Annotated in this window: 51 protein-coding genes, 1 tRNA gene, 1 pseudogene and 1 riboswitch (1 of these 54 cut by a window edge); of the genes and pseudogenes, 31 read left to right on the forward strand and 22 right to left on the reverse strand. The window is 71.1% G+C overall.

Annotated elements, in window-relative coordinates:
• Positions 1-517 precede the first annotated feature (517 nt).
• The 3 genes from DAE25_RS13745 (at position 518) to DAE25_RS13755 (ending at position 3,121) form a co-directional block, all read left to right on the forward strand.
• Entirely contained in the window at positions 518-1,195 is a 678-nt protein-coding gene (locus DAE25_RS13745; RefSeq protein ID WP_234411045.1) for a tetratricopeptide repeat protein, read from the forward strand.
• Positions 1,196-1,349: 154 nt separating this feature from the next.
• A complete protein-coding gene (locus DAE25_RS13750; RefSeq protein WP_056886220.1) occupies positions 1,350-1,877 on the forward strand; it encodes a DUF3145 domain-containing protein in 528 nt (175 codons plus the stop codon).
• A 29-nt stretch (positions 1,878-1,906) separates the two neighbouring features.
• Positions 1,907-3,121 carry a YibE/F family protein gene (locus DAE25_RS13755; RefSeq protein WP_107766752.1) on the forward strand — a complete coding sequence of 405 codons (1,215 nt, stop codon included), beginning with the start codon at positions 1,907-1,909 and terminating at the stop codon, positions 3,119-3,121.
• A gap of 72 nt (positions 3,122-3,193) precedes the next feature.
• Here DAE25_RS13755 and DAE25_RS13760 read toward each other — a convergent pair whose 3' ends face one another.
• From DAE25_RS13760 to DAE25_RS13785, 6 genes are all read right to left on the reverse strand, one after another.
• Entirely contained in the window at positions 3,194-4,630 is a 1,437-nt protein-coding gene (locus DAE25_RS13760; protein ID WP_107766753.1) for an acyl-CoA carboxylase subunit beta, read from the reverse strand.
• 23 nt (positions 4,631-4,653) lie between these two features.
• Positions 4,654-5,904 (reverse strand): beta-ketoacyl-[acyl-carrier-protein] synthase family protein, encoded by a 1,251-nt coding sequence (locus DAE25_RS13765; protein WP_107766754.1) that lies wholly within the window; start codon positions 5,902-5,904, stop codon positions 4,654-4,656.
• Between the two features lie 77 nt (positions 5,905-5,981).
• Positions 5,982-6,227: an acyl carrier protein gene (locus tag DAE25_RS13770; protein WP_056886223.1), complete on the reverse strand. Its 246-nt coding sequence runs from the start codon at positions 6,225-6,227 to the stop codon at positions 5,982-5,984.
• A 68-nt stretch (positions 6,228-6,295) separates the two neighbouring features.
• Positions 6,296-7,312: a beta-ketoacyl-ACP synthase III gene (locus tag DAE25_RS13775; protein WP_107766755.1), complete on the reverse strand. Its 1,017-nt coding sequence runs from the start codon at positions 7,310-7,312 to the stop codon at positions 6,296-6,298.
• Positions 7,312-8,499: an acyltransferase domain-containing protein gene (locus DAE25_RS13780; RefSeq protein ID WP_107766756.1), complete on the reverse strand. Its 1,188-nt coding sequence runs from the start codon at positions 8,497-8,499 to the stop codon at positions 7,312-7,314. Before DAE25_RS13780 ends, DAE25_RS13775 begins: the two co-directional genes overlap by 1 nt.
• A gap of 99 nt (positions 8,500-8,598) precedes the next feature.
• Positions 8,599-9,774, reverse strand: coding sequence for a PucR family transcriptional regulator (locus DAE25_RS13785; RefSeq protein ID WP_107766757.1), 1,176 nt, complete (start codon positions 9,772-9,774; stop codon positions 8,599-8,601).
• 191 nt (positions 9,775-9,965) lie between these two features.
• Here DAE25_RS13785 and DAE25_RS13790 point away from each other — a divergent pair, with 191 nt between their 5' ends.
• Positions 9,966-10,964 carry an alpha/beta fold hydrolase gene (locus DAE25_RS13790; protein ID WP_234411046.1) on the forward strand — a complete coding sequence of 333 codons (999 nt, stop codon included), beginning with the start codon at positions 9,966-9,968 and terminating at the stop codon, positions 10,962-10,964.
• Between the two features lie 6 nt (positions 10,965-10,970).
• On the opposite strand, the gene aceE is transcribed toward DAE25_RS13790, so the two are convergent.
• A complete protein-coding gene (aceE, locus tag DAE25_RS13795) occupies positions 10,971-13,754 on the reverse strand; it encodes a pyruvate dehydrogenase (acetyl-transferring), homodimeric type (RefSeq protein ID WP_199907589.1) in 2,784 nt (927 codons plus the stop codon).
• Between the two features lie 181 nt (positions 13,755-13,935).
• Between aceE and DAE25_RS13800 the strand changes: the two genes are divergently transcribed.
• The 6 genes from DAE25_RS13800 (at position 13,936) to DAE25_RS13825 (ending at position 18,142) form a co-directional block, all read left to right on the forward strand.
• On the forward strand, positions 13,936-14,367 hold the full coding sequence (locus DAE25_RS13800; protein WP_267895263.1) for a DUF3052 domain-containing protein: 432 nt from the start codon (positions 13,936-13,938) through the stop codon (positions 14,365-14,367).
• 35 nt (positions 14,368-14,402) lie between these two features.
• On the forward strand, positions 14,403-16,025 hold the full coding sequence (locus tag DAE25_RS13805; RefSeq protein ID WP_234411047.1) for an AMP-binding protein: 1,623 nt from the start codon (positions 14,403-14,405) through the stop codon (positions 16,023-16,025).
• Positions 16,022-16,489, forward strand: a complete 468-nt coding sequence (locus tag DAE25_RS13810; RefSeq protein WP_107766760.1) for a peroxiredoxin — start codon at positions 16,022-16,024, stop codon at positions 16,487-16,489. The genes DAE25_RS13805 and DAE25_RS13810 overlap by 4 nt, the downstream gene beginning before the upstream one ends.
• Before the next feature lie 160 nt (positions 16,490-16,649).
• A tRNA-Val gene (locus DAE25_RS13815) sits at positions 16,650-16,724 on the forward strand.
• Positions 16,725-16,847: 123 nt separating this feature from the next.
• Positions 16,848-17,255, forward strand: coding sequence for a hypothetical protein (locus DAE25_RS13820; protein ID WP_107766761.1), 408 nt, complete (start codon positions 16,848-16,850; stop codon positions 17,253-17,255).
• 5 nt (positions 17,256-17,260) lie between these two features.
• Entirely contained in the window at positions 17,261-18,142 is an 882-nt protein-coding gene (locus tag DAE25_RS13825) for a serine/threonine-protein kinase (protein ID WP_107766762.1), read from the forward strand.
• Between the two features lie 34 nt (positions 18,143-18,176).
• On the opposite strand, the gene DAE25_RS13830 is transcribed toward DAE25_RS13825, so the two are convergent.
• The 3 genes from DAE25_RS13830 to DAE25_RS13840 are packed head-to-tail and all read right to left on the reverse strand — an operon-like array spanning position 18,177 to position 20,828.
• Complete coding sequence (locus DAE25_RS13830) at positions 18,177-18,851, reverse strand: response regulator transcription factor (protein ID WP_107766763.1); 675 nt, start codon at positions 18,849-18,851, stop codon at positions 18,177-18,179.
• Positions 18,836-20,314 (reverse strand): sensor histidine kinase, encoded by a 1,479-nt coding sequence (locus tag DAE25_RS13835; protein WP_234411048.1) that lies wholly within the window; start codon positions 20,312-20,314, stop codon positions 18,836-18,838. Before DAE25_RS13835 ends, DAE25_RS13830 begins: the two co-directional genes overlap by 16 nt.
• On the reverse strand, positions 20,277-20,828 hold the full coding sequence (locus tag DAE25_RS13840; RefSeq protein WP_107766765.1) for a hypothetical protein: 552 nt from the start codon (positions 20,826-20,828) through the stop codon (positions 20,277-20,279). The genes DAE25_RS13835 and DAE25_RS13840 overlap by 38 nt, the downstream gene beginning before the upstream one ends.
• Positions 20,829-21,016: 188 nt before the next feature.
• Between DAE25_RS13840 and DAE25_RS13845 the strand changes: the two genes are divergently transcribed.
• The 3 genes from DAE25_RS13845 to DAE25_RS13855 are packed head-to-tail and all read left to right on the forward strand — an operon-like array spanning position 21,017 to position 24,171.
• Entirely contained in the window at positions 21,017-22,549 is a 1,533-nt protein-coding gene (locus DAE25_RS13845) for an AMP-binding protein (RefSeq protein WP_107766766.1), read from the forward strand.
• Between the two features lie 9 nt (positions 22,550-22,558).
• Positions 22,559-23,434, forward strand: coding sequence for a Nif3-like dinuclear metal center hexameric protein (locus tag DAE25_RS13850; protein WP_107766767.1), 876 nt, complete (start codon positions 22,559-22,561; stop codon positions 23,432-23,434).
• On the forward strand, positions 23,431-24,171 hold the full coding sequence (locus tag DAE25_RS13855; protein ID WP_199907590.1) for a zinc ribbon domain-containing protein: 741 nt from the start codon (positions 23,431-23,433) through the stop codon (positions 24,169-24,171). Before DAE25_RS13850 ends, DAE25_RS13855 begins: the two co-directional genes overlap by 4 nt.
• Before the next feature lie 6 nt (positions 24,172-24,177).
• Here DAE25_RS13855 and yaaA read toward each other — a convergent pair whose 3' ends face one another.
• The gene (gene yaaA / locus DAE25_RS13860; RefSeq protein WP_107766769.1) at positions 24,178-24,951 is read right to left on the reverse strand and encodes a peroxide stress protein YaaA; all 774 of its coding nucleotides are present in this window, start codon (positions 24,949-24,951) and stop codon (positions 24,178-24,180) included.
• A gap of 51 nt (positions 24,952-25,002) precedes the next feature.
• Here yaaA and DAE25_RS13865 point away from each other — a divergent pair, with 51 nt between their 5' ends.
• A complete protein-coding gene (locus tag DAE25_RS13865; protein ID WP_107766770.1) occupies positions 25,003-26,451 on the forward strand; it encodes an RNB domain-containing ribonuclease in 1,449 nt (482 codons plus the stop codon).
• Positions 26,452-26,481: 30 nt separating this feature from the next.
• Here DAE25_RS13865 and DAE25_RS13870 read toward each other — a convergent pair whose 3' ends face one another.
• From DAE25_RS13870 to DAE25_RS13880, 3 genes are all read right to left on the reverse strand, one after another.
• Complete coding sequence (locus DAE25_RS13870; protein ID WP_107766771.1) at positions 26,482-26,706, reverse strand: hypothetical protein; 225 nt, start codon at positions 26,704-26,706, stop codon at positions 26,482-26,484.
• A gap of 110 nt (positions 26,707-26,816) precedes the next feature.
• Entirely contained in the window at positions 26,817-27,872 is a 1,056-nt protein-coding gene (locus DAE25_RS13875) for a ribonucleotide-diphosphate reductase subunit beta (protein ID WP_234411049.1), read from the reverse strand.
• On the reverse strand, positions 27,869-30,253 hold the full coding sequence (locus DAE25_RS13880; RefSeq protein ID WP_199907591.1) for a ribonucleoside-diphosphate reductase subunit alpha: 2,385 nt from the start codon (positions 30,251-30,253) through the stop codon (positions 27,869-27,871). The genes DAE25_RS13875 and DAE25_RS13880 overlap by 4 nt, the downstream gene beginning before the upstream one ends.
• 134 nt (positions 30,254-30,387) lie before the next feature.
• A riboswitch (cobalamin riboswitch) is annotated at positions 30,388-30,613 on the reverse strand.
• A 139-nt stretch (positions 30,614-30,752) separates the two neighbouring features.
• On the opposite strand from DAE25_RS13880, the gene DAE25_RS13885 reads away from it, so the two are divergent.
• From DAE25_RS13885 to DAE25_RS13900, 4 genes are read left to right on the forward strand one after another with little or no spacing between them, the layout of a single operon-like run.
• On the forward strand, positions 30,753-31,154 hold the full coding sequence (locus DAE25_RS13885; protein ID WP_107766772.1) for a hypothetical protein: 402 nt from the start codon (positions 30,753-30,755) through the stop codon (positions 31,152-31,154).
• A gap of 50 nt (positions 31,155-31,204) precedes the next feature.
• Complete coding sequence (locus DAE25_RS13890) at positions 31,205-32,491, forward strand: sensor histidine kinase (protein WP_159083729.1); 1,287 nt, start codon at positions 31,205-31,207, stop codon at positions 32,489-32,491.
• Positions 32,488-33,111, forward strand: coding sequence for a response regulator (locus DAE25_RS13895; protein ID WP_107766774.1), 624 nt, complete (start codon positions 32,488-32,490; stop codon positions 33,109-33,111). The genes DAE25_RS13890 and DAE25_RS13895 overlap by 4 nt, the downstream gene beginning before the upstream one ends.
• 60 nt (positions 33,112-33,171) lie before the next feature.
• Positions 33,172-33,417 (forward strand): DUF3072 domain-containing protein, encoded by a 246-nt coding sequence (locus DAE25_RS13900; protein WP_107766775.1) that lies wholly within the window; start codon positions 33,172-33,174, stop codon positions 33,415-33,417.
• A 13-nt stretch (positions 33,418-33,430) separates the two neighbouring features.
• Here DAE25_RS13900 and DAE25_RS13905 read toward each other — a convergent pair whose 3' ends face one another.
• On the reverse strand, positions 33,431-34,996 hold the full coding sequence (locus tag DAE25_RS13905) for a peptide chain release factor 3 (RefSeq protein WP_107766776.1): 1,566 nt from the start codon (positions 34,994-34,996) through the stop codon (positions 33,431-33,433).
• A gap of 205 nt (positions 34,997-35,201) precedes the next feature.
• On the opposite strand from DAE25_RS13905, the gene DAE25_RS13910 reads away from it, so the two are divergent.
• Positions 35,202-36,230, forward strand: coding sequence for a sensor histidine kinase (locus tag DAE25_RS13910; RefSeq protein ID WP_107766777.1), 1,029 nt, complete (start codon positions 35,202-35,204; stop codon positions 36,228-36,230).
• 7 nt (positions 36,231-36,237) lie between these two features.
• Here the strand turns inward: DAE25_RS13910 and DAE25_RS13915 are convergent, their stop codons facing one another.
• Together DAE25_RS13915 and DAE25_RS13920 are read right to left on the reverse strand one after the other, a co-directional pair.
• A complete protein-coding gene (locus tag DAE25_RS13915) occupies positions 36,238-37,122 on the reverse strand; it encodes a homocysteine S-methyltransferase family protein (RefSeq protein WP_199907592.1) in 885 nt (294 codons plus the stop codon).
• Positions 37,119-37,412, reverse strand: a complete 294-nt coding sequence (locus DAE25_RS13920) for a virulence factor (RefSeq protein WP_107766778.1) — start codon at positions 37,410-37,412, stop codon at positions 37,119-37,121. Before DAE25_RS13920 ends, DAE25_RS13915 begins: the two co-directional genes overlap by 4 nt.
• Before the next feature lie 191 nt (positions 37,413-37,603).
• Here DAE25_RS13920 and DAE25_RS13925 point away from each other — a divergent pair, with 191 nt between their 5' ends.
• The 10 genes from DAE25_RS13925 (at position 37,604) to DAE25_RS13970 (ending at position 49,724) form a co-directional block, all read left to right on the forward strand.
• Complete coding sequence (locus tag DAE25_RS13925; protein ID WP_234411050.1) at positions 37,604-39,256, forward strand: DEAD/DEAH box helicase; 1,653 nt, start codon at positions 37,604-37,606, stop codon at positions 39,254-39,256.
• 152 nt (positions 39,257-39,408) lie between these two features.
• Positions 39,409-40,407, forward strand: a complete 999-nt coding sequence (locus tag DAE25_RS13930; RefSeq protein ID WP_107766780.1) for an SDR family oxidoreductase — start codon at positions 39,409-39,411, stop codon at positions 40,405-40,407.
• Between the two features lie 42 nt (positions 40,408-40,449).
• The gene (locus DAE25_RS13935; RefSeq protein ID WP_107767063.1) at positions 40,450-41,298 is read left to right on the forward strand and encodes a helix-turn-helix transcriptional regulator; all 849 of its coding nucleotides are present in this window, start codon (positions 40,450-40,452) and stop codon (positions 41,296-41,298) included.
• Between the two features lie 117 nt (positions 41,299-41,415).
• Positions 41,416-42,585 carry a type III PLP-dependent enzyme gene (locus tag DAE25_RS13940; protein ID WP_199907593.1) on the forward strand — a complete coding sequence of 390 codons (1,170 nt, stop codon included), beginning with the start codon at positions 41,416-41,418 and terminating at the stop codon, positions 42,583-42,585.
• The gene (locus tag DAE25_RS13945) at positions 42,582-43,877 is read left to right on the forward strand and encodes an MFS transporter (RefSeq protein WP_107766781.1); all 1,296 of its coding nucleotides are present in this window, start codon (positions 42,582-42,584) and stop codon (positions 43,875-43,877) included. The genes DAE25_RS13940 and DAE25_RS13945 overlap by 4 nt, the downstream gene beginning before the upstream one ends.
• 92 nt (positions 43,878-43,969) lie before the next feature.
• Positions 43,970-45,325, forward strand: coding sequence for a (Fe-S)-binding protein (locus DAE25_RS13950; RefSeq protein WP_199907594.1), 1,356 nt, complete (start codon positions 43,970-43,972; stop codon positions 45,323-45,325).
• Positions 45,322-46,833, forward strand: coding sequence for an FAD-binding oxidoreductase (locus DAE25_RS13955; RefSeq protein ID WP_107766782.1), 1,512 nt, complete (start codon positions 45,322-45,324; stop codon positions 46,831-46,833). The genes DAE25_RS13950 and DAE25_RS13955 overlap by 4 nt, the downstream gene beginning before the upstream one ends.
• The gene (locus DAE25_RS13960; protein WP_107766783.1) at positions 46,830-47,129 is read left to right on the forward strand and encodes a hypothetical protein; all 300 of its coding nucleotides are present in this window, start codon (positions 46,830-46,832) and stop codon (positions 47,127-47,129) included. The genes DAE25_RS13955 and DAE25_RS13960 overlap by 4 nt, the downstream gene beginning before the upstream one ends.
• Positions 47,129-48,640, forward strand: a complete 1,512-nt coding sequence (locus DAE25_RS13965; RefSeq protein ID WP_107766784.1) for an APC family permease — start codon at positions 47,129-47,131, stop codon at positions 48,638-48,640. The genes DAE25_RS13960 and DAE25_RS13965 overlap by 1 nt, the downstream gene beginning before the upstream one ends.
• 34 nt (positions 48,641-48,674) lie before the next feature.
• Complete coding sequence (locus DAE25_RS13970; protein WP_107766785.1) at positions 48,675-49,724, forward strand: LLM class flavin-dependent oxidoreductase; 1,050 nt, start codon at positions 48,675-48,677, stop codon at positions 49,722-49,724.
• A gap of 14 nt (positions 49,725-49,738) precedes the next feature.
• On the opposite strand, the gene DAE25_RS23955 is transcribed toward DAE25_RS13970, so the two are convergent.
• The 4 genes from DAE25_RS23955 to DAE25_RS13990 form a co-directional block, all read right to left on the reverse strand.
• Positions 49,739-50,653 (reverse strand): DUF480 domain-containing protein, encoded by a 915-nt coding sequence (locus tag DAE25_RS23955; protein ID WP_234411052.1) that lies wholly within the window; start codon positions 50,651-50,653, stop codon positions 49,739-49,741.
• Positions 50,654-51,466: 813 nt separating this feature from the next.
• Positions 51,467-52,006, reverse strand: a complete 540-nt coding sequence (locus tag DAE25_RS13980; protein ID WP_159083730.1) for a hypothetical protein — start codon at positions 52,004-52,006, stop codon at positions 51,467-51,469.
• A gap of 100 nt (positions 52,007-52,106) precedes the next feature.
• Positions 52,107-52,379, reverse strand: coding sequence for a hypothetical protein (locus tag DAE25_RS13985; protein WP_107766787.1), 273 nt, complete (start codon positions 52,377-52,379; stop codon positions 52,107-52,109).
• 146 nt (positions 52,380-52,525) lie between these two features.
• Positions 52,526-53,755, reverse strand: a complete 1,230-nt coding sequence (locus DAE25_RS13990; RefSeq protein WP_107766788.1) for an IS110 family RNA-guided transposase — start codon at positions 53,753-53,755, stop codon at positions 52,526-52,528.
• A gap of 602 nt (positions 53,756-54,357) precedes the next feature.
• On the opposite strand from DAE25_RS13990, the gene DAE25_RS13995 reads away from it, so the two are divergent.
• Together DAE25_RS13995 and DAE25_RS14000 are read left to right on the forward strand one after the other, a co-directional pair.
• Entirely contained in the window at positions 54,358-55,263 is a 906-nt protein-coding gene (locus DAE25_RS13995; RefSeq protein ID WP_159083731.1) for a calcium-binding protein, read from the forward strand.
• Between the two features lie 447 nt (positions 55,264-55,710).
• The gene (locus tag DAE25_RS14000) at positions 55,711-56,754 is read left to right on the forward strand and encodes a calcium-binding protein (protein ID WP_159083732.1); all 1,044 of its coding nucleotides are present in this window, start codon (positions 55,711-55,713) and stop codon (positions 56,752-56,754) included.
• A gap of 203 nt (positions 56,755-56,957) precedes the next feature.
• Here DAE25_RS14000 and DAE25_RS14005 read toward each other — a convergent pair.
• Positions 56,958-57,205: pseudogene (locus DAE25_RS14005) on the reverse strand (IS256 family transposase); it runs 978 nt beyond the window's last position.

Here is a 57,205-nt window from a genome sequence, read left to right on the forward strand (position 1 = left end):
ATGGTACTGCAACCGAGAGGCTGTGGGAGAGTAGGACGCCGCCGGACATACATTGGGAGAGGGGCCGCCACCAGGCGGCCCCTCTTTCCCATTTCATCACCCTGTTGAAGCCTGTGCTGCAGGCAGTAGCGTGGGCTCCGGTCGCCTCGGGCGACCGCCTGTGCGTCGGCACGGCACAGCACCACCCAGCACCACCCCCACATCTGCACAGTGAGTCATCACCCCCGGAAGGACCATCGACGTGGCCGAAGATCGTCGTAGCCAGCGCCCCACCCGCAGTGGAGGCGGCAAGCCGCCTGCCCGGGGAGGTGCCTCGGGTGCCGCCGGCGGGCGCGGGGGCAAGCCCGCGAGTGGAGGGCGCCCGCCCTCGTCGTCCCGCTCGGGCGATTCCCGCTCCGCGGGTGGCCGCACGGGTGGGCCCCGGACCGGGGACTCGCGTGGCGGTGACCGCAAGCCTCGTCAGGGCGACTGGAAGCGGCCGCGGGAGGAGCAGGGCCCGCGCACGGTCGACCAGGCCGTGTACGACGGTCCGCCGCTCCCCGAGGACATCACCGGGCGTGAGCTCGACCGGGGGATCGCCGCGCAGCTCAAGGGGCTGCCCGAGAAGCTGGCCGCCCGCGTCGCCCGCCACCTGGCCGCGGCCGGGATGCTGATCGACGAGGACCCGGAGACGGCGTACCAGCACACCCTCGCGGCGCGAGCGCGTGCCTCCCGGATCGCCATCGTGCGCGAGGCCGTGGGGGAGTCGGCGTACGCCGCCGGCCACTACGCCGAGGCGCTCTCCGAGCTGCGTGCCGCCAAGCGCATGAACGGCGCCACGGACTACCTGCCGATCATGGCCGACTGCCACCGCGCCCTCGGCCAGCCCGAGCAGGCGCTCAAGCTCGCCAAGAGCCCCTCGGTCGCCAACTTCGCCCCGGAGGCCAAGGCCGAGATGACCCTGGTCGAGGCCGGTGCCCGTCGCGACATGGGCCAGCTCGATGCCGCGCTGCGCACCCTCGAGCTGGCGCCGCTGCAGTCCAAGAGCCGGGGCACCTGGGTCGTCCGGTTGCGCTACGCCTATGCCGACACCCTGGAGGCGGCCGGACGCGAGTCCGACGCGCTCGCGTGGTTCCACCGCACCCACGCCATCGACAGCAACGAGATCACGGACTCGGCCGCTCGTGCCGAGCTGCTCGAGAAGCGGATGGACTGAACCACTGGCGCGACATGTGGCGTCCCACTGGTAAACGCCCGCAACTTCCGCCACAATGGAGCCACTAATCACATACGTGTCACTCGACTGACTGAGGACCGCTGCAGGCCGCTGGGGAAGGCGCACCTGGGCGCCGGTACTCAAGGAGGTCACGGTGACCACACGCACGCACGCCCGCCCGGACGGACCCGGGACGCGGGGCATTCTCTACGTGCACTCAGCTCCCTCTGCCCTGTGCCCCCACATCGAGTGGGCGGTGGGCGGAGTCCTTGGCGTGGCCGTGAGCCTCGACTGGACCCCCCAGCCGGCCCAGCCCGGCACCTACCGTGCCGAGCTCTCGTGGAGCGGCTCGGCCGGCTCCGCGGCTGCGGTGGCGTCCGCGCTGCGCGGGTGGAACCACCTCCGCTTCGAGATCACCGAGGAGCCGACTCCCTCCAGCGAGGGCACCCGCTTCTCCTTCACCCCTGAGCTCGGCGTCTACCACGCCGTCACCGGCCTGCACGGCGACATCATGATCCCGGAGGACCGCCTCAAGGCGGCCGTGGTCAAGGCGGCGCTGGGCGAGACGACGCTGCTCAACGAGATCGACAAGCTCCTCGGCAAGCCCTGGGACGACGAGCTGGAGACCTTCCGCCACGCCGGCGACGGTGCTCCGGTCCGTTGGCTGCACCAGGTGGTCTGACGACCGGCGCGGTGTGAGAGGTTGGCCGCATGGGGGCCCACCACTCTCACCGCGCGCTGCGGGTGCACACGTCCGGCCCGGTGACCAGGATCCTCCTGGTCGGACTCGTGCTCGCAGGTCTCTCGACCATCGTGGGGCTCGTCGTGCTGTGGCCCTCCGGGGATCGCCCGGCCAGCCCGTACGCCGCCGACGGCGTCACCTACCCACGGGCCGAGGTGGTCGAGATCGGCGAGGCCTGCCCCGTCATCACCTCGGAGACCGGTGGGGAGTTCCCGGAGGGCTGCGACCGCATCAGTGTGCGACTGGTCGACGACCCGGGCGTCGAGTCGACGGTGGCTGTTCCCCCCGGTACGGCGGGAGGGGTGCTCGAGGTCGGTGACCGGGTGGTCCTGGCGTCCCTCCCACAGCAGGAGGGCGCGGCCCAGTACGCCTTCGTCGGTGTGGACCGGACGATGCCCATCGCGGTGATGACGGCCGTCTTCGTGATCATCGTCGGCCTGATCGCTCGGCTGCGCGGCCTGCTGGCCCTCCTCGGCCTCGTGCTGGCCGGCGGAGTGGTGGGCTACTTCATGCTGCCCGCGCTGATGACCGGCGCGCCGGGGTTGCTCGTGGCGCTGGTCGGGTCCAGCGCGATCATGTTCATGGTGCTGTACCTCGCCCACGGTGTCTCCGTGCGCACGTCCACCGCGCTCGCCGGGACGCTCTTCGGGCTGCTGGTCACCGCTGCGCTGGGGGTGGTGGCCATCGACGCCGCCCGGCTCACCGGGCTCGGTGACGAGTCGGCCCTGAACCTGCGCCTCAACGCGACGGGGCTGGATTTCCGTGGCCTGCTGACGTGTGCCGTCATCGTGGCCGGGCTGGGGGTGCTCAACGACGTGACGATCACCCAGAGCTCGGCGGTGTGGGAGCTGCGATCGGCCGCGCCCGAGATGTCACGGGCTCGGATCTTCGCGTCGGGCATGCGCATCGGTCGAGACCACATCGCGTCGACCATCTACACGATCGTCTTCGCCTATGCCGGGACCGCGCTCGCCTCGCTCCTCCTGATCGCGCTGTACGACCGGCCCCTGCTGGACGTGCTGAGCGACGAGCTCATCTCCGAGGAGATCATCCGCACCCTCGCCTCGGCCATCGGCCTGGTGCTCGCCGTGCCGGTGACCACCGCGATCGCGGCCGCAACGGTCGCGCCGGCCGTCCACCAGCGGGCCGGAGCGGCGGCGCCGGAGGGATCGCCGGTCGCGTAGCCGCAGGGGTCGCGCGAGTGCCGGGGCGTCGTACGGCGTCCGGAGCGCTCCGCGGCGACGGACGACACCCGGTCAGAGCGGGATGTTGCCGTGGTGCCCGCGGTGCACGCCGGAGGTGTCGATCTCGTGGCGGAACGCCGCGGCGATGGCGCTGCGGGTGCGACTCGGCTCGACCACCTCGTCGACGACGCCGATCTCGACGGCCTTGTCGACGCCGCCGGCGATCCGCTCGTGCTCGGCGGCCAGCTCGGCCTCGACCTGCGGCCGGATCTCGGGGGACACCTCAGCCAGCTTGCGCCGGTGCAGGATGCGGATGGCGGCCACGGCGCCCATCACGGCGACCTCCGCACCCGGCCAGGCCAGGACGCGGGTGGCACCGAGGGAGCGCGCGTTCATCGCGATGTAGGCTCCGCCGTACGTCTTGCGGGTCACCAGGGTCACCCGGGGGACCACGCACTCGCCGAAGGCGTGGAGCAGCTTGGCGCCTCGGCGTACGACGCCGTCCCACTCCTGTCCCACGCCCGGGAGGTAGCCCGGGACGTCCACGAGCACGATCAGCGGGACCCCGAACGCGTCGCACATGCGCACGAACCGGGAGGCCTTCTCCGCCGACAGCGAGTCGAGGCAACCGCCGAGGCGCAGCGGGTTGTTGGCGACGACGCCCACGGTGCGACCGCCGAACCGGCCCAGTGCGGTGACGATGTTGGGGGCCCAGCGGGCGTGGAGCTCCTGCATCGTGCCGTCGTCGAGCACCGCCTCGACGAGGGGGTGCACGTCATAGGCACGCTTCTTGGACTCCGGCAGGAGCGCCTCGAGGTCGCGGTCCTCGACGGCGTCGACATCGAGGCTGTGCTGGGCTCCGAGGAGGGACGCCACCGTGCGCGCCCGCTCGAGGGCCTCGGCCTCCGACTCGGTGAGGATGTGCACCACGCCCGAGCGGCGACCGTGCGGCTCGGGTCCGCCGAGGCGCAGCATGTCGACGTCCTCGCCGGTGACCGACCGGACGACGTCCGGGCCGGTGACGAAGATGCGCCCCTCGGGCCCGAGGATGACGACGTCGGTGAGGGCGGGGCCGTACGCCGCGCCGCCGGCGGCCGGGCCGAGCACCACGGAGATCTGCGGGATCGTGCCGGACGCCTGGGTCATCACCTGGAAGATGCGCCCCACGGCGTGCAGCGACAGCACGCCCTCGGCCAACCGGGCGCCGCCGGAGTGCCACAGCCCGATGATCGGGACACCGTCGGTGATGGCACGGTGGTAGGCGTCCACGACCACCCGGCAGCCCAGGTCACCCATGGCGCCGCCCATCACGGTGGCGTCGCTGCAGAAGGCGACGACGGCGGTGTCGTTGACCCGGCCCGTGGCCGCGAGCATGCCCGAGTCGTCGTCGGGCGTCAGCAGCTCGAGGGTGCCCTCGTCGAAGAGCGCGGTGAGCCGGTGGACCGGGTTGCGCGGGTCCTGCTCGCGGGGGAGCTTGGCGGGCTTGGCCGGGTTGGCGGTGGCAGTCACGGTGGGTCCTTCCGGAGGGTGGTTCAGACGCTCCCGAAGGCGACGGCGACGTTGGCGCCCCCGAAGCCGAAGGAGTTGTTGAGGGCGACGATGTCGCCGTCGGGGAGCGAGCGGGCCTCGGTCGGGATGTCGAGGTCGACCTCCGGGTCCTTGTCGTCGAGGTTGATCGTCGGCGGGCTGGTGCGGTCGTGCAGCGCCAGCACGGTGGCGATCGCCTCGAGGGCCCCGGCGCCGCCGAGCAGGTGGCCGGTCATCGACTTGGTGCTGGTGACCACGCACCGGTCCACGTGCTCGCCGAGGACGGCGTGCAGCATCAGGCCCTCGGCGATGTCGCCCTTGGGCGTGGACGTGGCGTGCGCGTTGACGTGCACCACGCTGGCCGGGTCGACGTCGCCCTCGCGCATGGCCATCTTGATGGCACGGGTGCCGCCGCGACCCTCGGGGTCGGGCTGGGCGATGTCGTGGGCGTCGTTGCTGATGCCGGCGCCCAGGGCGTAGGCGTAGATCTTCGCGCCGCGGGCCCTCGCGTGCTCCTCGGACTCGAGGACGAGCACGGAGCCGCCCTCGCCCAGCACGAAGCCGTCGCGGGCGACGTCCCAGGGGCGGGAGACCGAGGTGGGGTCTCCACCCTCCTCGCTGCCGGTCTTGGAGAGCGCCATCATGTTGGCGAAGGCCGCCATCGGCAGGGGGTGGATCGCTGCCTCGGTGCCGCCGGCCAGCACGACGTCGGCGCGGCCGAGGCGGATCAGGTCGATGGCCATCGCGATGGCCTCGTTGCCCGACGCGCAGGCGGAGGTGGGGGCGTGGACGGCCGCGCGGGCGCCGTACTTGAGGCTCACGTTGGCCGCCGGCGCGTTGGGCATGAGCATCGGGACGGCGAGCGGCGAGACGCGGCGCGCGCCCTTCTCGAGGAGGATGTCGTAGTTGGCGAGCAGCGTCGTGACGCCGCCGATGCCGGAGGCGAGCGCCACGCCGAGGCGCTCGGGCTCGAGGCCGGAGTCCTCCAGGCCGGCGTCGGCCCAGGCCTGGTCGGCCGCGACCATGGCGAACTGGCTGGAGCGGTCGAGGCGGCGGGCCTTGACCCGGTCGAGCACCTCGGAGGGCTCGACGGCCACGCGACCGGCGATCTTGACCGGGAGCTGGTCGACCCAGTCGTCGGTGAGGTGGCGGATGCCGGACTGACCGGCGAGCAGCGCCTGCCAGGTGGTGGGGACGTCACCGCCGACGGGGGAGGTGGTGCCCAGTCCGGTGACCACTACGCGGGTCGAGCTCATCTGGTCTTCCGTTTCTCGAGGAGGATGGTGCGACGACTGCCGGTGGCCGGGCGGACCCGACCACCGGACGGGGGCCGTCAGCCCTGGGCGCGCTCGATGAAGGCGACGGCGTCGCCGACGGTCTTGAGGTTCTTGACCTCGTCGTCGGGGATCGTGACGCCGAACTTCTCCTCGGCCGCCACGACGACCTCGACCATCGAGAGCGAGTCGACGTCCAGGTCGTCGACGAACGACTTGTCGAGCTGCACGTCGTCGGCGTCGATGCCGGCGACCTCGTTGACGATCTCGGCGAGGTCGGCGCGGATCTCTTCGGTGGTGGCCATGGGGCCTTCCTTTCTGATGGCTACTGCGGTGGTGGTGAAACGGGGAAATCTGGCGGAGCTGGTGTCGGTCAGGGGACGGTGACGACCTGGGCGGCGTACGAGAGGCCGGCGCCGAAGGCGATCAGGAGAGCCGTGTCGCCGGACCTGGCCTCGCCCTCGGCGATCATCCGGTCCAGCGCGAGCGGGACCGAGGCGGCCGAGGTGTTGCCCTGGTCGGCGACGTCGCGGGCGATCCGTACGGTGCTGGGGAGCTTCATGGAGCGGGCCATCGCGTCGATGATCCGCATGTTGGCCTGGTGCGGGACGAAGACGTCGAGCTCGTCGAGGCCGATGCCGGCGCTGTCGAGCGCCTGTTGGCCGATCTTGGCCATGGCGAAGGAGGCCCAGCGGAACACGGGGTTGCCCTGCATCACCAGGTGCGGCATCACGCCGCTGCCGGGGACCTCGGGGCTGCCGACGACGTCGCGCCAGTCCTCGCGCTGCCGGATCAGGTCGAACTGCTCGCCGTCCGACCCCCACACGACCGGGCCGATGCCCGGGGTGTCGCTGGGTCCGACGACCGCGGCGCCCGCGCCGTCGGCGAAGATGAAGGCCGTGCCGCGGTCGGTGAGGTCGAGGATGTCGGTGAGGCGCTCGACGCCGATGACCAGGACGTGCTTGGCGCTGCCGGCGCGGACGAAGTCGGAGGCCAGCGAGATGCCGTGGCAGAAGCCGGAGCAGGCCGCCGAGATGTCGAAGGCCGCGGCCTGGCCGGTGCCGAGCTCGTGCGCGATGGCGGTGGCCACGGCGGGGGTCTGGAGCAGGTGGCTGACGGTGGCGACGACGACGCAGTCGATCTGGCTGGCGTCGAGGCCGGCACGCTCGAGGGCGATCCGTGATGCCTCGACCGACATCATCTGGACCGACTCCTCGGGGCCCGCCCAGCGCCGGGTCTTGATGCCGGATCGCTGCTGGATCCACTCGTCGCTGGAGTCGATCGCGTCGACGACGTCGGCGTTGGGGACGACCCGCACCGGGCGGTAGGCACCGATGCCGAGGATCGCTGCGTGGGGCGCACCGGTGGTCGTGCTGATCGTGGCGCCCATCAGGCGGCACCACCCTGCGGGTGCAGGCGCACGAGGGGCTGGCCGGGGGAGACGATGTCGCCGTCCTCGACGAGCCACTCGACGACCTGGCCGCCGTGCAGGGCCGTGACCGTGGTCCGGTCGCGCGTGCTGGCGACCTCGCCGATCACGCAGCCGGCAGGCAGGACGTCGGCGTCGGTCGCCTCCGCGGAGCGGTGGAAGATGCCCTTGCCGGGCGAGACGACCATGCGCCAGGTCGGCGTGGTCTCGATGACGGAGCGCTCGCCGTGCTTGTCGACGAAGGCCCGTGCGTCGTCGAGCTGGTCGGGGGTCTTGAGGGCGAAGGTCTCCACGCCCTTCATGGCGCGCTTGGCGATGCCCGTGAGCGTGCCCGCCGGCGGCATCTCCAGGACGCCGGTGACGCCGAGGTCGAGCATGGCGTCCATGCACAGGTCCCAGCGGACCGGGGCGGCGATCTGGCCGACGATCCGGGCCAGCACCTCTCGCCCGTCGTGGACGACCTGGCCGTCGCGGTTGGAGATCACCGCCGTGCGCGGGTCGTGGGTGGACACCGAGCGGGCCAGGCCGGCGAGGTGGCCCACGGCCGGCTGCATGTGCGTGGTGTGGAAGGCGCCGGCGACGCTGAGCGGGATCAGCCGTGCCTTGGCCGGGGGAGCGTCGGCGAACGCCGCCAGCTGTTCCATGGTGCCGGCGGCCACGATCTGGCCGGGACCGTTGTCGTTGGCAGGGGTGAGGCCGTGCCGCGAGATCGACTCCAGCACCTCCTCGCGCTCGCCGCCGAGGACCGCGGTCATGCCGGTCGGGGTCTGCGCGGCGGCACCGGCCATCGCCTTGCCCCGCTCGCGGACCAGCACCATGGCCTGCTCGGCGGTGATGACCCGGGCGCCGGCCGCGGCCGCGATCTCGCCGACGCTGTGGCCGGCCACCGCGCCGACGCGCTGGAAGGCGTCACTGGGGTGCGGGAAGAGGTCGAGCGCGGCGATCAGGCCGGTCGCGACCAGCAGCGGCTGGGCGATCTCCGTGCGCCTGATGGTCTCGGCGTCCGCCTCGGTGCCGTAGTGGGCCAGGTCGAGGCCCGCCACGGTGGAGAGCCAGTCGAACCGGCTGGCGAACGTGGGGTCCTCGAGCCAGGGCGTGAGGAATCCGGGGGTCTGGGCACCTTGGCCGGGAGCGACGATGACGAGCACACGTCAAGACTGGCGGGTCGAGGACCCGCCGCGCCGGGTCGACGTCCACGAAAAGAGGACCCCTTTCTTTGTGGGATCCCTACAAAGATGTGGAGGTCGTCACTCGCGACCGGACTGGCGGCCGAGGATCAGGGCGATCTGGACGGTGAAGGCGTCGCGGGGTCGGGTCGGGGTGAGGCCGGTGACCTCGGCCGCCTGCTTGAGGCGGTAGCGCACGGTGTTGGGGTGCACGAACAGGGTGCGGGCGGTGGCCTCGATGGAGCCGCCGTGGAGGAAGTACGTCGAGAGCGTCTCGATGAGGGTCCCGCGCGCTCCCAGGAGCGGGAGGTAGACGTCGTCGACGAGGCTGCGCCGCGCGTGGCCGTCACCGGCGAGGGCACGCTCGGGCAGCAGCTCGTCGCTGCGGACCGGTCGGGGCGCCTGCGGCCAGCCGGTGGCGGAGCGGTGGGCCGACAGTGCCGCCCGGGCCGAGTTGTGCGCGTGGGACAGGTCCGGGGCGACCGGACCGACCACGACGGGACCCTCGCCGAAGTGCTCGACGATGCGCAGCGCGGACTTGTGGGGATCGTCCACCCCACCCAGGATCACCACGAGCTTCTCGCCCTGGGTGGCGCACAACGCATCCATGCCGCAGGCCAGGGCCGTGCGGCGTACTTCCTCGAAGACATCGGTCTCGGTGCGTTGCGCGGGGACCCGGCCCAGCACCACCGCGACGTCGCCTCGCGCGCCCCACCCCAGGGCGCTGGCCCGGGAGAGCACCGTCTCGTCGGCCTCGGAGCGCAGCACGGCGTCCACGACGAGCGCCTCCAGGCGGGCGTCCCAGGCTCCCCGCACCTCTGCGGCGCGGGCGTAGACCTCCGCGGTGGCGAAGGCGACCTCGCGGGCGTAGCGGAGCACCGCCTCGTGCACCGACGGCGCGTCGGTGGGGCCGAGGATGTCGTCGATGTTGGCCTCGACCACCTCGATGGTCAGCCGGACCAGCTCGACGGTCTGCTGGAGGTTGATGGCCCCCGTCAGCTCCCGGGGGGCCGCCCCGAATACCGACGCGGACAGGGGAGCGGAGCTGACGCCGCCGGTGTCGCCGTACCAGTCGACGAAGCCCTTCACGCCGGCCTGGACGATCACGCCGACCCAGGAGCGGTCCTCCGCGCTCAGGTCGTCCCACCACGTCATCCGGGTCGACATCGCGGCCGTGGCGGCCGTGCTCAGGCTGCCGGTGGCGCGCTGCAGGGCGGCCGAGATCCGGTCCCGCTTCTCCTGCTCCGCCCGGCCCATGGCCCGAGGCTAGTCACACCCGCACCAGCCGTCACGCGCCGGCCGGGCCGCGGCACCGTTCGGGTAACGAAATCGGGACGAAACTGCCTCTGGGAGGGGGTTCCCGAACCATTTCTGGAACAGGTTCTGCTTGAATCGCCCTTTCGGCACCACGAATCCCCCAGCGCAGCACCAGCACCCCAGGAGGTCCGGTGAGCAGCAGCGGTGCACCCGTGCAGGCACAGGTCCGGCACGTCACGATCCACGGGCACCGTCGCGCCTACGTCGTCACCGGCTCCGGTCCCGCGCTGCTCCTGCTCCACGGGCTCGGTTGCGACCACACCACGTGGGCGCCGGTCATCGACTCGCTCGCGCGCCGCTACACGGTGATCGCCCCCGACCTCCTCGGCCACGGCGAGTCCGACAAGCCGCGCGCGGACTACAGCGTCGGCGGCTACGCCAACGGCATGCGCGACCTGCTCACGGTGCTCGGCATCGACCGGGTGAGCGTCGTGGGCCACAGCTTCGGTGGGGGAGTGGCGATGCAGTTCGCCTACCAGTTCCCCGAGCGCACCGAGCGTCTCATCCTGGTCGGCTCCGGCGGCCTGGGTCCCGAGGTGACGCCCGCGATCCGGGCGATCACGACGCCCGGCTTCCACCAGGCGATGGGGCTGCTGACGCTGCCGGGGGTCAGGCACGTCGGCACGGCGGGCATGCGCGCCCTGGCCGCCACCGGGGTCCGCGCCGCGCGCGACCTGACCGAGCTCGCCGACATCTACGACTCCTTCAAGGACCCCCGGACCCGGGCGGCGATCCGCCACGTCGTGCGCGCCGTCGTCGACTGGCGCGGACAGATCGTGACCATGGCCGACCGGGCCTACCTCACCGAGGCCATGCCGATGTGCGTGGTGTGGGGTCGCAACGACCAGGTCATCCCGGTGCGGCACGCGGGCAACGCCGCGGCCCTCGCGCCCAGCGCCCGGGTCGAGATCATCCCCAACGCGGGACACTTCCCGCACAAGGACCACCCCCAGCGCTTCGTGAAGATCGTCAACGACTTCATCCGCTCGACCGAGCCCGCGGTCTACGAGCGGGACCACTGGCGGACGCTGCTCGAGCACGGGCCCGACCTGGTGCCGCTGCAGGCCGAGGCCGGCGACGCGCCCGTCGCGCCGGTGCACACCCTCAAGAAGATGGGCACCGGCGCGTAGGTCACCTCAGGCGTCGCCACCCTCCTGCTTGACGTCCTTGACGGCGGTCGGGTCGTCGATGCGGTACTTCGCGACGGCCTTGGTGACGAGGTCCGGCTCGATCTCGCCGGCGTCGGCGAGCGCGCGCAGCGTACGGACGACGACCGACTCGGCGTCGATCCGGAAGAACCGGCGAGCGGCCGGTCGGGTGTCGGCGAAGCCGAACCCGTCGGCGCCGAGCACGCAGTAGTCACCGGGGACCCAGCGGGCGATCTGCAGCGGGACGGCCGACATGTAGTCGGTCACCGCGACGTACGGACCGTCGTGACCGGAGAGCTTGCCGGTGACGAACGGGGTGCGCTGCGGCTCCTCGGGGTGCAGGAGGTTCCAGTCCTCGGCCTCCACGGCCTCGCGGGCCAGCTCGTTCCAGGAGGTGACCGACCAGGTGTCGGCCGTGACGCCCCAGTCCTCGGCGAGCATCGTGGCGGCGTCCTTGATCCAGGGGTAGCCGACCCCGGACGAGAGCAGCTGGACCCGCGGGCCCTCGCCCTCGCCGGTGCTCACCTTGTGGATGCCCCTGAGGATGCCCTCGACGTCCACGTCGGACGGCTCGACGGGCTGGCTGACGGGCTCGTTGTAGACCGTGATGTAGAAGATCACGTTCTCCGCGTCGGCGCCGTACATCCGCTCGAGGCCCGACTGCATGATGTGGCTGACCTCGAAGGCGAACGCCGGGTCGTAGTGCACGACCGCCGGGTTGGTCGCCGCGATGAGGGGCGAGTGGCCGTCGGCGTGCTGGAGGCCCTCGCCGGTCAGCGTGGTGCGACCGGCGGTGGCACCGATGAGGAACCCGCGGGCGAGCTGGTCGGCCATCGCCCAGATCGAGTCACCGGTGCGCTGGAACCCGAACATCGAGTAGAAGATGTAGAACGGGATCATGTGCTCGCCGTGCGTGGAGTACGCCGAGCCGGCCGCCGTCGCCGACGCCACGGCGCCGGCCTCGGAGATGCCCTCGTGCAGCATCTGGCCCTGCGCCGACTCCTTGTAGGACAGCAGCAGCTTGCGGTCGACCGACTCGTACTGCTGGCCGCCGGGGTTGTAGACCTTCGCGCTCGGGAACATGGAGTCCATGCCGAAGGTGCGGTACTCGTCGGGAGCGATCGGCACGATCCGGTTGCCGATCCCCGGGTCCTTCATCCAGTCCTTGAGGAGCCGGACGACGGCCATCGTGGTGGCGATCTTGTTCTTGCCCGACCCCTGCTTGAGCTCGGAGTAGATCTTGTCGCCCGGGAGCGTGAGCGGCTCGGCCCGCAGCACCCGGCGCGGGAGGGATCCGCCGAGCTGCTTGCGCCGCTCCATCATGTACTCGATCTCGGGAGAGTCGGCCCCGGGGTGGAAGAACGGCGCCCCACCGGTCTTCTCGTAGGACTCCTCCAGCTCCTTGTCGCTGATCGGCAGGTAGAGCCGGTCGCGGAACTTCTTGAGGTCCGCGGGGGTCAGCTTCTTCATCTGGTGGGTGGCGTTCTTGCCCTCGAGGGCGTCGATCGTCCAGCCCTTGATGGTGTGGGCCAGGATCACGGTCGGCTGGCCGGTGTGCTTGGTCGCGGCGTCGAACGCGGCGTACACCTTGCGGTAGTCGTGACCGCCGCGCGGGAGCTTCTCGATCTGCGAGTCGCTCATGTGCTCGACCATCTTGCGCAGGCGCGGGTCCATGCCGAAGAAGTGGTCGCGGATGTAGCCGCCGTCCTCGGTGGAGTAGGTCTGGAACTGACCGTCCGGCGTGGAGTTCATCTGGTTGACCAGGACCCCGTCGACGTCCTTGGCGAGCAGGGCGTCCCACTCGCGGCCCCAGATGACCTTGATGACGTTCCACCCGGCGCCGCGGAAGTTGGCCTCGAGCTCCTGGATGATCTTGCCGTTGCCCGTCACCGGGCCGTCGAGCTGCTGCAGGTTGCAGTTGATGATCCAGGTCAGGTTGTCGAGCTCCTCGCGCGCGGCGATGCGGATCGCGCCCAGCGACTCGGGCTCGGCCATCTCGCCGTCACCCATGAAGGCCCACACGCGCTGCTGCGCGGTGTCCTTGATCTTGCGGTTGTGCATGTAGCGGTTGAAGCGCGCCTGGTAGATCGAGTTGATGGCCGTGAGGCCCATCGACACCGTCGGGAACTCCCAGAAGTCCGGCATGAGCCGGGGGTGGGGGTACGACGGGAGGCCGGCGCCGGCGCCGTGCTGGACCTCCTGGCGGAAGCGGTAGAGCTGCTCCTCGGTGATCCGGCCCTCGAGGAACGCGCGGGAGTAGATGCCCGGCGAGCCGTGGCCCTGGATGTAGATCTGGTCGCCACCGCCCTCGTGGTCCTTGCCCTGGAAGAAGTGGTTGAAGCCGACCTCGTAGAGGCTCGCGGAGGACTGGTAGGTCGCGATGTGGCCGCCGACCTCGAGGCCCTTGCGGTTGGCGCTGGACACCATCACGGCGGCGTTCCACCGGATGAAGGCGCGAATGCGACGCTCGATGTCCTCGTCGCCCGGGAACCACGGCTCGCGCTCCGGCGGGATGGTGTTGATGTAGTCGGTGCTGCGCAGGGCGGGGACACCGACCTGCTTCTCGCGGGCCCGCTCGAGGAGCCGCAGCATCACGTAGCGCGCCCGCTCGCGACCCTTGTCGTCGAGCATGGCGTCGAAGGAGTCGAGCCACTCGACGGTCTCGTCCGGATCGATGTCGGGCAGCTGCGTGGGCAGCCCCTCGTGGATGACCGCACGCGGCTGGGCGGCGGTGGAGGAGGGGGTCTCGGCGGTCTTGGACTCGTCACTCACGTGTGCATCGTGTCACGCACCGCCAGCCTGCGAAATCTACCCATGAGTACGCACAATCATCGGACGGGGACGCCCGTTCAGCGGGACAACGCAGGCGCAGGGTTGCGACTCAGCGGCAACTCCGATGGACTACCACCCACTTCCGCACTCGTGCGGACCACATGACGAACGGAGGCGTGGCGTGAGCTCGACGGTGGGTGGCGGAGCTGCCCCGGCAACAGGTGCCGCAGAGCGACTGGGCATTGCGCCCGGAATGGTCATCCAGGAACTCGGCTGGGACAACGACGTCGACGACGAGCTCAGGGTCGCGATCGAGGACACCATCGACGCCGACATGGTGGACGGTGACTACGGCAACGTGGTCGACGCCGTCATCTTGTGGTGGCGCCGGGACGACGGTGACCTCGTGGACGGGCTCGTCGACGCGCTGACCGACCTGGTCGGCGGTGGAGCGATCTGGCTCCTCACGCCCAAGGTCGGACGGCCGCAGAGCGTGGACGCGGCGGACGTCGCCGAGGCGGCACCGATCGCGGGCCTCTCGCAGACGACGACGGCGGCGGTGAGCGCCGACTGGCAGGCGAGCCGGCTGGTCGCTCCCAAGACGCCCGTCTGACCCGACGCCCCCTACTCACGCCAGGACCGACATTGGTGAACTCTCTGCGCGCCCACGCGTCCAACGCGGCCACGACCCTGCGGGTGCTCGGTGGCGCGGGCGTCATCCGGCCCTACGGCCCCCGCACGCTGGTGGCGCTGGGTCGCACCGTCGTGCGCTGGGGGACCGGACCGGCCGGGGGCTTCGCCTCGCTGGCGGTGCGCAACCCCGACCGGGTCGGACTGGTCGACGAGCTCGGCGAGCTCACGTTCGGCGAGATGCAGCGCCGCAGCAACGCGCTGGCCCGCGGACTGGCCGGGCTCGGCGTCGGCGAGGGCGACTCGGTCGCAATCATGTGCCGCAACCACCGCGGCTTCGTGGACGCCTCCATCGCGGTGGCCAAGCTGGGCGCGGACCTCCTCTACCTCAACACCGCGTTCGCCGGCCCCCAGCTGGTGGACGTGCTGGAGCGTGAGCAGCCGACCGTGGTGATCCACGACGAGGAGTTCACCGGGCTGCTCGCGAAGGCGCACGTGGAGCAGCGGCTGATCGCCTGGACCGACTCGGACCAGGCGCAGACGATCGAGGCGCTCATCGTCGGCCACGACGACGCCGAGCTGGACCCGCCGGGACGGCACGCGCGCATCGTGATCCTCACCAGCGGCACGACCGGCACCCCCAAGGGCGCGCCGCGCAACGAGGCCGGCATCGACGCGGCCGTCTCGATGCTCTCGCGGATGCCGCTGCGGCACGGCTGGCGCACGCACATCGCTGCCCCGCTCTTCCACACGTGGGGCTTCGCCCACCTCGCGCTGGGGATGCTGCTGGGCTCCACCGTGGTCCTGCACCGCAGGTTCGACCCGGAGAACGCCCTGCGGACCGTCGAGCAGCACCGGTGCGAGTCGCTGGTGGTCATCCCGGTGATGCTGCAGCGGATCCTCGCCCTCGACGAGGAGGTGCTCGCCGAGCACCCGATGCCGACCCTCCGGGTGGTGGCCGCCTCGGGCTCCGCGCTGCCGGGCACGCTCGCGACGTCGTGGATGGACCACTTCGGCGACAACCTCTACAACATCTACGGCTCGACCGAGGTGGCCTACGCCTCCATCGCCACGCCGCAGGACCTGCGCGAGGCGCCCTCCTCGGCCGGCCGGCCGCCGCACGGGACCGTCGTCCGGATCTACGGCGAGGACGGGCGCGAGGTGCCCGTGGGCACGTCGGGGCGGATCTTCGTCGGCAACAACCTGCTCTTCGAGGGCTACACCGGCGGTGGCAGCAAGGACATGGTCGACGGCCTGATGGCCACCGGCGACGTCGGCCGCTTCGACGAGGACGGACGCCTGTACGTCGACGGGCGCGACGACGAGATGATCGTCTCGGGCGGCGAGAACGTCTTCCCCAAGGAGGTCGAGGACTGCCTCGTCGGCCACGAGGCGGTGGCCGAGGCGGCCGCGGTCGGGGTGGACGACGACGACTACGGCACGCGACTGCGCGCCTTCGTCGCCCGCCGGGGCGACGTGACCGAGGACGAGCTGAAGGACCACGTGAAGACCCACCTGGCGCGCTACAAGGTGCCCCGAGAGATCGTCTTCCTCGACGAGCTGCCCCGCAACGCCACCGGCAAGGTCCTCAAGCGCGACCTGGCCGGCTGGGACGACGACCGGGACGAGGGCCGGCCATGACGGGCCTCACCCTGGGCGCGGAGGCGCCCGACTTCACGCTGCGCGACCAGTTCGGCCAGGACGTCGCCCTGTCCTCCTACCGCGGGGTCAAGGCGGTGGCGTTGCTGTTCTACCCGTACGCCTTCTCCGGGATCTGCACCGGCGAGATGTCGGGGATCCGGGACCGCCTCGACGAGTTCATGACCTTCGACACCGAGGTGCTGGGCATCTCCTGCGACCCGGTCTACTCGCTGCGGGCCTTCGCGGACGCCGAGGGGCTCAACTTCCCGCTGCTGTCGGACTTCTGGCCGCACGGGGAGGTGTCGCGTGCCTACGAGGTCTTCAACGAGGCCAAGGGCGCGCCGTACCGCTCGTCGTACGTCATCGACAAGGACGGGGTGCTGCGGTGGGCGGTGCACAACGCCAACGCCGACGGTCGCGACCTCGACCAGCACCTCGAGCAGCTCCGCGCCGCCCTCGAGTAGGCCCCGGGGTAGACCTGGTCTAGACGGCTGGGCGGGAATTTCGGCTGATCTGTGAAAAAGGCGGGACACGTTTGGGCGGCCCTCGTATTGTTCATGTTGTTGAACCGCTGGTGACCCGAGACGCCAGCGGTTCAACTCATTTCATAGGGTGGTCGGACACGCGTCGGTAGCTCAGCGGTAGAGCACTCGGTTTACACCCGAGCGGTCGGCGGTTCGAAACCGTCCCGACGCACCACGTCCCGTGGGGCAGCAGCCCGCATGAGAACCGTCTCATCGACGGCTCATGGCCGCCTCACACCTCGTCGCCAGAGTGGTCCCAGTCCACCGGGGCCACCGGCCCCCGACGAGAGGAACCACGATGAAGAAGATCATCCCCACCGCCCTGCTCGGAGTCGCCAGCCTCACGGCCATCGGCCTGATCGGCATGCAGGCCCCGGCCGTCAACGCCGACGAGGCCCTCAAGCGCGACGACGACTCGGTCGAGCTGGTCCTGGTCGCCGATGACGACGACGACGACACCAACGGCAACACGAACGACGACGACACCAACGGTGACGACACCAACGGCGACTACTCCAACGGCGACACCCGCAGCCGGGAGACGAACGACAACACCAACAGCCGCGTGAGCGCCGTGAGCCGTGACCGCGACAAGAGCCGCGGCGACAAGACGCGTGACTGGACCCGCGACGGTGCCGGTGACAAGAAGCGCGACTGGTCGGCCAACAAGACCAACGACCGCAGCCGCAACGACACCCGCCGCTGATCGGCATGGGACGCGAGGAGCAGAGCTGGCGGCTCGCCGAGGGCGACGCCATCACCGGGGAGCTGACCGCGGTCCGCAAGCTCGGTGGGGGAGCCGCCTACGAGGCGTGGCTCGCCTTCGACGAGGTGACGTACTCACCCGTCGTGGTCAAGCTGCTCCGTCCCGACCAGGTGGACGACGGCTCCTCCCGGCGCGGCCTGCGCCGGGAGGTGGCCGCCCTGGCCGCGGTCAACCACCCCGTGGTGGTCCGCGGCCTGCGGCACGACCTCGACGGGCCGCGCCCGCACGTGGTGCTCGAGCACATCGACGGGCCGCGCCTGTCGTCCCTCGTACGCCGCTACGGCCGGCTGCAGGAGCAGCAGTACCTCCCGCTGGCCATCGACGTGGCAGCGTCGCTGCACTACCTGCGCCACATCGGCTGGACCCACCTGGACATCAAGCCCAGCAACATCATCATGGGCGCGCCTGCACGGCTCATCGACCTCTCGGTGGCCCGCCCGGAGGAGGACGCCCGCCGGCTGAGGCACCTCATCGGCACCGACGCCTACATGTCGCCGGAGCAGTGCGACCCGGGCGAGGTCGAGCCGTCGTACGCCAGCGACGTCTGGGGTCTCGGCGCGACCCTCTTCGAGGCGGTCGCGGGACACCGGGCCTTCGACGACCCGCGACCCCGGGCCGACACGCTCGAGGAGCGCCTTCCGCAGGTGGCGGCCGCCCCCCGCGCGCTGCCCGACGGGGTGCCGGACGAGGTCGTCAAGGTCATCGGAGCCATGCTCCAGCACGACCCGGCCGCGAGGCCCGCCCCGCACGAGGTCGTCGACGCGCTCGAGCCCGTGCTCGCGCGTCAGCCCCGCGGGAGCCTCGCGGGCTTCAAGGTCCGCGGCTGACCCGTCCCGGCGATCCCCCCGACGCCGGGACGGGTCACGCCGGCCGGAAGCGGTAGCCGACCCCGCGCACGGTCGCGATGGTGTCGCTGCCGACCTTGCGCCGCAGGTAGCCGACGTACACGTCGACGACGTTGGACCCGGGGTCGAAGTCGTAGCCCCAGACGTGGTCGAGCAGCTGCTCGCGGGTGAGGACCTGGCCGGGGTTGAGCATGAAGATCTCGGCCAGCGCGAACTCGCGCGCGGAGAGGTCGAGCTCGGTGCCGGCCACCGTCACCCGGCGGGTGCGCCGGTCGAGCTCCACGCCGGCGACCCGCAGCACCTCCTCGTGGGGTCGGGCGTCGGCGGCGTCCGCCGTGCGCAGCCGCAGCCGGACCCGCGCCATCAGCTCGGCGAAGCGGAACGGCTTGGCCATGTAGTCGTCGGCCCCGTTGTCGAGCGCCGTCACCGTGTCGGTGACCGAGTCGCGGGCCGTCAGCACGATCACCGGCATCCTGCTGCCCTGGGAGCGCAGCTGGTCGAGCAGCTCGAACCCGTCCATGCCGGGCAGGCCGATGTCGAGCACCAGCAGGTCGAAGCGCCCCGAGAGCGCCTCGTCGAGGCCTCCGGGGCCGTCCCCGACGACGGTGGGCTGGTGGCCCTCGGCCCGGAGGCCCTTGGCGACGAAGGAGGCGATCCGCTCCTCGTCCTCGACGATCAGGATCTGGGCCATGGGGACGCCTCCTCGGCATGGGTGGGCAGGACGAGCTCGAAGCGGGCCCCCGGCGGGTCCGCGTCACCGACGGTGACGGAGCCGCCGTGCGCCTCGGCGATGGCACGGACGATCGACAGGCCCAGGCCGAAGCCCTCGTCGCCGGCACGCACGTCGCCGCGGCCGAACCTCTCGAAGATGGCGGCGCGGTGGCGGTGGGGGACACCGGGGCCGGTGTCGCGGACCCACAGGCGCAGCGTGCCGCCCGCGAGGGCGGAGCCGATCGCGATCGTGTCGCCGGGGTCGGTGTGCTTGACCGCGTTGTCGGCGAGCTGGAGGACCGCCTGGGTGATGCGCTGCTCGTCGACGGTGACGGTGCCGTCGGCCACGGCGTCGAGCTGCCAGTCGCGGTCACCGAGGCCCCGGGCGGTCGCCAGCAGCGCGGGGGTGAGCGCCCCCACGTCGACCGGCGCCGGGGCGAGGAAGTCGGGGCGCCGGGTCTTGGCCAGCACGATGAGGTCGCCCACCAGCCGGGACATGCGGTCGGACTCCGCGAGCAGCAGGTCGCGGGTCTCCCGCACCTCGTCCGGGTCCTCGGGGTCGAGGAGCTCGAGGTGGCCGCGCAGGACCGTGAGCGGGGTCTTGAGCTCGTGGCCGGCGTCGTCGAGGAACCGGCGCTGGTCGGAGAACCCGGAGTCGAGCCGCTCGAGCATCAGGTTGATGGTGCGGGTGAGGGCGGTGATGTCGTCGTTGCCCTGCTCGGGGATCCGCCGGGACAGGTCGGTGGTCGTGATGTCCCGGGCCGTCTCCTCGAGCACGCGCAGCGGGGCCAGCAGTCGCCCGGACTGGAAGCCGGCGATGGTCGCGATCAGCCCCAGCGACAGCAGCGCGACGAGGGCGTAGGTACGCAGCGTGCGCTCGAGCTCCTCGTGCTCGTCGGCCAGGAAGTTGACGAGGATCAGCGCGCCGGAGCTCTGGGCGTTGCGCACCGGGACCACGGTCACCCAGACCTCGCCGTAGCGGTCGGACTGGATGATCTCGGTGCCACCGTCGGTGACCCCGGCCTCGACCGCGCCCTGGTAGCCGGGCTCGTCGAGGAACTCCTGGCCGTAGCGGTTGGCGCTGCGCTCGATGAACTCGCCCCCGACGTAGCTGACGAGCATCTCGTCGTCGTCGGGCACGTTGCGGGTCAGGAACACGTTGAGCCGGCGGCCGACGTCGTCGAACGGGTCGCCGGTGTTGGGGTCGACGCGCAGCTCGCGGAACTCGGCGATCTCCTGGTCGATCTGCTCGTTGACCGCGCGCTCGATGCGGGCCGACTCCAGGGCGTAGACGAGGCCTCCGGCCCCCGCCATGGCGATGGCGGTCAGCAGGGAGATGACCACCGTGATGCGGGTGCGGACCGACACCTGGGCGAGGGGGCCGCTGCGCGGCGCACGGACGACATCAGTCGTCGTCCCCGTCGTCGTCCCCCTCGTCGTCATCGTCCTCTTCCGGGCCGTCGTCGTCATCGTCATCGTCGTCGTCGTCCACCGACGTGGGTGGCGGCAGGACGACGGTGGCGTCATCATCCTCGACGGTGCCTGACGGTGGCGGCTGCCCGGTGCCGCGACCGGTGCCGGGACCGGTCGGCGAGCGTGTCGGAGCGGGTCGTGAGGAGGGCGTCGTCGCGGTCGTGCCGGTGGTCGGCACCCCGACCGGCGCCGGTGCCGTGGTGTCGGGCGCGGGGCCCGACGTCGGCGGCGGACGCTCGCCGGTGCCTCCTCCGGTGCCCGCGCCCCGGCGGTCTCCGCCGCGCCCGTCCCCCCGCTCGCCCTGCTCACCCTGCCCGGAGGTGCCGCGTACGCGGTCGGAGTCCTGCGACGGCGCGTCCTGGATGATCACCGGTCGGCGGTCGCTCGGCTCGTACGAGCTCGAGGCCACCAGGGAGCCGGCGACGTACGCCGTCATGGGCACGACCAGTGCCAGCACGACCAGCGTCTTCACCCACGAGCTCATGTCGACACTGTCGCGGTCGTTGATGGAGGGCCGATGAGACGACCATGAGAGGTCTCTCATGCGGCCACTCGTCGCGCCGGGGCGGCCGTCCGCCGCTTCCGGCGGACGATCCCTCGCGACGCCCGGGTGACGCGTGCCACAGTGGCGACCAGCGAGCAGTGTCGACCCGTCCGACCATGAGGAGTGCCATGTTCGTCCCGTTCAGCGTCACGGACTTCATCGACCGCGCCCGGACCGTCTACGGCGACCGGGTCGGCGTGGTCGACGAGCCGGACCAGCCGGCGCCCTCCCTGGGCGACCTCACGTACGCCGAGCTGGCGGCGCTGGCCCGTCGGCAGGCCGCCCGGCTCGACGAGCTCGGCCTCGAGGTCGGCGACCGGGTCGCGGTGGTCTCGCACAACTCCGCCCGACTGCTGGCGTCGTTCTTCGGCGTGGCCGGCTCGGGACGCGTGCTCGTGCCCGTCAACTTCCGGCTCCGCCCCGACGAGGTGTCCTACATCGTCGAGCACTCCGGCGCCCGCGTCCTGTACGTCGACCCCGAGCTCGACGAGGCCCTGTCCGGCGTCACCGCGGAGCACCGCTTCGTGATCGGCGACGACAGCGACATGTTCGCCGCGGAGGGCGTCGAGCCCCGCGCGTGGGAGCCCGACGAGAGCGCGACGGCCTGCATCAACTACACCTCCGGCACGACCGCCCGGCCCAAGGGCGTGCAGATCACCCACCGCAACATCTGGGTCAACGCCGTCACCTTCGCGATGCACGCGGCCGTCACCGACCGCGACGTCTACCTCCACACGCTGCCGATGTTCCACGCCAACGGGTGGGGGATGCCGTTCGCGATGACCGGTCTGGGCGTCCCGCAGGTGGTGCTGCGCAAGGTCGACGGCGCCGAGATCCTGCGCCGGGTCCGCGACCACGGCGTCACCGTCATGTGCGCGGCGCCGGCCGTCGCCGCGGCGGTCCTCGAGGCCGCCCAGACCTGGGAGGGCGAGATCCCCGGGCGGGACAGGGTCCGGATCATCATGGCCGGGGCTCCGCCCCCGACGAAGACCGTCGTCCGCGTCGAGGAGGAGCTGGGCTGGGAGTTCGTCCAGATCTACGGCCTCACCGAGACGTCGCCGCTGCTGACCTTCAACCGCACCCGTGCCGAGTGGGACGACCTGTCGGCCGAGGAGCGCGCGACCCGGCTGACGCGCGCGGGCGCCCCGGCGCTCGGCGTACGGCTGCGGACCGACGAGCACGGCGAGGTGCTGGCGCGCTCCAACGTCGTCCTCGAGGGCTACTGGGAGCAGCCGGAGGAGTCGGCCCGGGCGCTGGACGGTGGCTGGTTCCACACCGGTGACGGCGGCGTCATCGGCGACGACGGCTACCTCACGATCAGCGACCGCAAGAAGGACGTGATCATCACCGGCGGCGAGAACGTCTCGTCCATCGAGGTGGAGGACGTGCTCTTCTCCCACCCGGCGGTCGCCGAGGTCGCGGTGATCGGGGTGCCCAGCGAGAAGTGGGGCGAGACCATCAAGGCCCTCGTCGTGCTCGCCGAGGGGTCGGACGTGACCGAGGCCGAGCTGATCGCCTGGTGCAAGGACAAGGCGGCCGGCTACAAGGCGCCCACCTCGATCGAGTTCCGCGAGGTGCTCGCCCGGACGGCGACCGGCAAGCTCCAGAAGTTCAAGCTCCGCCAGCCCTACTGGGACGGCCGGGACCGGCAGGTCAACTAGCCTGCCCGCATGTCCACCCCTGCGACCCCACCGACGCTCGCCGAGGTCGTCGACCTGATCCACGGCTGGTACCCGCCCGCCACCGCCGACTCGTGGGACGCGGTCGGGCTCGCCGCCGGCGACCCGGCGACCGACGTACGACGCGTGCTCCTCGCCGTCGACCCGACGCCGGAGGTCGCCCGCGACGCGGTCGACTGGGGCGCCGACCTGCTGGTCACGCACCACCCGCTCTTCCTCGCCGGCGTCCACGGGGTCGCCGCCACCACGCCCAAGGGCCGCACCCTGCACACCCTGGTGACGGGCGGCTGCGCCCTCCTGACCGCCCACACCAACGCCGACCAGGCCTCCGGCGGGGTGTCGGAGGCGCTGGCCCTCGCCCTGGGCCTCACCGACCTGGCCCCCATCCTCCCGGCGGAGGACGGGGCGTCCACCGGCACCGGCCGGACCGGCTCCGTGGCGCCCACCACCCTGCGCGCCTTCGCCGAGCACGTCGCCGCCGTGCTGCCGAGCACCGCACACGGGGTGCGGGTGTCCGGCGACCCGGACCGGCCCGTACGACGCGTGGCGCTGTGCGGGGGAGCGGGCGACTTCCTGCTCGACGGGCTCGTCGGGTCGGACGTCGACGTCTACCTCACCAGCGACCTGCGCCACCACCGCGCGGGGGAGTTCCGCGAGCACGACGGGCCCGCCCTGGTCGACGTCGCCCACTGGGCGGCCGAGTGGACGTGGCTGCCGGTGGTGCAGGCCCGCCTCACCGGTGCGCTGGGCGATAGGGTCGAGGCGCGCGTGAGCACCCGCTGCACCGATCCCTGGCAGTTCCGGGTCGAGCAGGGGACCCCCTCCGCAAGCACCAGCCAGCACAGCCCCATCCGAGGAGAGCGTTGAAAGCCGACCCGCAAGCCCAGTTGAAGCTGCTCGACCTCCAGGCCGTCGACGCGCGACTCGACCAGCTGCGCCACCAGCGGCGCGCGCTGCCCGAGATCGCCCGGATCGCCGAGCTGGAGACCGGTCGGGGCGACGTCGACGACCGGCTGCGCGACGCCCGGATCGTCGTCGACGACCTCACCGCCGAGCAGCGCAAGGCCGACGCGGACGTGGAGCAGGTCAAGGCCCGCCGCACCCGCGACCAGCAGCGCATGGACGCCGGCCTCATCACCAACCCCAAGGACCTCGAGCGGATGCAGCACGAGCTGACGTCGCTCGACCGTCGGGTCAGCACCCTCGAGGACGCCGAGCTCGAGATCATGGAGCGGCTCGAGGAGGCCCAGGCGACCCTGGACCGGCTCACCGCCCAGCTCGCCGAGACGGACGCCCAGGTCGCCGAGCTCGCCACCGCCCGGGACGCCCGCTGGGCGGAGATCGACGAGCAGCTGGCGGCCGCGGAGGCCGAGCGAGCGCCCGCCGCCGACGGGATCCCCGAGGACCTGATGGCGCTCTACGAGCGGCTGCGCGCCAAGACCGGCATCGGCGCCGCGGAGCTGCGGGCCCGCCAGTGCGGCGGGTGCCACATCACCGTGGACGCCGCCGAGCTGGTCCAGATCCGCCGGTCGCCGGCCGACGAGGTCGTGCGCTGCGAGGAGTGCCAGCGGATCCTCGTCCGCACGGCGGAGTCGGGGCTCTGACCCCGGTCAGACCTCGCTGACGACGACGTCGAGCTGGGTCCCGCGGGTGGTCGGCTCGCCGACCTCCACGGTCCAGCCGAGGTCGGTCAGCAGACGTGCCAGTGCGGCCGGGGTGCGCGGGTTGCCGCCGTCCTCCAGCAGGGCGCGCACGATCCGCCCCTTGGTCGCCTTGTTGAAGTGGCTCACCACCTTGCGCACGCCGCCGGACTCGTGCAGCACGCGGACGGTGGCCACCCGCGGCGCGAGCCCGGCCGGCGGGCGCCAGAACGCGGCGTACATCGTGGACCGGAGGTCGACCAGCAGCCCGGGGCCGACCGCCTCCTCGACCGCCTCGCCGAGGGCCTCGCGCCACAGTCCGGCCACCGGTCCCAGGCCGGGGAGGCTGACGTCGCCGGAGAGGCGGTACGACGGGATGCGGTCGCCCGGGCGCACCAGGCCGAAGACCGACGAGGTGATCGCCACCCGGCTGGTCGCGCGTCGCTTCGCCGCGCTGGAGAGCGTGTCGAAGCCCAGCGCGTCGTACAGGACACCGGTGTAGACCCGGTCGGCCCGCGTCGTCGGCGAGGTCCGCAGCCGCGCGTCGAGCTCGACGAGGTCGGCCTGGGTGCCGCCGAGGCCCAGCAGGTCGGCGGCGTCGGGACGGGCCGCCAGCGCGACCACCGCCTCGACGACCCGCTCGCGGGTCGGGGTCAGGACCGGTGACCCGAGGGTGGACAGGTCGAGGGGCCTGCCGCGTCGGGGAGCGGTCTTGCCCTCGCTCGGCGGCAACAGGATCAGCACGCGGGCAAGAGTAGGGGCTCGGTCGTGCCCGCCTTGGCTAGGGTGCTGGGCATGCCCAGCAACCGCGTGATCACAGTCCGCACCGGCGACGACACCGTCTCCGCCGAGACGCTGCGTGAAGGGATCGCCGCGATCCAGGCCGAGATGAAGGTGACGTCCGCGTTCCCCGAGGCCGTGGAACGCGCCGCTGCCGAGGCCGCGGCCCGTCCCCGGATGCCGGACCTCGACCGGACCGACGTGCCGTTCGTGACCATCGACCCGGCCTCGGCGCGCGACCTCGACCAGGCGATGCACATCGAGCGCGACGGCGACGGGTACGTCGTCCACTACGCGATCGCCGACCTCAGCGCCTTCATCACCCCCGGTGACCCGGTCGACGTGGAGGCCAACCGGCGGGGGGAGACGCTCTACGGCGCGGACTCCAAGATCCCGCTGCACCCGACCGCCATCTCCGAGGAGGCCGGCTCGCTGCTGCCCGACGAGGTGCGACCGGCCCTGGTCTGGACGATCCGCGTCGACGAGACCGGGGAGGGCACCGAGGTGGACGTCGTGCGCGCCCGGGTGCGCTCCCGGGCCAAGCTCGACTACGCCACCCTGCAGGAGCAGCTCGACGCCGGCACCGCCGACGAGATGTTCACCCTGCTGAAGGAGGTGGGCGAGCTGCGGCTGGCCCGGGAGGCCGCGCGCGGCGGGGTGTCCCTGCCGCTGCCCGAGCAGGAGATCATCGACGAGGGCGGCCGGTGGCGCCTCGAGTTCCGCACGATGCTGCCCGTCGAGACGTGGAACGCGCAGATCTCGCTGCTCACCGGCTTCGCCGCCGCCTCGCTGATGGTCTACGCCCGCGTGGGACTGCTGCGCACCCTGCCGCCCGCCGACCCCCACGACGTCCAGCGGCTGCACCGCACCGCGCGCGCCCTCGGCATCGAGTGGCCGGCGGAGCAGCTCTACCCCGACTTCATCCGCTCGCTCGACGTGTCGAAGCCCCATCACGCGGCGATGGTCGTCGCGTGCACGCGCCTGCTCCGCGGGAGTGGCTACGTCGGCTTCAACGGCGACCTGCCCGAGCAGCCGCAGCACTCCGCGCTGGCCTCCGAGTACGCCCACGTCACCGCCCCGCTGCGCCGGCTCGTCGACCGCTACGCCCTCGAGATCTGCGTCGCGCTCTGCGCCGGCGAGGAGGTCCCGGACTGGGTGCTGGCCAGGCTCGGCGACCTGCCCGACACGATGCGCGAGTCCGGACGCCGGGCCAACCAGTACCAGAACGCCGTGCTCAACCTCGTCGAGGCAGCGATGCTCGCCCCGCGGGTGGGGGAGTCGTTCCCGGCCGTGGTCCTCGAGACCGACGAGAAGGACGACCGGCGCGGGGACGCGACGGTGCAGGAGCCGGCGATCGAGGCGACGGTGGTCAGCGCGCGGCCGCTGCCCGTCGGCGAGGACGTCACCCTCACCCTGACGAAGGCCGACGTCCCGACCCGGTCGGTGGAGTTCACGCTGGAGTGACGCCGGTGCCTTGAGGCTCGGGTCGGGTCGTCAGGACAGCCAGGTCGCGGACGGCAGGACGAAGGCCCAGAACAGGGCGATGATGCCGACGACCACCGCGATGCCGGCCAAGCCCTCGCCCCGGGCCATCCCCACGGTGGCGGCGAGCACGGCCACGACCGCCAGCATCGGCGTGAAGCCGAGCACCACCCCGACGGCGCAGCCGAGGGCGGCCGCCGAGGCGACGGAGGTGGCGGGGGCGCCGGCGTAGGCCATGGCGGGATCCTCCCAGAGCGCCGGCCCCCGGTCCGGCGAATCGGCGGAGACGCCGGGGTGGCGCCCGCTGTGACCTGCGGTCCCCGGTACCGCAGGTCACAGCGCGTGGATCAGAAGTCCTCGTCGAACCCGACCGAGCCTGAGACGCCGACCTGGTAGGCCGACACCTTGCGCTCGAAGAAGTTGGACAGCTCCTGCACGTCCTGGAGCTCCATGAACGCGAGCGGGTTGCTCGAGCCGTAGATCGGCTCGAGGCCCAGGCGCTGCATGCGCCGGTCCGCGACGTACTCCAGGTAGGCGCGCATGTCGGTCGTCGAGAGGCCGGCGACCCCGCCGCCGAGGAGGTCCTCGGCGAACTGCGCCTCGGCGTCCACGCCGTCGATGAGCATCTGGCGCACGTCGGCGGCCAGCTGCTCGTCGAAGAGGTCGGGCTCCTCCTCGCGGACGGTGTCCACGACGTCGAACGCGAACGCCATGTGCATCGACTCGTCGCGGAAGACCCAGTTGGTGCCCGACGCGAGACCGTTGAGGAGCCCGCGCGAGCGGAGGAAGTAGACGTAGGCGAACGCGCCGTAGAAGAACAGGCCCTCGATGACCGCCGCGAAGCAGATCAGGTTGAGCAGGAACCTGCGCCGGTGCTCACGGGTCTCGAGCGCGTCGAGGTCGAAGACCGAGTCGATCCAGCGGAAGCAGAAGTCGGCCTTGGCCTTGATCGACGCGATGTTGTCGACGGCCGCGAACGCCTCGTGCCGCTCCTTCTCGTCGGGGACGTAGGTGTCGAGCAGGGTCAGGTAGAACTGCACGTGCACCGCCTCCTCGAAGAGCTGCCGGGAGAGGTAGAGCCGGCCCTCGGGGGAGTTGATGTGCTGGTAGAGGTTGAGCACGAGGTTGTTGGCCACGATGGTGTCGCCGGTCGCGAAGAACGCCACCAGCCGCGACACCAGGTGCCGCTCGGCGTCGCTCAGCCGCTGCAGGTCCTTGAGGTCGGAGTGCAGGTCCACCTCCTCGACGGTCCAGGTGTTCTTGATGGCGTCGCGGTAGCGGTCGTAGAAGTGCGGGTAGCGCATCGGCCGCAGGGTGAGGTTCATCCCCGGGTCGAGGAGCATCCTGGTCGCGCTCGTGTCGGTCGCGGTGCTGTGGTCGGTGCTGTGGTCGGTCGTGGTCACTGGCAGGCCTCGCAGTTCTCGGGGTTCTCGAGGGAGCACGCGAGCGCGTCCTGGTCGAGGAGGGGGTCGATGACGGGCAGGGGAGCGGCGGCCGGGTCGTTGACGGACGTCGTCGTCTGCTGGATGCGCGTCGCCGGTCGCGAGCGCAGGTAGTAGGTGGTCTTGAGACCGGCCTTCCACGCGTGGAGGTACATCGAGCTGAGCTTGCCGATGGAGGGGCCGGCGATGAAGAGGTTGAGCGACTGGCTCTGGTCGATGTACGGCGACCGCGCGGCCGCCATGTCGATCAGCGCGCGTTGCGGCAGCTCCCACGCCGTGCGGAAGAGGCGGCGTACGTCCTCGGGCAGCGCGGCGACGCCCTGCACGGACCCCTCGGCACGCTTGACCTGCTCGCGCACCTCGGCGGTCCACAGCCCCCGCGCCTTGAGCTCGCGCACGAGGGCGGTGTTGACCTGGAGGAACTCGCCGGACAGCGTCTCGCGCTTGAACAGGTTGGACACCTGCGGCTCGATGCACTCGTAGCAGCCAGCGATCGAGGCGATCGTCGCCGTCGGGGCAATGGCGATGAGCAGCGAGTTGCGCAGCCCGTGCTCGGCGATCCGCTCGCGCAGCGCCGCCCACCGCGCGGTCTGCGTCCCGGTGACGTCCCACAGGTCCTGCTGGAGGACGCCCCGGGCGGCCCGCGTCTCGTCGTACGACGGGTGCGGACCGTGCCGCTCGGCGAGCTCGCAGCTCACCTCGAGCGCGGTCAGGTAGATCTCCTCGGAGATCCGGGTCGAGAGCTCGCGGGCCTCCTCGGAGTCGAAGGGCAGGCCCAGGGCGAAGAAGACGTCCTGGAGGCCCATCAGCCCCAGGCCGACCGGGCGCCACCGGGGGTTGGACGCGGCCGACTCGGTGCTCGGGTAGTAGTTGATGTCGATGACCCGGTCGAGGAGGGGCACCGCGGTCCGGACGGTGGCACGCAGCGCGTCCCAGTCGACCGACCCGCCGTCGGCCAGGTGCCGCGCCAGGTTGACCGAGCCGAGGTTGCAGACGGCCGTCTCGCCGTCCGAGGACACCTCGATGATCTCGGTGCACAGGTTGGACAGGTGCACCACCGGACCGCCGGGGGTGTCCCTTGTCTGGTTGCACGTGCGGTTGGAGGCGTCCTTGAAGGTCATCCAGCCGTTGCCGGTCTGCGCGAGGGTGCGCATCATCCGCGCGTAGAGGTCACGCGCCTGCACCTGCCGCACGTAGCGGCCCTCGGCCTCCGCGGCTCGGTAGGCCTCGTCGAACGCGGCTCCCCACAGGTCGGGCAGCTCCGGGGCGGCGTCGGGGTCGATGAGCGACCAGACCTCGTCGGCCTCCACCCGGCGCATGAACTCGTCGGGCACCCAGTGGGCGAGGTTGAGGTTGTGGGTGCGACGCGCGTCCTCACCGGTGTTGTCGCGCAGCTCGAGGAACTCCTCCACGTCGGGGTGCCACGGCTCGAGGTAGACGCACGCGGCGCCCTTGCGGCGGCCGCCCTGGTTGACCGCGGCGACGGACGCGTCGAGGGTGCGCAGGAACGGCACGATGCCGTTGGACTGCCCGTTGGTGCCCCGGATCAGCGCACCACGCGAGCGCACCCGGCTGAAGGACAGCCCGATGCCGCCGGCGAACTTCGACAGCTTGGCCACCTGCGCGTAGCGCGAGTAGATCGAGTCGAGGTCATCGCGGGGGCTGTCCACGAGGTAGCACGAGGACATCTGGGAGTGCCGGGTGCCGGAGTTGAAGAGCGTCGGCGACGACGGCAGGTAGGCCAGCCGCGACATCAACCGGTAGAACTCGATGGCCTCGCCGGGGGAGCGGGCCAGGCCGCAGGCCACCCGGAGCAGGAAGTACTGCGGCGTCTCGACGACGAGGCGGGCCGAGGGGTGCCGCAGCAGGTAGCGGTCGTAGACCGTGCGGAGGCCGAAGTACTCGAAGCGGCGATCGGCGTCCCGGTCGATCGCGAAGTCCAGCTTGCGGGCGTTGTCCTTGACGAACGCCGCGGTCTCGTCGCCGATCAGCCCCTCGGCGTGGCCCAGGGCCACCGACTGGCTGAACGACGCGACGCCCTGGTTGCGCACCTCCTTGTCGATGAAGCCGGACAGGAGCCGGGCGGCGAGCTGGCTGTACTGCGGCTCCTCGCCGATCATCTCGGCGGCGGTCTGGATGGACAGCCGGTCGAGCTCGGCGGTCGTGGCGCCGTCGTACAGGCCACTGATCGTGCGGGTGGCGACCCGCATGGGGTCGACCTCGGACAGGTCGTCGCTGCACCGGTCGACGGCGCGGACGATCTTGTTGACGTCGACGGGCTCGTCGTCGCCGTTCCTCTTGCGGACCTGCATCCCGGTGCGCAGGTCGGTGGTGACCGTCATTCTCTCTCCTCGCGAGACGGACTCTGGATGGTCCGGGCGTGCGAGGGGGTGACGGTGGAGCGCGACGTACGCCGGGTGGGCGCAGCGTCGTACCTGCCGTCAGCCGTCCCGCGCGGCATCGGACCGCCACACCCGACGGGTGCGGCGCGCTGGCAGGTCTTCGGACTCGCGGGCGCGCCTCCCGGCTCTCACCGGTCGACCCCTACCGGCCGTCGCTTCCCAGGTCGATCGCTCGACCCAGTGCGTGTGACGGCTGTCGTTCCCACTCACCGCTGCGGGGCAGTCCCGGACTCACACCGGGTTCCCTCTTGCCTCGAGACGTCTGGCTGACGCCGCGAACCAGCTGCGTCGCACACCATATGTAGGGCTCGCGAGGAAGTGGGGGACCACATCTTGTGTCGGCGTGTTCGCGCCGTCGGGATGGTCGTAGTACCAGAGGACGATGGCGCCGGCACGGTGCGGGGACGATGCTGGGAGCTCGCCCACCAGGAGATCCTCGATGACGAAGCTGCCCACCTGTCTGGCCACGGCCGTGGTCGTGACGGCGACGGTCGGTGTGTCCGTGCTGCCCGTCGGTACGGCGCGCGCGCTCGAGCACGACGACGATCGCGTCGAGCGTCGGGGCTTCTGCACCAACGGGGCCCGGTGGGACATCCGGGCCGAGTCGGACGACGGACGGATCGAGGTGGACGCAGAGATCGACACCTCGCGCACCGGTCGGCGGTGGGACTGGGTGCTGAAGCACAACGGCAGCGTCTCGGCGCGCGGCACCTCGCGGACCCGGCCGCCGAGCGGCTCCTTCGAGGTCGAGCGCTACTCCATCGACCTGTCCGGCACCGACACGTTCCGCTTCCGCGCCAGCCGCAAGGGCGCCAGGTGCGTCGCGACGATCAGCTGGTGACTCCGGTTCCGCGCGTGGCGGAGCCCGTTCCTCGCCATACTGGGCGGACCATGTCCAGGTCCCGGTGGCGCGTCCTGCGGAGCCCGGTGGTGCTGTTCCTGGCCGTCGGGCTGCTGGCGCTGGCCGCGATCGTGGTCGGGGCCCGTCTCCTCGCCTCCGATGCGGCCCACGAGGAGGCGCTGTCCGACGCCCGGGCCACGACCAGCCTGCTCGCCCACTCGGTCGCCCAGCCGGGCCTGCCGCGGGGCCTGTCCGCCGGCGACCCGGGGGCACTCGATCGCTTCGACCGGCTCGCGACGCAGCGCCTGCTGGTCGGCGACGTACGCCGCGTCAAGCTGTGGGCCGCCGACGGCACCATCGTCTACTCCGACGACGTCCGGCTCATCGGCGAGCGTTTCGCGCTGGACGAGGAGGAGCTGGACATCCTGCGCCACGGCGGCTCCGACGCCGAGGTCTCCGAGCTGGACGAGCCGGAGAACCGTTACGAGCGCGGCGGACCGGCGCTGGTCGAGGTCTACACCCAGGTCATGACGCCGGAGGGGGAGCCCCTGCTCTTCGAGGCGTACTACACGCTGGCCCGGATCGAGGACCGCCAGTCCGACATCATCGCGCCCTTCCAGCAGATCACGCTCGGTGCGCTGGCGCTCCTCGTGGCGGTGGCGACGACCCTGATCCTGGTGCTCACCCGACGGGTCACGCGGGCCGCCGCGGATCGCGAGCGACTGCTCCGTGGTGCGGCGACCGCGTCGGCGGCGGAGCGTCGTCGGATCGCGCGCGACCTCCACGACGGGGTCGTCCAGGACCTGGCCGGGTCGGCGTTCGCCGTCTCGGCGCTCGCCCGGGAGCAGGACGGCCCGGCCCGCACCACGCTGCTCGACACCGCCCGGTCGCTGCGGGGGAGCCTGCGCTCGCTGCGGTCGCTGCTGGTCGAGATCCACCCCCCGGACCTGACCGCCGCCACGCTGCCGGCCGCGCTGGACGACCTGTGCGCACCGGTCACCGCTGCCGGCGTGGCGGTCGACGTGCACGTCGGAGAGCTCGGTCCCGTCGGCGAGCAGGAGGCGACGCTGGTCTGGCGGGTGGCCCAGGAGGCGGTGCGCAACACCCTGCGGCACGCCCGGGCGACGACGATGGCGGTGGACCTGCACCGGGAGGGACGCGCGCTCGTGCTCACTGTCGAGGACGACGGCATCGGGTTCGACCCCGTGGCCGTCGACGCCACGGCACACTACGGACTACGCGGGCTGGAGAGCCTCGTGCGCGACCGTGGCGGCGAGCTCACCATCCGCTCCGCCCCGGGTGCGGGGACGACGACACGGCTGGAGACGCGCGCATGACGATCAGGGTGGTGCTCGTCGACGACCACGCCGTGCTGCGCAGCGGGCTCGAGCAGCTGCTCTCCGGCGAGCCGGACCTCGAGGTGGTGGGCACCGCGGCGGACGGTGCCGCGGCGCTGGAGGAGGTACGCCGTACGCGACCGGACGTCGTCCTGATGGACCTGCAGATGCCGGGCACGGACGGCGTGAGCGCGACCCGGCAGATCGTGGCCGAGGGCGGGCCGGACGTCCTGGTCCTCACGTCGTTCTCCGACGCGGACCGCATCGTCGCGGCCCTCGACGCGGGTGCGGTCGGCTACCTGCTCAAGGACGCCGACCCCGACGACATCATCGAGGGCGTGCGCGCCGTTGCCCGCGGTGAGTCCCCGCTGCACCCGCGAGCGGCACGGCAGCTGCTGGGAGCGCGCCACGCGGCGGCGACCGAGGTCGACCTCACGCCGCGTGAGAGCGAGGTGCTGGTGCTCGTGCGCCAGGGCCTGGCCAACAAGCAGATCGCCCGCCGGCTCGGCATCTCCGAGCGCACCGTGAAGGCGCACCTCACCTCCGTCTTCGCCAGCATCGGCGTCGTCGACCGCACCCAGGCCGCCCTCTGGGCCGAGCGGAGAGGGCTGGGGGACTGACCCCCACCCCAGGGGTGAAGAGGCCCTTGACCTGGCGGACGACCGGGGTAGGTTCGGGACATGACTGATTCGAACATGCATTCGACCGACCCGACGACCGAGACCCTGGGCGGAGCCGAGGGCAACACCACCGAGAAGGACCCCGAGGAGTGGGTGACCGGCAACGAGCCGATGACCGGCGCGCAGCGCAGCTACCTCGACACGCTGGCCCGGGAGGCCGGCGAGGAGCTGTCGGCGGACCTCACCAAGGCAGAGGCCTCCGAGCACATCGACCGGCTCCAGGAGAAGAGCGGCCGGGCCTCCTGACGGAGGACCGCGGTCAGCCGCCGCCGGCGGGGAGGGCCTCGAGCATCACGTCGGGGTTGTCCCGGGCGGTGACCATGGCGCGCCACTGGTCGACGAAGAGCGCCATCCGGGTGCCGTCGCTGCGCTCGAGCACCTCGACCCCCCGCATCCCGGCCAGCGCCGCGGCTCCGGCGGCGTCGGTCCGCCGGGCGACCTGGTAGTCGAGCCGGGAGAACCTGATCGGGGAGTTGAACTCGTTGGCCATCCGGTCCTCGACCACTTCGAACTGCATCGGACCGACCGCCGCCAGCACCGGGCTCTGGTCACCGCGGAGGTCGGACCGCAGCACCTGCACCACGCCCTCCTGGTCGAGCTGCTCGATGCCGCGCCGGAACTGCTTGTAGCGGCCGATGTCACCGGCGCTGGCCGTCACGAAGTGCTCGGGCGCGAAGCTGGGCACGGGCGGGTACTCGATGGGGTCGCCGACGTAGACCGTGTCCCCGACACGGAGGGCCTGCGCGTTGACGAAGCCGATGATGTCGCCGGGTTCGGCCCGCTCGACCGAGGTCGTCTCGCGACCGAAGACGGCCTGGGCGAACTTGGTCGCGAAGGGGCGACCGGTGGTGGCGTGGGTGACGACCATGCCGCGCTCGAACGTCCCGGACACGACCCGGGCGTAGGCGAGCCGGTCGCGGTGGGCGTTGTTCATCCCGGACTGCACCTTGAAGACGAACGCGCTGAACTCGTCGTCGACACGGCGTACCGAGCCGTCGACACCCTCGGTCGGGCTGGGGTCCGGCGCGACGTCGAGCAGCAGGTCCAGCAGCTGCGCGACACCGAAGTTCTGCAGGGCCGACGCGAACATCACCGGCGTCGTCTCCCCGGCCAGGAAGCGCTCCTGGTCGTGGTCGGCGTCGTCGAGGGTGAGCAGCTCGTGCTCCTCGACCGCCTCGGCCCACAGCGGGGCGTCCTGCTCCTCGACCTCGTCGGAGCCCAGCCGCTGCTCGGGGGCCCGGGTGGCGCCGCCGGCGGTGCGGGTGTACTTCACGAACTCGCCGGTACGGCGGTCCAGGACGCCGCGGAAGTCGCCCGCCTCGCCCACGGGCCAGGTGAGCGGGGTGGGACGCAGCTTGATCTTCTCCTGGATGAGGTCCATGAGCTCGAGTGCCGACAACCCCGGACGGTCCCACTTGTTGATCACGGTGATCACCGGGATGCCGCGCAGCGCGCAGACCCTGAAGAGCTTGAGGGTCTGCGGCTCGAGCCCCTTGCCGGCGTCGACCAGCATCACGGCGGAGTCCACCGCGGACAGCACGCGGTAGGTGTCCTCGGAGAAGTCGCTGTGACCGGGGGTGTCGACGAGGTTGATCACGTGGTCGCGGTAGACGAACTGCAGCGCCGCCGAGGTGATGGAGATGCCGCGCGCCTTCTCCATGGCCATCCAGTCGGAGACGGTGGCCCGCCGGTCTCCCTTGCCGTGCACGGCTCCCGCCTCGGTGATGACCCGCGCGTGCAGCGCGAGCGCCTCGGTGAGGGTGGACTTGCCGGCGTCGGGGTGGCTGATGACGGCGAAGGTACGGCGGGGACGGGTGTCAGGCACCGCCCGAATCTACCGGTCGCGTCGCCGAAGCGTCGCTTCGCCGGTGGTGGCGGGCGGGGCCCGAGGTGACGGCCCCCGGCCCCTCCTCGCCCGGTTCGGGCGATGACCACCCCGCCGGCGGGGCCTAGGGTCGCCGTGACGCACGGCCCCCGCTCCACGTGGGTGCCGCCCAGGTCGCGTCTCCACCCGGAGCACACGAGGTGTCGTGGCAACCCACTCCGCACAGCATCGACCGGACCGGCCCGGCGACGGAGCCCACTCCGACGCCGAGGTGGCCCTGCTCGACCTGTCCGGCACCGTCGTCGCCGTGAACGAGGCGTGGGAGCGCTTCGCCCGCGAGAACGGCGGGGACCCGGACCTGACCGGGGTGGGGACCTCCTTCCTGGCGGTCTGCGAGGGCGCAGGCGAGGACCCCGTCGCGGCCCTGGCCGCCGCCGCGGTCCGCGCCGCGCTGGCGGGGCAGCTGCCCGCGCCGCTGTCCGTCGTGATCCCGTGCCACGGTCCGGACGGCGATCGCTGGTTCGACATGCTGGTCTCCCCACGCCTCGACGACGAGCACGTCCTGGTCGGTGCAGCGGTGACGCTGTCACCCCGAGCGGCCCCGCCGGACCGGGAGCCACGCGACGTACGTGTCGAGGAGCAGCTGCGGATCGCGGCCGAGCTGCACGCGAGGGTCGTCCACAAGCTGTTCGCCATCGCCATGGACCTGCAGGGCCTGGCCGCGCTGGTGGGCGACCAGCGGACTAAGCGTCGCCTCTGGGCAGGCGTGGACGCCGTCGACGACACCATCCTCGCCATCCGCCGGACGGTGTTCGACCTGGACGAGTCACCGTCGCCGCCGCCGGGACTGCGGCAACGGCTGTCCCAGGTGCTCGACGAGGTGTCCGCGGGGTCGGGCCTCGCGACCACGCTGGCGGTGCCCGGGATGATCGACCGGAGCGTGTCCGACGGGCAGGCGGTCGACGTCGCGGCCGTCGTCCGCGAGATCGTCCTCGGGGCCGCGCGTGACGTCTCGGCCACGGCGGTCGACGTGCGCCTGCGACTCGACCGGGACGAGATCGTCGTCGACGTCCTCCAGGACGGCTCGGGCCGACCGACCGGGCACGAGCGCGCGCCCCTCCCGGTGGACCGCTGGGGTGGGCGCTGGATCTCCGAGGTGGCCCCCGGGGGAGCGGGTCGCCGGACGCTGTGGGTGGTGGGCCTCGACCCGCCGGCGACGGCCGGGGACCGCTGAGCCTCGCTCAGGCCGGGGCCAGCGCGTCGCGGATGGCGGCGATGTGCGTCGGTGTCGAGCCGCAGCAGCCGCCGACCAGGTCGATCCCGAGCCCGGCCAGCCGGGAGGCGTGCGCGGCCAGATCACCGGGAGTGGCGTCGTACTCGAAGTGGTCGCCCACCACCTGGGGGAGACCGGCGTTCGACTGGGCGACCAGGAGCAGACCGGCGGGGCGGGCCTGCACCATCTGGTCGGCGATGATCTCCATCTCGGCCGGACCCCGTCCGCAGTTGGCGCCGACGGCGTCGGCACCCGCCGCGGCGAGGTGCGTCACGGCATCGCCCGGGCGGACGCCCATCATGGTGCGCACGTTGGTGTCGAAGCTCATCGTCACGACGACCGGGAGGTCGGGTGCGACCTCCCGCGCGGCAGCCAGGGCCGCGTCGGCCTCGCCGAGGTCGCTCAGGGTCTCGACCAGGACCAGGTCGATGCCGCCCTCGACCAGTGCCGTGAGCTGCTCGGCGAAGAGCGCCTGTGCCTCCTCGGGCGTCATGGTCCCGAGCGGCGCGAGCAGCTCACCCGTCGGTCCGAGGTCGCCGGCGACGAGCAGTCCGTGCTCGTCGGCCACCGACCGGGCGATCTGCGCCGCCGTCCGGTTGACCTCGTCGAGCCGGTCACCGAGCCCGTGCATGTCCAGGCGCGGCCGGGTGCCGCCGAAGGTGTTGGTCGTGAGCAGCCGGGCACCCGCCTCGGCGTACGCCGCGTGCGCCGCGCGGACGGCGGCCGGGTTCTCGAGGTTCCAGAGCTCACCGGGCGCGCCGTCCTCGAGGCCGCTGTCCTGGAGCAGGGTGCCCATGCCGCCGTCGAGGAGCACCGGACGGTCCGCGCCCAGCAGCGCCGGGAGCCGGCTCACCGGCCCAACCCGTCGAGGTATCCGGCGACCCGCTCGGCCGGCCACTCCGCCTCCAGCTCGGCGACGACCCGGTCGAGCACCTCGGTCGGCGTGCCGGTCGCCCCGGTCCAGGAGGACCGCTCCCAGCCGGCGAGGTAGTCGTCCGCACCGGTGTCGCCGAGTCGCATCGCCGCCTCGTCGATGGCCTCCTGGAACCGTGTCGCGAGCTGGGACTTCACGGTCTCGTCGTCGGCCCGGGCCGCGACCATGGAGGGCAGCTCGCGCCACCGCGTCACCTGGTACTCCGTCATGCAAGGGAGCGTAGGTGCGACGGCGCATCCCGGGGGAGGCGTTCGAGGGTTGGAACCCCGGGCCGCGGGCGTGCCGGCCCCGTTCGTGGAGGAGACCTCGGTAGCGTCCGGGCGTGGCCAGTCGTGGACGATCCGGTGCTCGTCGGCGCAGCACGTCCGCGCGCCGGAGCGGCACACGGCAGCAGCGACCGTTGCCGGCTGCAGGGCCGGGTGAGCGGCTGTGGGTGCTCGACGTCCCGTACGGGACGCAGGTCGACGGCGCCACCTGGCACCCGGCCGTCAAGACCCACCTGTACGTCGGCCGCGCCCTGCCCGTGCACCTCGCGCCCTACGCCCCGGGGCCCTACACGCTCGGTCGGTTCATCGAGAACACCCTCAATCCTGACGATCCCACGCCGAGCCCGGAGCCGACCGACGAGCTCGAGCCGCGGCGCATCCAGTTCGAGGCGGCCGATGCGATCGCCGCGCGCGCCGAGGCGGGCGGACGGCAGTTCCTGCTCGCCGACGAGCCCGGCGTCGGCAAGACGGTCGCCGCGGTTCTCGGGGCGACGGCGGTGGGCGACCTCCGCGGTGCGCGACGGGTGCTCGTCGTGGCCGACCGGCCCGCCGCGATCACCATCGGCCACTGGTGCCGCACGATCACCGCGCTGGGGGACGGCGGCCTGGAGTGGGTCGTGATCACGTGGGACCGGCTGGAGAAGGTCACGGACCACACCTGGGACGTGATCATCGCGGACGAGGCCCACGCGCTGCGACGTACGACGACGAAGCGGTGGAAGCTCTGGGCGCGGATCTCGGGACACGGGAAGCCGCACGACAAGGCGCCGTTCGTCATCGCGACCACCGCGACGCCCGGACACACGCCGCTCGAGCTGCCCTACCTCGCACCGGCGTACGCGCAGGTGCTCGGGGAGTCGATCAAGGAGTGGACCTCGGCGACGCAACCGGGGGACGCGTTCGCCACCGCGCTCGAGCGCCACGGCGTCGGGGTCGAACGGGGACGCTACGGCGCGACGTGGACCACCGATCCGGCGCGGCGCGCCGCGGATCTCAAGCTCGTGCGCGGCTGGCTCGACGAGGAGCGGCCCCCGGCGATGCTGCACCGGGCCGCGCCGTGGGGGCCGGTGCCCATCTCCGGGATGCCGGTGGCGCTCACGCCGGCGGAGCGGACGGCGTACGAGGCCGAATGGGGAGAGTTCTGTCGTGAGATGGACATCGCCCGGCGCGGCCGCAACGTCGCCAAGGGTCGGGCCGCACTGCTGCGCTTCCGGCAGAAGGCCGGGCTGATCCGCGTCGACTCGACGGTCGCCTGGATCGCCCAGCAGGTCGAGGCCGAGCGACAGGTGGCGTGCTCGGTGGAGTTCGTCGGGACCGCCGCCGACCCGATCGCCGACCGGCTGCGCGACTCCGGCATCGAGGTCGCCACGATCTACGGCCGCGACCGGTTCGATCCCGAGGCCGAGCGGCTCCGGTTCCAGACCGGGCAGGCCAAGGTCTGCGTCTTCACCACGGTCGCCTCGATCAGCCTGCACGCCGGGGAGACCCTGGCCGACGGACGCCGGGCGAGCACGGAGCCGCGGGTCGGTGTCTTCCACCAGGCCCGCTTCTCCGGCATCGCCGGACGGCAGGTCACCGGCCGCACCCACCGCGACCACCAGGTCTCACCGTGGCACATCGCCTACGCCGAAGGCACCGTCGAGGAGCAGGTCGGCAAGGTGATGGTGGAGCGGATCGCCGCGGCCTCCGACACCGTGGGCGGCGACACCAGCGGCCTCGCCGACCTCGCCCAGCTCCTCGGAGCCGACTGGCTGCCCGTCACGACCCTGACCGAGGACGGCGGCTGATCGCTGGCTGCGTGGCTCCGTCCGATGGGGGGATCGGTGCTCCCTGAATGTCGATGCTGATGTGCGCGACGGTGGACACCACAGCGTCCCGGTCCACCACGGCCTGGGTGCTCGACATCCGACATCCACCGTCAACCAGCAGGAGAGACGCCATGCCTCGCACCGACATCGACATCACCGTCCCGGACCTGTCCGGCAAGCGTGCCGTGCTGACCGGGGGCAGCGACGGCATCGGCCTCGGGATCGCCCACCGCCTCGCCGCGGCCGGCGCCGAGCTGGTCCTGCCGGTGCGCAACCCGGGCAAGGGCCGGGCCGCAGCCGCGGAGATCCGGGCCGCCGCCCCCGGTGCCACGGTCACCCTGCATGACCTCGACCTGTCGTCGCTCGGGTCCGTCGCCGCCTTCGGCGAGACCATGCGCGCCGAGGGCGGCCCGATCCACCTCCTGATCAGCAACGCCGGCGTGATGACGCCGCCGGCGCGGCAGACCACCGCCGACGGCCACGAGCTGCAGATGGGGACCAACCACCTCGGTCACGTCGCCCTGGTGGCCCACCTGATGCCGCTGCTGCGGGCCGGCCGGGCCAGGGTGACCTCCCAGGTCAGCGTCGCCGCAGCCAGCGGGAGCATCCACTGGGACGACCTGGGCTGGGAGCGCTCGTACGACGGGATGAAGGCCTACCGGCAGTCCAAGATCGCGTTCGGGCTGTTCGGCCTCGAGCTCGACCGCCGCAGCAAGGCCCTCGGGTGGGGCATCACCAGCAACCTCTCCCACCCCGGCATCGCCCCCACCCGCCTGCTCTCCTCCCGACCCGAGCTCGGCCGCGAGCGCGACACCGTCGGGGTGCGGCTGATCCGGGTCCTCTCCAGGCGCGGCATCCTCGCCGGCACCGCCCGGACCGCCGGCCTCCCCGCGCTGTTCGCCGCCACCTCACCCGACGCCGGGGGCGGCCGCCTCTACGGTCCCAGCGGGTTCCAGCACCTGGGCGGAGCCCCGGCGGAGCAGCAGCTGTACAAGCCGCTGCGCGACGAGGAGGAGGCCGAGCGTGCCTGGCTGACGTCGGTGGAGCTCGCCGGGGTCACCTTTCCCGCCGGCGCGGATGACCGTCGGTCGACCGACGACCCGGCCGACCCGGCCATGCAGGCGGAGTAGAAGCGTCTGGCAGCCTTCGTTCACGCCGGAGAGGGAGAAATGATGACGATCGACCGGAGCCAGATGGCGGAGTTCCTGCGCCGTCGCCGCGAGGCGCTCCAGCCCGAGGACGTGGGCATGCCGCGCGGACAGCGACGCCGCACCCGCGGCCTGCGCCGTGAGGAGGTCGCCGCCCTGTGCCACATGTCGACCGACTACTACACACGCCTCGAGCAGGAGCGTGGTCCCCAGCCCTCGGAGCAGATGATCGCCTCGATCGCCCAGGGCCTGCACCTGACCGTCCCCGAGCGTGACCACCTCTTCCGCCTCGCCGGGCACCAGCCGCCCGCCCGCGGCCCCAGCAGCGAGCACGTCAGCCCCGGCATGCTGCGGATCTTCGACCGCCTCGCCGACACCCCGGCCGAGATCGTCACCGAGCTCGGCGAGACCCTGCGCCAGACTCCGCCCAAGGTCGCCCTCGTGGGCGACTGGACCCGCTACCGAGGTCCCGCGCGCAGCAACGGCTACCGCTGGTTCACCGACCCCGCCACCCGGGACATCTACGTGCCCGAGGACCACGAGTTCCTCTCCCGCATGTACGCCGCCGGCCTCCGCGGGATCGCCGCCGTCCGTGGACCGGGCTCGCGAGCCGCCCACCTGGCCGAGCTGCTGCTCGAGCAGAGCGAGGAGTTCCGCACCCTGTGGGCCGACCACGAGATCGGCCTCGAGCCCGACGACGTCAAGCGCTTCCAGCACCCCGAGGTCGGCCGGCTCGACCTCAACTGCCAAGTGCTCTTCGACCCCCACCAGTCGCACCGACTCATGGTCTACACCGCCGACCCCGGCACGGAGAGCTACGAGAAGCTCCAGATGCTCACCGTCATCGGCGCCCAGAGCCTCTCCTCGTCCTGACCCGCTCCGGCGCGCCCGCTCCGCTGGTCGGGCGTATCACCGCCGGGGTCTGCCGACTCCTCTAGGGCAGGACGGTTCGCGTCGTGCGGGCCGTCGACGGACCGAAGGGAGGCACGGGTGTCGATCGCCCCGCCCCTCTCGCCGATCCCACGGCAGCAGCATCACGCCGAGCTGCGCGTCGGCCCGACGGGCGCTGCGACCACACCGATGCTCACCGTCGACCTGGCGACGGTCCGCGACTCCTACCGACAGCTGCAGGCCGCGCTGCCCGGCGTCGACCTGCACTATGCGGTCAAGGCCAACCCGTCCGAGCCGGTGCTCTACGTGCTCCTCGACGAGGGCGCTCGCTGGGACGTCGCCAGTCCCGGCGAGATCGACGCCGTCCTCGCCGTCGACCCCGATCCGTCGCGGATCTCCTACGGCAACACGGTGAAGAAGGCCGTCGACATCGCGCACGCCCACGCCCGCGGCGTACGCAGGTTTGCCGTCGACTGCGACGCCGAGCTGGACAAGCTGATCGACCTGGCACCTGGCGCCACACTGCTGGTACGGATCACCACCAGCGGAGCCGGCGCCGACTGGGCGCTGGGCCAGAAGTTCGGCTGCGACGAGGTGACGGCCGGCCGGTTGCTCGCCCGGGCGCTCACGCACGGCCACCCGGTGGGCATCTGCTTCCACGTCGGGAGCCAGCAGCACGACGTCACGGCGTGGGACGAGCCGCTGGCGACGACCGCCCGGTTGCGTACGCTCGTCCGAGACCATGGCTCCGACCTCGCCGTCGTCGACCTCGGCGGAGGCTTTCCGGCGCACGCCGCCGATCCGACGCCGGACGTGTCGTCGTTCGGCACCGCGATCATGGCTGCGGTCGGGCGCCACCTCGGCCCGGACGTGCCGCCGCTCATGGCCGAGCCGGGTCGTGTGCTCGTCGCCGACGCCGGCACCCTCGAGACCGAGGTGGTCCTCGTCTCCGAGCGCGCCGGCCGGCGCTGGGTGTACGTCGACGTGGGGCTGTTCTCCGGGCTGGCCGAGACGATGGGGGAGGCGATCCGCTACCGGATCACTGCCCACCGCGTCGGGCGCCCGCTCCAGGGACGGACCGCAGACGTCGTCCTGGCCGGACCGACGTGTGACAGCGTCGACGTCCTCTACCAGCAGCACCGTCCCCAGCTGCCTGTCGACCTGCAGGCGGGCGACCGGCTGCGTATCCATGCGGCCGGCGCGTACACCACGACGTACTCCTCGGTCGGGTTCAACGGGTTCGCGCCCCTCCGCGAGGTCCACCGGTGAGCTCCCCGGGTTTCCGGTCGGCACTGGCGAGCAGGGCGTTTCGCCGGCTCTGCCTCGCTCACGGCGTGGCGACCGTCGGGCAGCTCGTGCTCACCCTCGCGGTGGGCGTCCACGTCCTGCTGGAGACCCGGTCCGGCGTCTGGGTCTCCGTCACCGTCGCGCTGGCGTTCGCGCCGTACGCCGTCTGCTCCGCGCTCGCCGGCGTCCTGGCCGACCGCCGGTCGCGCAGCGCCGTGCTGGCCGGCGCCGCGTGGGTGCGAGCGGCCCTCGCGCTCGGGCTCGTCGTCGGGACGGTCGTCGGGTGGCCGGTCGCCGCCATGGTCGGCGTCACCGCCCTGATCGCGGTGGCCGCGACGCCGTCGTTCCCCGCGCTCGCCGCCGCCACGCCGGAGTGCGTGCCGGACCGCGACCTGCCGGCGGCGAACGCGCTCGTCACCTGTGTCGAGAACGTCACCTGGATCGGCGGGCCCGGAGTGTTCGGGCTGCTCGTCCTGGCCGGGGCGGGGACGGAAGGCGCGGTGCTCGTCGCGGCCGTCCTGTTCGTCGGCGCCGGTACCGTAGCCATGCCCGTGCGACTCCATCGACCGGTGCGGGCCCAGCCGACCGGCTGGCTGGGCGACCTCGTCGCCGGGGTGGCAACCGTGGCCCGTCGGCCCGAGATCCGCCGACCCATGAGCCTCGCCGTCCTCGACAACTTCCTCTACGGCTACCTGGTCGTGGCCATCGTGCTGCTCGCCGACACGGCGCCGGCGGGGGACAGCCCGCTCGGTCTGCTCAACGCCACCCTGACCGCGGGGGCCCTGGCGTCGATGCTGGTCGTCAACCGGTTCACCCGCGGCGACCGGACCTCCGCGGTCCTGGTCGTGACCCTCCTCGGCTTCTGCGCCACCCTCGTCGTCCTGGGAGCGGTCGGCGCCTCCGCGCTCGGCGTCGCGCTCGTCGCGGTCGCCGGTGGCACGACCCTGGTGGCGGAGGTGGCGGCGGTGACGCTGCTCCAGCGCGGGACCGACAGCGCGACGCTCGCCCGGGTGTTCGGGATCTACGACCAGCTCAACGTGGGCGCCATCGCGCTCGGCTCGCTGCTGGCCGGTCCGCTCTCGGCGGTGGCGGGGCCACGCGGCGGGCTGGTCGCCGTCGCCGGCCTCGGGATCGTGCTCACGCTGCCGGTCCTCGTCGGGCAGCTCCGCCGCCGTGCTCCAGGGCTCTCGTCAGCGCAGACGTCGGGCCCGGAGACCTCGAGCTCCTGGGGGAGCAGGCGCACCTCCGCCGCCACCAGCGTCCGGGACGCATGACGTTCACCGCCACCCCTTGTGGCACGGAGCCGCCGAGTCGTATCTTGCGAAGACTGTGACCTGCATCACACCCCGTCCGCAGGAGGTCCCGCATGACGCAGCTCGACCGGGAGGGCCCAGCAGATCCGGTGTCCGTGCCGTTCACCCCAGGGATGCGCGACAACCCCGTCGAGCTGACGGAGATACCCGACGAGATCGCGCGCGAGCCCGTCGCCCTCGCGGACCCCACGCTCACCGAGCAGTTCACCGAGGAGTGGCGCAACGCGTCGTACAACTGCTTCTCCTCGGGCCACAAGTTCTGCCGCGAGGTCTGCCCGGTCATGCAGGTGACCCGCAACGAGTCCTGGACGCCGACGGCGTTCCACGCCAACGTCGTCGCGATGGACCGGGGTGAGCTGACGATCGAGGACGTCGCCGCCGACTACGTGAACTGCACCCAGTGCGGCGCCTGCGAGCTGCGCTGTCCCAACACGCTCTTCACCGGGGACTTCTACCGGTTCCGCACTCGCACCGTCGATGTCGTCAAGGCCGTCCGTGCGCTGGCCGTCGAGAGCGGCGTGCACCAGCCGGCCTGGAAGACGTGGAACGCACGTACCGACGAGCTGACCCACGAACCGGTCCTCGGCGAGACCCCGATCAGCCAGGAGCACGTCCGCGACTGGTCCGACGGCCTCGACCTCCCGATCGGCGGGGAGACGGTGCTGTTCGTCGATTGCGAGGCGGCCTTCTACCGCACGTCCGTCCCGCGCGCGGTCGCCCAGATCCTCCAGCAGGCCGGCTACGAGTTCGGGCTGATGGGGGAGCAGTGGTGCTGCGGAGGTCCCGCCGCGGAGATGGGGTACGTCGACCAGGCGAAGCGGTTCGCCCGGCACAACCTCGACAACTGGCGCTCCACCGGGACCACGCGGGTGCTCGTCCTCGACCCGCACGACTACATCTCGTTCACCGAGGACTACCCGAAGTACTTCGGGGCCGACTACGACATCGAGGTGGTGCTGGTCGTCGAGCTGTTCGCCCAGCTGATCCGCGAGGGCCGCCTCACGCCGTCCGTGCCGGTGGAGCGGTCGATCAGCTATCACGACCCGTGTCGGCTCAACAAGCGCAAGGGCATCTGGAAGGAGCCGCGGGAGATCCTGCGCGCGATCCCCGGGCTGGACTTCAAGGACGTCGACCGGGTGACGCAGTGGTCCTACTGCTCCGGCGGCGGCGGTGGCCTCCCGGTCGAGAAGCCCGAGCTCACCGCGGCGATCTCCGCCAGCCGCCTCGAGAAGGCCGCGGCGCTCGGCGTCGACACCCTCGTCAGCGCTTGTCCGTGGTCCGAGCGGCCACTGGGCGAGGCCGGCGACGACGCGCAGATCGACGTGGTCGACATCCACGAGCTGCTCGCCGAGTCGCTCGGGATCACGGTCGGCGGCACCCGGCGCGGTCCCGGAGGCGACGGGGCATGACCATCCAGGCCGAACGGCTCGACGAGGTCGTCACCGCGCTGCGCACGGTCCTGGCCGACGACCAGATCCTCACGTCCAAGCCGGACCGCTACAACCGGGCCCGAGTCCCGGCCCCGTTCCCGGTGCACCGCTGGTCCGAACGGCTGCCCGACCTCGCCGTCCTCCCCACGAGCACCGCGCAGGTCGCCGGCGTCGTCCGCATCGCCCACGACCTCAGGGTGCCCATCGTGCCGCGCGACGGCGGCACCGGTCTCACCGACGGCGCCGTCCCGCTCCGCGGCGGCATCGTGGTCGACGTCAAGCGGATGAACCAGGTCAAGGAGCTCGACCTCGAGAACCGCACCGTCACCGTCGGCACCGGCATCAGCATGCTCAAGCTCAACGAGCAGCTCGCGGCGCACGGGCTCTTCTACCCCGACGACCCCGCGTCGTACCCCTGCTCGCTGGTGGGCGGGCGCATCGGCACCAGCGGGTGGTCGCTCATCGGCTCCCGGTACGGCCACACGCGCGACCTGGTGCTCAGCTTCGACCACGTGCTCCCCACCGGTGAGGTGATGCACGTCGGCGACGGGATCGGCCACAAGATCAGCAAGTCCTCCAGCGGCTACCAGCTCAAGCACCTGTTCATGGGCCACCAGGGCACGCTGGGGATCGCCACCGAGGCCACGCTCAAGCTGTTCCCGAAGCCCGAGGCCGAGCTGTCGCCGTTCTGGGCCTTCGACAACTACGACGACGCGTACCGCTGCGTCGGCGCCCTCGCCCGCGCCGGCGTCGCGACGTTCGCTGGAGCGGTGCTCTTCGACGAGTGGAAGGTCGCCTACCTGCGCAGGGACGACGAGGCGTACATCCCGCAGCCGCGCGACGTGCGGGCGCTGGTGTGCGCGGTCATGTACGGCTACGAGGACGAGGTCCGGCCGGCGGGCAGGCGGCTGTTCAGGATCGCGAAGGAGCACGGCGCGCGCTACCTCGGCGACGAGATCTCCGAGGGCGACTGGGCGGCGCGGCACGACCGCTACGCGACGCCCCTGCACGGCCGGACCAAGTCCGGTCAGGTCGTGCCGATGAGCTGGCACTGCGAGGACGCGGCGGTCAACTACACCCAGCTCCCCGCGGTGTCGAGGGCCTGGCACGAGATCGTCGCCGACCTGCGGCGGCGTACGGACGTGTTCGACGACTGGGGCATGTTCACCTACACCTCCGGCAACACCGGCGTCGACTACCTCACCGAGATCGACGTCGGCATCTGGGAGCAGCAGCTCGACGACCGCGCCTGGGAGATGTGGGTCAAGGCCAAGCGCGACATCGCCGCCGTGGCCCTCGCCCACCAGGGCTCGATCAGTGCCTGCCACGGCTCCTGCCGTGAGGGGGAGGTCGACCTGGTGCCCGACGAGCTGGGTCGCGGCTTCGACGTGATGCTCGACCTCAAGCGCTCCCTCGACCCGCACAACATCATGAATCCCGGGAAGTACCTCCTCGACCGTGCCTACGAGACGGGACCCACCCCATGAGTGACGAGCGCAGGGAACCCATCGGCTACCGCTACGCCGAGCAGGTCACGCCTCCCGAGCCGACCCGGGTGTCCGACGTCGCGATCACCACCCACGAGCACGTCTTCGAGGTCGACCCCCGCCTGATGGAGCGCTGGGTGCTCCAGCAGGAGTTCCCCAACTGGGACAGCCTGCGGATCATGAACAGTCGCGCTGACCACCTCGAGTGGATGCACCGGCACTTCGCGACCAAGGTCGTCACCGGCTCTGAGCTCCTCGCCGAGGTCGAGGCCGCTGCGGATCCAGCGGGTGCGTGATGCCGCCCAGCAGCGCGCCCGGTCCCCACCACGACGACGACCTCCACCTCGAGAAGCTCGGCTACACCTCGGAGTTCCGGCGGGAGATGAGCCCGTGGGCCAACTTCGCCCTCGGCTTCACCTACCTCTCGCCGGTGGTGGGCATCTACACGCTGTTCGCGATCGCGCTGGCCACGGGCGGTCCGCCGATGATCTGGTGGCTGCTGATCGTCGGCCTCGGCCAGCTCCTGGTCGCGCTGGTGTTCGGCGAGATCGTGTCGCAGTTCCCCGTGGCGGGAGGCGTCTACCCGTGGGCGCGGCGCCTGTGGGGCGTCAAGTGGGCCTGGATGACCGGGTGGGTCTACCTCATCGCGTTGCTGACCACGATCGCCGCCGTCGTCTACGGGTCCGGTCCCTACCTCGCGCAGCTCCTCGGCTTCACGGCCGGCACCACCTCCACGGTCGTCTGTGCGCTGATCCTGCTCGCGCTGGCGCTGGCCATCAACCTCATGGGGACCAGGTGGCTCGCCTACGCGGCCATCATCGGTTTCACCGCCGAGATCCTCGGCGCCCTCGCGGTGGGGGCATGGCTGTTGATCTCCGAGCGGGCCCAGAACCTGTCGGTGCTCTTCGACACCCAGGGCGTGAGCGACGGTGGCAGCTACTTCTCCGCCTTCATGGCGGCAGCCCTGATCGGCATCTTCCAGTACTACGGCTTCGAAGCCTGTGGCGACGTCGCCGAGGAGGTCCCGGACCCCACGCGGCAGATCCCCAGGGCGATGCGGATGACCATCTACGTCGGGGGTGCGGCCGCCATCTTCGTCTGCCTGTCGCTGCTGCTCGCCGTCAAGGACTACGCGGCCGTCATCAGCGGTGACGACCCCGACCCGGTCACGACCATCCTCAACGACGCGTTCGGCGTCACCGGGACGAAGGTCGTGCTCCTCGTCGTCATGGTCTCGTTCCTGTCGTGCGCCCTCAGCCTGATGGCCGCCGCGAGTCGCCTGATGTACGCCTACGCCCGCGACGAGATGATCGTGTTCTCGCACCTGCTCCGGACGTTCCAGCCCACGCGCCACGTGCCGCCGTACGCCATGGCGGTGGCCGCCGCGGTGCCCGCGGTGATCGTGCTCGGATCGATCTTCTCGACCAAGGCGCTGACCTCCATCATCTCCTTCGCGACGCTGGGCATCTACCTCGGCTTCCAGATGGTCGTCCTGGCCGCGCTCCGCGCGCGCCTGAAGGGATGGCGTCCGAGCGGGCCCTTCAGCCTCGGCCCCTGGGGCATGGTCGTCAACGTGGTCGCCCTGGCGTACGGCGTGCTGGCGATGATCAACATGGCGTGGCCCCGCACACCGGACGCCCCCTGGTACGACAACTGGCTCGTCGCGCTCTCCGCCGCGGTCGGTGTCGGGGCTGGGGCGATCTACCTCTTCTTCGGCCGGCCCCACCTGCGCAGCGACGCCACTGCGGGCGACGCCGTACCCACCGTGCCGTCCACCTCTCCCACCACGGGCACCGCCGACCGATGAGGAACCAGGGCAGCGAACCCACCCAGGAGGAACAGTGAAGTTCAGCTATGTGATCGTCCCGACGTACCCGCTCAGCGAGTCCCTCGCCTCGATCAAGAAGGCCGACGAGCTCGGCTTCTACGGCGTCTACGCCGCGGACGAGACCTGGTGGAAGGACCTCTGGCTGCTCTTCGCGGCCGCGTCCGCCGAGACCTCCCAGATCAGGATGGGCCCGAGCGTGTCCGGCGTGGTGCTGCGCGAGCCCACGCTGATCGCGCAGGCCGCCGCCACCCTCGACGAGCTCAGCGGCGGCCGTGCCGAGGTCGTGCTCTCCAGCGGCAACTTCGGGCTGCTCGCGCAGTACGACATCGACTGGGCGAAGACCAAGCCGCTGTCCCGCGTCAAGGAGGGTGTCCAGGTGATCCGGACGCTCCTCGACGACGGCGCGATCACCCACGACGGGGAGTTCTTCTCCTACAAGGGGCTGTTCACCTTCGCCCGTCCGGTGCAGGACCGGCTGCCGGTGAAGATGGGCGCGATGAAGGGACCGAAGTCGTTCGAGGTGTCGGCGGAGTTCTCCGACGGCTGCCACCACGCGCTGAGCTACACCCGCGAGGCCTACAACTACATGATGGAGCACTGCACCATCGGTGCCGAGCGTGCCGGCAAGAACGTGCAGGACCTCGATCTCGGGGCCTGGGTGGTGTTCTCCTGCGCGGAGGACTCGGCGGTCGCCAAGGACGCGGCCCGCAGCATGGTCGGTCTCTACGCGTCCTCGATGCCGCACGACCAGCTCCGGCGCAACGGCGTCGAGCCCGAGGAGATGGCACCGATCATCCAGGCCATCGGCGCCGGCGACATGGCCAAGGGCATCGAGCTCACCTCGCCGGAGATCGCCGAGCGGCTCTCCATCGCGGGCACGCCCGAGGAGTGTGCGGAGAAGATGCAGCGGGAGATCACGTCCACCGGGATCAACCACCTCATCCTCGCCATCGTCGACAAGGCCATGGTCACGTCACTCATGGGCCGGGAGATCGAGGGAGTGCCCGACGTGGACACCCAGCTGCAGCTGATCCACGACCGGGTGATGCCTGCGTTCGCGTGAGCTTGCACGGCGCCTCAGCGTGCGTGCTGCTGAACGACGTTGAGCACGTTGCCATCGGGAGCGCGGACGAAGAAGCGAGTCACGCCCCATGCCTCGGTTGTCAGGGGATGCACGATCTCGTACCCGCGCTCCTGTGCTTGGCGGTAGGCGGCTTCGACGTCGTCGACCATGACCGAGACCACGGGGTCCACGGGTGCCGTGGCATCGCTGGTCATCACCTGGAGGGTCGCCCTGGATGCCGGCGAGGTGTGGCGGGCCACCCAGCCCAGGTTGAACTCCTCCTCGGCCAACCCGAGGTAGTCGCTGTAGAAGCTCCTGGAGGCGGGGAGGTCGGGTACGTGAAGGTCGGCGATGATCTGCGTGACGCGGATGCGCGACGTGTCGGCACTCCCAGCTGGGCCGGGTTCGCCTGAGGTCTGCTCCGGCGCGGCTCCCAGGAGGTGGATCCAGCGCGGATCCTGCTGGCCCGACCGGCGCTCGATTTCGCACACCAGCGGTTGCGGGCGGCTCGCCATCCGGCGCAGGCAGTCCTCGACCTGGCCCCGGTCGGCGAACCCGTGCAACCGCTCGGTGCGAGTGCGCAGCTCACCCGGCGCCTGAGCGCCGCGGAGCAGCAGGACCGTGAGCAGCGCCCGCTCGTCGGGCTCGAGGGCGAGATGCTCGTCGAGGATCTGGTGGTACTTCAGTGTCCGGCGCCCGGTGTCGGACCATACGATCCGCAGCAGCCCGCGCTCCTTGAGCGACTTCGCGGTCCGCTCGACGGCCTGCTGGTCGAGGTCGGTGACGGGGTCGCGGCTGCTCCTCTGGTTGCACGCCGACACCAGTGCGTTCGCGGAGAGGGGGTAGGTGGCGGGCACGGTCGTCTGCTTCTCCAGCAGGCTGCCGAGGATGCGCTGGTCAGTCGCATCGAGAATGGGGAGTTCGGTCACGTCACGACTGTAGGTCTGCCTTGGCACGAGTGCGTCTCGAACAGCGTCCGTTCGGCAAGAGGGCTACGCCTGCGCCGAGGGTGGCCGATTCGTCGTGACGCAATGCGCCTGTGGGTCCGCACCACTGTTTCCGCAGGTCAGAGGCGTGTGTGGCGAATGGGCTGGCCTGTAGGCCGGGAAGAATCCCCGGGGGAATGACCGTTGGCGGTCATGCACGGCGCAAGCCTCTGACCTGCGGAAACGTGTTTGGGGCCGGTGGTGGCCGACGGTGATGAATTAGAATCGCTGCCACAGTAGTGCCACAGTAGAAGGCGCGACACCAAGCGATGGTCGCCCGTTGTTGACCGTTGCTCGCGGACCGCGACGACCGTCACTGCTGACCAAACCCAATACCGGTGACGGCGTCAAGCCGCCTTCTGGGCCCGCGCCGGGGCTACCGGGGTCGTCGTCCAGGACTTCAGCTACGTCGGCGACTCCGCTCGATCGGTGCTTATGACAGGCGTACCCCCATGTGGTCGTAGGGCACCCCCGATGGCGCGTTCGAACGTCGCCAATAGTGGACGCGAGAGGCAGGGTCGTCGATCTCCCACTCGCGGTCTCGCGGGTCGATCGGCTCTTGGATAATCACGTGTCACGCAGCAGGAGCCGCCGGGCAGTGCTGACCGCATCGCGGCTGCGGACGTCCGCATGTGGCCCTGTACATCGTGTCGCGTTCGGGCGCTGCTAGACGGCGCTGCGCTCAAGCAACGCACGAACCCTCTGCTTCGTCTCGATCTGGCTCGAACACCCGTTTGTCTTCTTGGGCCAGTGCCTCTAGCCGGTAAAGGAGGTTGTTGTGTGCGGAGTACGTCTGGGGGATGTGGCCGAGCTGAGCGGACGGGTCTCCTCCAGCAAGCCGAGGTCGAGCAAAGTCTCGACGTCATCAGCGATGTTCCTCTCGAAGATGGTCCGCAGATCGTCCAAACCTGCGTCCCCACGCTCGATAGCGGCACGGATCGACTGCTCGACCGCGCCGCGAGGCGTCCGCACCGCTGCCCGAGTGCCCGAGTTGAGCAAGTTCCGCCACTTGCGCACGAACTCTGTCCCGCCGGACGACTCGTAGTGAAGAAGCCGCAGCCACGGCGCCTCGTACGCTTCACCCGACTCGCGATCGGCGTTGATGGCTCGATGAATACCTAGCCACAGGTCGAGCGATGGACGAACACCAACCTTGCCGTTGACATGGCCGTGGAAGTAGTGGTCGTTGCGGGCGCGGTCGATCAAGCCGCGCTTAACGAGCAGTCTCAGGGCGTCCTTTGGAAGCCGCCTCTTGAAGAGCACCGCAGCAGATGGGTCCGGATCCCACACCGCCACCGACTACAGCACCTCGAGCCGGACGGCAAGGATCGGCCGGGAGCGCTGAGAGACGTCGAGGGTCGAGTTGGACGACCTCGTCGCCGTCGATGTGGAAAACCTAATCCACGTCGCCGAGCGAGGCCGCGATGGCCCGAACGGCGTTCGCTGCAATGCGCTGGCGGCTATTAAGAGCGCCGGGTCGGTTCGTACCCCACCAGGTCGTCGCGGCAATGCCCGTGGTGTTTGGGTGCGTTGACAAGAAATCCATCAGGATCGGGTCACCGTCGCCCACGAAGACCACAAGGTGATCGACACCTCCGGCCAGATTGCCGGTCACGAATCGTTCGAGGGTGGCGATATTGTCCTTAATGGTGCTGACGGCCCAGATCATGAGTCGCCGCCCGGCGCCGGTTCGAGATCTGCGCTGCGCATGGGGTGATGTTCGCAGAGCCGGGTGTACTGGGAGGCGCCGGCCCCGCCGGCCCCGTCGGCAGGATCCGCGAGTGGGTCGCGGCAGACATCCCAGGTTCTGCGGCGTCAAGCGGCGCTGGTGATGTGGTGCCTCCAGGCGGTGTGTTCGTCGTAGGTGGTGTGGGTCTTCAGGCAGCCGTGGAGGATTCCAACGAGGCGGTTCGCGAGCTGGCGTAGGGCGGCTTGGTGACCGGTGCCGCGGGCGCGGAGCTGTTGGTAGTAGGCCCGGGCTCCGGGTGATCCGCGCAGCGAGCAGAACGCCCATTGCTGCAACGCATCGCCGAGTCGGCGGTTGCGGGCGTAGCGGGCCAGAACGATCTTCTTCTTGCCCGAAGCCTTGGTGATCGGGGAGGTGCCGGCGTCGTTCTTGCGGGCCTTGGCGTCGGTGTAGCGGTGGGGGTCGTCGCCGAACTCGCCGAGCACCCGAGCGGCGAGGACCACACCGAGCCCGGGTTGGCTGGTGTAGATCTCAGCGTCCGGGTGCTGGCCAAAATGCGCGTCCACCACCGCCGCCATCTGGTCGACCTGAGTGTTGAGGGTCTCGATGATGGCGACCTGGCTGGCCACGATCGCGGCGTACGCGGACTGCACCGGAGCCGATCTGTGCAGCTGCTCGGCACCCAGGATCTGCACGATCTCGGTGGCTCTGACCTCGACGTTGCGCCGGTGGGCGTGACGCAGCGCCGCGACGATCCGGCGCCGGGTCAGCCGACGGGCACGCTCGGGGTCAGGTGCGGCCGCCAGCAGCTCGAGGGCCTCGGGGGCGTCGAGGTCGGCGAAGGCCTCCAGCGCGGCGGGAAAGAAGTCCCGCAACGCCGACCGCAGCCGCAGCACATGTCGGCTGCGCTCCCAGATCAAGCTCTGGTGCGTGCGAGCCACTAGTTTGATCGCCTCTGCCTCCTCGGAGTCACCAGCCAGCGGACGATGATGAGCCCTATCGAGCCGGACGATCTCGGCCAGCACGTGGGCGTCGCCGGCGTCGGACTTCGCACCCGAGGTCGAGTGACGTTCGCGGTAGCGGGCCACCGACAGAGGGTTGATCGCGAAGACCCCGTACCCGGCCGCGACCAGTGCCGCGACCCACGGTCCCCGGTCGGTCTCGATGCCGACCTTGACCAGCGCCTGGACCTGCTCGGGTTCCAGCTCGGTCCAGTCCTCGGGCAAGTGGTCGGCGACCAAGGCATGCAGCCCCGCGATACCCTCGACCAATCGTCTGCGGGCCAACACCAGGCCCTCGTCGTCGACCAGCTCGACGTCGTGGTGATCCTCGGCCCAGTCATCTCCGATGAAAAGCATCGCCTCGCCTTCCTCCTCGACTCACCATGGTCAGCAGCGCGGAGGAGGACTACCAGCGATCTAATGGTCCAAGTGCTCACCATCATCGACGGGGCACGACATCCCAGTAGGGGTTTACGCCTCCTCACGACCAACGAGCGCACGGTCTGCCGCGAGACCTCCAAGGCCAGATCCGAAGAGTGCTGACCCGCCAGTCGCTACCGGAACCGAGCCTGCCCTATCAACCGACCCGGTAGAAGCCATTAGATCCGGGCGTTCTGAACGCGTGCAACTGGGAGAACGGTGACATTGGGGCTGTCTGGCTCTTGCAAACTCACGAAGGATCACAACCAATCACGAGCCCAGCGCGTCACAGACAGGATCGTCCCGTGCGACGTACGGTCATCGACACGTTTGCCTAACCACCCTGTTGGGCAGCTCACTCAGGGGGAACCTTGCTTCAACGTAAGTCCACATTCGCTTTCACAGCGCTCTTGACAGGGGCTCTGCTCAGTGCCGCGGCTCCAGCCGCCACGGGCAGCGTCGAGACCTGCCAGGGCCGGCTGGCCACGATTGTCGGCACTGGTCCCGAAGTCGCCGGTACACCGGGCGACGACGTGATCGTGGCCGGATCGTCCACGGTCATCAGGGCCGACGCCGGCAACGACCTAGTCTGCGTGGTCAACGGTTCGTCTTTCGTCAAGGTGGAAGCAGGCCCTGGAGACGATGTCGTCGACACCACGGCGACCACTAGCCAGACCTGGGCTCAGCTCGGCTCGGGGGTTGACCGCTACCTCGGGGGGGCGGGTGCGGACACGGTCGACGCAGACGATGCCGACGATGAGGTACTCACCGGGGATGGCAACGACAGCACACGCTTGCGGGTCATGAGCGCGCCAGGGGCCATCCAGGGCAGGTACGACGGCGGGTCGGGAGCCAACCACGTCACCGTGCACAGCGCGCGGTCGCCCCTGGACGTCAGCATGAACGGAGAGGTCCTCGTTGACGGCGTAGCCGCCGCTGACCTCGCCAACTTCCAAGATGGAAGCGCCGCGGCATTGCGTGTGGTGCTCCGAGGCACCGGTCAGGACAACCGACTCGCCGTGACGGGTTGCGACCTCAGGGTGTACGGAGGCGGTGGCGACGACACCATGGGCCGGTCGCACATCTGGTACCCGGGGGCGCCGGCCTTGCCGCAGTGCGAGGACCGACTCCGATCGTTCGGCGGCGCTGGAGATGACAACCTTCGGGCAGGTACTGACTACGACCGGCTGTCGGGGGGCGCCGGCGATGACGTGCTCACCAGCGACAACGACCCCAATGTGCTGCTCGGTGGCCCCGGCAGCGACCGCATCACCGGTGGTCTGGGCTCTGACGTACTGAAGGGACACAGGGGCGCTGACCTCTTGGAGGGCGGGTACGGAAACGACACGATCCTGGGCGGCCAAGGCCGCGACAAAGCCTTCGGGGAAGCAGGCAGGGACCGGTGTGTCGCAGAGGTAGAGCGCGATTGCGAGAAGCCGAAGTAGCTGCCACGGCTCGTGACCGCCGCAACAACCGTGTCGAGAAATGGTGGCGCGGGCAGCGGCGGCCGGAGGTCCGGCCCGGTGCCGGAGTGATACTGCTTCGGCACACTCAGGCCGACTGGGGCCAGGTTCCGATTCGGATGTACTGAGCTGGGTGTCGTTGGGGAGCACCGGCTGCTCGCGGTAGCCGGTGCGACGACTGCGACCTGGCAGACCACGTCGGGGGCGCGCCGTTCTGCGCACATCGGCAGAGCTCGGCGCCGTGGCCACACCTGGACACGAAGGCAGACGGGTCGAATGGGGGCGTGCTGGCGCACCCGAGCGGACGGACAACCAATCCGCGAGCAGCGGCGTCAAACCACCCGGACATCGGCCGCCGGGTCGCTGCCGGTCACCAAGCAAGACGGCCCGAGGTCTTCGATGGGCCGCGTCGGCCAACCGAGGAGAACGATGCTCAACCGCTCAACCGCACTCACCGCGACCACGCTGCTGACGGCGGCATTTCTGACCGCGGCCCCCGCTACAGCGATCGGGGAAACCTGCCAAGGGCGACCAGCAACCATCGTGGGCACAGGCGCAGACGTTCTAGGCACCCCCGGCGATGACGTCATCGTCACCGGTGCCTCGAAAACTACTGATGCCGGCGACGGAAACGACCTCATCTGTGTGACGGGATCCGCTGGCGACGAGATCTACGCCGACGCCGGCCGCGGCGACGACTCCGTCGATGCCTCAACATCGCTCGCACAGAGCATCATCACTGATCTGGACCACGGCCTGGACCGCTACGTCGGCAGCCGCTACTACGACCGGGTGCTCGCCAACGGTACCGACGACCACATCGAGGACACCAACATGGCGACCCTCTCGATCACGGAACCCGTCACGGGCCCAGTGGGTAGCTACACCGGTGACTACCTCGAGGTGTGGAGCTCCAAGATTGGCATCGGCCTCGAACTCGACAATCAGATCGCTGTCGGCGACGTGCCCGGCGCCACCATCGCGGACTTCTACAGCGCCCACGTTTCCGCACCGAACGTGGAGTTGCGTGGAAACCCAGAAGACAACACCCTGAGCGCGAACGGATGCGACATCCGGATCAACGGTGAAGACGGCAACGACTACATCAGTGCCCAGTCCTACCCCGGGGATGGAGCGCCGACATTCGAGTGCGCGAGCTCGGCTCGGTTGTCTGGTGGCGGCGGTGACGACGTCCTCGAGGGAGGGCGGGGGAAGGACCGTCTCGTGGGCAATGCCGGCAGAGACCGCCTCAGGGGTGGCGACGGATCAGACCTGCTCATCGGCGGCAGCGGCAGAGATGTTCTCGAAGGTGAGAACGGCAAGGACGTGCTGCGCGGAAACGCTGGCAGCGACCGCATGAACGGCGGACATGGCCGCGACACCCTGTCCGGCAACCGCGGGCCCGACACGGCAAACGGCGACAAAGGACGCGACCAGTGCGTCGCCGAGATAGAGCGGCGCTGCGAGGTCTGAGCCACGGATCTGGACACCTGCCACCGGCCACCAGCAGGGAGGCATATCTGGAGTCTGATCGGGGTGCACCGTGGCGATCGCCACTCAGGCGATCGAAGTCTGACGTTAGGGGTTTCCCACGCACTCGTCACGACTCAGCGTCACCCCACGACATCGCCGACAGAGTCCCGCGGGGTGGTGGGCTTTGAGGTGATCCTCGGTGCCTACTCGCCGCTGTCGATCGCGGCGATGTCACCAGTATCGCTGTCGGGGTAGAGCAGCGCCATGGATGCTTCGGACAGGTAACGGCGGTCGCCTGCTTGCCACTCGTCGTGCATGTCGGCCAGAACGGCGCCGACGAGTCGGATCACCGACGCGGGGTTGGGGAAGATCCCGACCACCCGGGCACGACGTTTGATCTCCTTGTTGACCCGCTCGAGCGGGTTGGTGGACCAGATCTTCTGCCAGTGCG

It is taken from the genome of Nocardioides terrigena, from assembly GCF_003047265.1.
GTDB lineage: Bacteria > Actinomycetota > Actinomycetes > Propionibacteriales > Nocardioidaceae > Nocardioides > Nocardioides terrigena.

Bases quoted from the DNA above. Each gene is read 5' to 3' on its own strand.
- DAE25_RS13985 (WP_107766787.1), bottom strand. From the start codon at position 52,379: ATGATCTGGGCCGTCAGCACCATTAAGGACAATATCGCCACCCTCGAA.
- DAE25_RS13830 (WP_107766763.1), bottom strand. From the start codon at position 18,851: ATGGCCCAGATCCTGATCGTCGAGGACGAGGAGCGGATCGCCTCCTTC.
- DAE25_RS13880 (WP_199907591.1), bottom strand. From the start codon at position 30,253: ATGACGGTCACCACCGACCTGCGCACCGGGATGCAGGTCCGCAAGAGG.
- DAE25_RS13850 (WP_107766767.1), top strand. From the start codon at position 22,559: ATGTCCACCCCTGCGACCCCACCGACGCTCGCCGAGGTCGTCGACCTG.
- DAE25_RS13835 (WP_234411048.1), bottom strand. From the start codon at position 20,314: ATGACGACGAGGGGGACGACGACGGGGACGACGACTGATGTCGTCCGT.
- DAE25_RS13785 (WP_107766757.1), bottom strand. From the start codon at position 9,774: ATGGGCCGGGCGGAGCAGGAGAAGCGGGACCGGATCTCGGCCGCCCTG.
- DAE25_RS13810 (WP_107766760.1), top strand. From the start codon at position 16,022: ATGACGGGCCTCACCCTGGGCGCGGAGGCGCCCGACTTCACGCTGCGC.
- DAE25_RS13965 (WP_107766784.1), top strand. From the start codon at position 47,129: ATGCCGCCCAGCAGCGCGCCCGGTCCCCACCACGACGACGACCTCCAC.
- DAE25_RS13755 (WP_107766752.1), top strand. From the start codon at position 1,907: ATGGGGGCCCACCACTCTCACCGCGCGCTGCGGGTGCACACGTCCGGC.
- DAE25_RS13930 (WP_107766780.1), top strand. From the start codon at position 39,409: ATGCCTCGCACCGACATCGACATCACCGTCCCGGACCTGTCCGGCAAG.
- DAE25_RS13950 (WP_199907594.1), top strand. From the start codon at position 43,970: ATGACGCAGCTCGACCGGGAGGGCCCAGCAGATCCGGTGTCCGTGCCG.
- DAE25_RS14000 (WP_159083732.1), top strand. From the start codon at position 55,711: ATGCTCAACCGCTCAACCGCACTCACCGCGACCACGCTGCTGACGGCG.
- DAE25_RS13820 (WP_107766761.1), top strand. From the start codon at position 16,848: ATGAAGAAGATCATCCCCACCGCCCTGCTCGGAGTCGCCAGCCTCACG.
- DAE25_RS13770 (WP_056886223.1), bottom strand. From the start codon at position 6,227: ATGGCCACCACCGAAGAGATCCGCGCCGACCTCGCCGAGATCGTCAAC.
- DAE25_RS13900 (WP_107766775.1), top strand. From the start codon at position 33,172: ATGACTGATTCGAACATGCATTCGACCGACCCGACGACCGAGACCCTG.
- DAE25_RS13765 (WP_107766754.1), bottom strand. From the start codon at position 5,904: ATGAGCTCGACCCGCGTAGTGGTCACCGGACTGGGCACCACCTCCCCC.
- DAE25_RS13920 (WP_107766778.1), bottom strand. From the start codon at position 37,412: ATGACGGAGTACCAGGTGACGCGGTGGCGCGAGCTGCCCTCCATGGTC.
- DAE25_RS13955 (WP_107766782.1), top strand. From the start codon at position 45,322: ATGACCATCCAGGCCGAACGGCTCGACGAGGTCGTCACCGCGCTGCGC.
- DAE25_RS13865 (WP_107766770.1), top strand. From the start codon at position 25,003: ATGCCCAGCAACCGCGTGATCACAGTCCGCACCGGCGACGACACCGTC.
- DAE25_RS13870 (WP_107766771.1), bottom strand. From the start codon at position 26,706: ATGGCCTACGCCGGCGCCCCCGCCACCTCCGTCGCCTCGGCGGCCGCC.
- DAE25_RS13960 (WP_107766783.1), top strand. From the start codon at position 46,830: ATGAGTGACGAGCGCAGGGAACCCATCGGCTACCGCTACGCCGAGCAG.
- DAE25_RS13935 (WP_107767063.1), top strand. From the start codon at position 40,450: ATGACGATCGACCGGAGCCAGATGGCGGAGTTCCTGCGCCGTCGCCGC.
- DAE25_RS13845 (WP_107766766.1), top strand. From the start codon at position 21,017: ATGTTCGTCCCGTTCAGCGTCACGGACTTCATCGACCGCGCCCGGACC.
- DAE25_RS13990 (WP_107766788.1), bottom strand. From the start codon at position 53,755: ATGCTTTTCATCGGAGATGACTGGGCCGAGGATCACCACGACGTCGAG.
- DAE25_RS13895 (WP_107766774.1), top strand. From the start codon at position 32,488: ATGACGATCAGGGTGGTGCTCGTCGACGACCACGCCGTGCTGCGCAGC.
- DAE25_RS13825 (WP_107766762.1), top strand. From the start codon at position 17,261: ATGGGACGCGAGGAGCAGAGCTGGCGGCTCGCCGAGGGCGACGCCATC.
- DAE25_RS13890 (WP_159083729.1), top strand. From the start codon at position 31,205: ATGTCCAGGTCCCGGTGGCGCGTCCTGCGGAGCCCGGTGGTGCTGTTC.
- DAE25_RS13775 (WP_107766755.1), bottom strand. From the start codon at position 7,312: ATGGGCGCCACGATCAGCACGACCACCGGTGCGCCCCACGCAGCGATC.
- DAE25_RS13885 (WP_107766772.1), top strand. From the start codon at position 30,753: ATGACGAAGCTGCCCACCTGTCTGGCCACGGCCGTGGTCGTGACGGCG.
- DAE25_RS13840 (WP_107766765.1), bottom strand. From the start codon at position 20,828: ATGAGCTCGTGGGTGAAGACGCTGGTCGTGCTGGCACTGGTCGTGCCC.